This is a genomic window from Jatrophihabitans cynanchi (assembly GCF_027247405.1).
Lineage (GTDB): Bacteria > Actinomycetota > Actinomycetes > Mycobacteriales > Jatrophihabitantaceae > Jatrophihabitans_B > Jatrophihabitans_B cynanchi.
On sequence record NZ_CP097463.1, the window covers coordinates 4139232 to 4195022 of the forward strand.

The following is a 55791-nucleotide window of genomic DNA, read 5'->3' on the forward strand; positions in this document are numbered from 1 at the left end:
GGAGATCGAGACGCGGGTCCGCGAAGGGCTACTGCGCCTGGCGCGCGACCTCGCCCTGCCGATGATCGCCACGAACGACTCGCACTACACCCACCCCGGCGATGCGGCCGCGCACGAGGTACTCCTGTGCGTCGGCACCGGCAAGACGATGGCCGACCCGAACCGGTTCAAACTGGACGGCGACGGCTACTACCTCAAGAGCCCGGCCGAGATGCGCTCGCTGTGGGCCGACAAGCACGATCTGCGCGAGGCGTGCGACAACACGCTGCTGATAGCCGAGCGCTGCGAGGTGAGCTTCACCGAAGGCAGCGGCACCTACATGCCGCAGTTCCCGCTGCCGCCGGGGGAGGACGAGAGTTCCTGGTTCGTCAAGGAGGTCGAACGCGGCCTCGTGGCGCGCTACCCGGGCGGCATCCCGGAGCACGTGCGGAAGCAGGCCGACTACGAGGTCGAGATGATCTTGCGGATGGGCTTCCCCAGCTACTTCCTGGTGACCGCCGACCTGATCGGCTGGGCCCGCGAGCACGGCATCCGGGTCGGCCCGGGCCGCGGCTCGGCAGCCGGCTCGCTGGTGGCGTACGCGATGCGCATCACCGAGCTCGACCCGCTGGAGCACGGGCTGATCTTCGAGCGGTTCCTGAACCCGGACCGCGTCTCGATGCCGGACATCGACATCGACTTCGACGAGCGCCGGCGCGGCGAGGTGCTCGCGTACGTGACCGCGAAGTACGGCGACGACCGCGTGGCGCAGGTGGTCACCTACGGAACGATCAAGGCCAAGCAGGCGGTCAAGGACGCCTCGCGGGTGCTCGGCTACCCGTTCTCGATGGGCGACCGGATCACCAAGGCGATGCCGCCGGCGGTGATGGCCAAGGACGTCCCGCTGAACAAGATCTTCGACCCGGCCCACGAGCGGTACAAGGAGGGCGCCGAGTTCCGCGCGCTCGTCGAGGCCGACCAGGAGGTCGCCCGGGTCTTCGAGACGGCGAAGGGCCTGGAGGGCCTCAAGCGGCAGTGGGGCGTGCACGCCTGCGCGGTGATCATGTCCAGCGCGCCGCTGACCGACGTCATCCCCATCATGAAGCGGGAGCAGGACGGCGCGATCATCACGCAGTTCGACTACCCGACCTGTGAATCGCTCGGCCTGCTCAAGATGGACTTCCTGGGGCTGCGCAACCTGACCGTGATCGACGACGCGCTGCGCAACATCGAGGCCAACCGCGGTGAACGGCTGGTGATCGAGGACGTCGCGGTCGACGACAAGACGACCTTCGAGCTGCTGGCGCGGGGCGACACGCTCGGCGTCTTCCAGCTGGACGGCGGCCCGATGCGGGCGTTACTGCGCTCGATGCGGCCGGACAACTTCGAGGACATCTCCGCGGTCGGTGCCCTGTACCGGCCCGGGCCGATGGGGGCGAACTCGCACAACGAGTACGCCGACCGCAAGAACGGGCGCAAGCCGGTGATCCCGATCCACCCCGAGCTCGCCGAACCGCTCGCGGAGATCCTGGACGACACCTACGGCCTGATCGTGTACCAGGAGCAGGTCATGGCGATCGCGCAGAAGGTGGCCGGGTACTCCCTCGGCGCCGCGGACCTGCTGCGGCGGGCGATGGGCAAGAAGAAGAAGGCCGAGCTGGACAAGCAGCAGGCAGGCTTCTTCGCCGGCATGCGCGAGCGCGGCTACTCCGATCAGGCCATCCAGACGCTGTGGGACATCCTGCTGCCGTTCTCGGACTACGCGTTCAACAAGGCGCACTCGGCCGCGTACGGCGTGATCTCCTACTGGACCGCGTACCTCAAGGCCAACTACCCGGCCGAGTACATGGCCGCGCTGCTCACGTCCGTCAAGGACGACAAGGACAAGATGGCGATCTACCTGGCCGAGTGCCGGCGGATGGGCATCAAGGTCCTGGCACCGTGCGTCAACTCCTCGGACGCCGACTTCACCCCGACCGGCACGGACATCCGCTTCGGGCTCGCCGCGATCCGCAATGTCGGCGCCAACGTGGTCAGCTCCATCGTCGCGACCCGCAAGGCGAAGGGGGAGTTCGCCGACTTCGGTGACTTCCTGCGCAAGGTCGACGCGGTCGTCTGCAACAAGCGCACCATCGAGGGACTGATCAAAGGCGGCGCGTTCGACTCGCTCGGGCACGTGCGCCGCGGGCTGATCAACGTGTACGAACCCGCGGTCGACGCGGTGCTGGACACCAAGCGCGCCGAGGCCATCGGCCAGTTCGACCTGTTCGGTTCCCTCGGCGAGGACGCGGTGGGCGGCGAGGACGTGTTCGCCGTCCGCGTCCCGGACGGCGAGTGGGACAAGAAGGTGCTGCTGCAGTTCGAGCGCGAGATGCTCGGGCTGTACGTCTCGGACCATCCGCTGTTCGGCCTGGAACACATCCTCGGCGCGCACGCCGACATGACCATCGCCGCGGTGCACGCCGAGTCCACCGGCGAGCGCCAGAAGGTGACGCTCGCCGGGATCTTGTCCTCGGTCAACCGGCGGGTGACCAAGGCCGGCGCGCCCTGGGCCCAGGTCGTGCTGGAGGACCTCGAAGGCTCGATCGAGGTGATGTTCTTCCCGTCCTCGTACGCACAGGTCGCGCTGAACATCGCCGAGGACGCGATCGTGGCGATCACCGGGCACACCGACGCCCGCGAGGACACCGTCAAGCTGATCGGCTCGGAGCTGGTCGTGCTGGACACCACCGAGGGACCGCGCGGCCCGGTGAGCGTGCGGATCGAGGCGACCCGGTGCACGCCGCCGCTGGTGGAGCGGCTCAAGGACGTGCTGAGCGCGCACCCCGGTACGACCGAGGTGCACCTGCACCTGCAGGGCCGCAACAACCTGCGGCTGGCGATCGACCGCCGGGTGACGCCGTCGCCCGCGCTGATGGGCGACCTCAAGGCACTGCTCGGCCCGTCCGCCGTGTCGGCGTAACGGGTGCCGCCACCTCACCGGCGGCGCAGCAGCACGGCGACGGCGATCGCGGCCGCGAGCACGGTGCCCGCGCCGGCCAGGAGCGCGTCGTGCATGCCGGCACTGAAGTCCAGGCCCCCGCGGTAGTTCGACTGCAGCACGCTACCCAGCACCGCGATGCCGAGCGCGCCGCCGAGTTCGCGGGACAGGTCGTTCATCGCCGACCCGACACCCTGCTTGTCGACCGGCAGCGCGTCGGTGACGGCGGCCGTGGCGGGCGTCATGGCCAGCCCCATCCCGGAACCGAGCGGCAACAGCCCGGCGAGCAGCAGCCAGTAGCCGCTGGTCGCGTCCAGCTGCGCGAGCACCACCAGGCCGGTGGCGCCGAGCACGAGCCCGGCCGGGACGACGCGGCTCGCGCCGACGGTCTCGGCCAGCCGCGGTGCCAGGATGCGGGCGAACGGCATCATCGCCAGCGCCATCGGGATCAGGCTCAGCGCGGCCACCAGCGGGCTGTCGTGGTGCACCCACTGCAGGTACTGCAGCACCAGGAAGATGAAGCCGAAGAAGGCGAAGAACTGCATGGTCAGCGACAGGGTGCCCGCGGCGAACGCGCGGTGGCCGAACAGTGCCGGGTCCAACAGCGGGTCGGCACGCCGCGACTCCCAGCGCACGAATCCGGCGAGCACCAGTACGCCGGCGATCAGGCCGAGCACTGTGCGCGCGCTCGTCCAGCCGGCGGTCGGCGCCTCGATGATCGAGTAGACCAGCAGCCCGAGGCCGGCCACGCTGATCAACGCGCCGCCGACGTCCAGTCGCGGGGCGTCCGGGTCGGCCGACTCCGGGATCACTCGCAGCGTGGCCACGAAGGCGACGGCGGCGAGCGCCACGTTCAGCCCGAACACCGCACGCCAGGACCAGACCTCGAGCAGCAGGCCGGAGGCGAACAGGCCGAGGATCGCGCTGGCGCCGGCCACGCCCGCCCAGGTGCCTACCGCCCTCGCCTTCTGGGTATCCGGGAACGTGCCGGTGATCGTCGAGAGCGTGGCCGGCATGACCAGTGCCGCGCCGACGCCGAGCACAGCGCGCATCGCGATCAGCCAGGCCGGGTCGCTCACCGCCATGGCGGCGGCCGATCCGGCGCCGAAGACGGCCAGCCCGGCAAGCAGTGCGCGGCGGCGGCCGTAGCGGTCGCCGATCGCACCACCGAGCAGTAGCAGCGCGGCGAACACCAGGGCGTACGCGTCGATCACCCAGGCCAGCTGCGTCTGGGATGCGTGCAGGTCGCGGGCCACCGAGGGGATCGCCACGTTGAGCGAGGCGACCGCGGCGACGACCGTGGCCAACGCCACGCAGACGACGGCGAGCACGGGACGGTGCGCGGTGCCGGTGGCGGAGGCGGGGGCCGCCGGTCGGGTGGTGATCACCGACTCCTCCTACGAATTCATTGATGATGAATTGAAGGATGGAGCGGGGCTCGTTAGAATTTCAACTGTGATGAATTCTGCGCCGGGGCGCGGCCGCCGGGCGGGAAGCCCGGACACCAGGGCGGCGGTGCTCGAGGCGGCCCGCCGCCGGTTCCTCGCCGACGGCTACCAGGGCGTCAGCATGCGCTCGATCGCCACCGAGGCCGGCGTGGACGCCGCCCTGATCAGCTACTTCTTCGGCTCGAAACGGGGGCTGTTCGCGGCGGTCATGGCGCTGGACGCCAACCCTGCCGACGTGCTGGCCAGAGCACTGCCCGGTGAGCTGAACTCCTTACCGGAACGGGTGTTGCACGCGTTGCTGAGCACCTGGGACGACCCGGAACGCTCGGCGTCGATGCGGGCGCTGATCACCGCGGCATCAGGTGACGCGGGCGTCGCGCGGGTGCTCCGCGAGGTGGTGCAGACGGAGATGGCCGGCCGGATCGCCGAGCGCATCGGTGGGCCGGATGCGAGCCGGCGGGCCGCGCTGTCCACGGTGGTGTTCGTGGGGCTGATCTTCGACCGGTACGTGCTGCGGCTGGAACCGATCGCGTCGATGCATCCTGATGAATTGGTCGCCCGGCTCGCCCCCGTCCTGCGCGCAGCCCTCCGCCCGCCGCTACCTCCCCAGCCCGCCCGGTCACCCCGGTCACCCCGCCCACCCCGCCCACCCGGTCCCTCCCGTCCGTCCCGTCCGTCCCGTTGAGTGGCGGCCTTCGCGTTGAGTGGCGGCCAATAGCCCGCCACTCAACGTCCAACCCGCCACTCAACGTCGCGAACCGCCCCCAACGGGGGATCAGGCGGAGCGCTGGTAGGCGCGGAAAGCCCGGGTGGCCAGCCAGGCCATCGCGGCCGCCAGCAGCATCAGGAACCCGAGCCGGGGCAGCACGGCGCCCCACTGCGTCCCGCTGGAGAGCGCCTGCCGCGACGCGACGACCGCCCAGTCCACCGGGTTGTAGCGCGCCACGTGCCGTACCCAGCCGGGGGACAGCCGGGTGTCCATGATCGCCGAGGACAGGAACTGCAGCGGCAGCACGATGAACTGGCTGATGCCGATCAGCGCCTCCTGCTGGCGCACGAGCAGCGCGATCGCGTTGGACAGCGACGCGATGACGATCGCCATCAGCACCGCGGCGAGCAGGGTCATCGCGATTCCGGCGACGCCCCCGGCGAAGCGGGCGCCGGCCGCGTAGGCGATCGCGAACACGATCAGCGTCTGCAGTGCGGTGGTCAACGCCTGGTAGGCGAGCGAGCCGATCATCATCGCCCCGCGGCGCACCGGCGAGGAGAGCAGCCGGTCCATCACGCCGCGGTCCATGTCCTCGATGTAGCCGGTGCCGGCCCAGCCGCTGGAGAACAGCGCGGTCATCAAGATCACGCCCGGCGTGATGAACTCCAGGTAGCTCCCGTTGTCCGCGTGAAAGCCCGGGATGTGGATCACCGAACGGAACAGCTGGCCGAAAAGCAGCAGCCAGATGACCGGCTGGATCAGCGTGATCGCCGCGTACGCCGGCTGGCGCAGCAGCGAGCGCACCGATCGTGCGGTGAGCAGACCGGAGTGCCGCAGCAGTTCGCGCACTGGGTTTCGCGCCGGGTGGTCAGCGTGTGCCGGCCGCCCGGCGCCCACCCGCCCGGTCGCCCCCAGGGCCGGGGCGCTCATGCTGCGGCCTCGAAGGTGCGGCCCGCGTAGCGCAGGTAGACGTCGTCGAGCGACGGCCGGGACACGGTCACCGAGTCGACCGCGAGCCCGGCCGCATCCAGGGCGGCGAGCACTGACGGGACGGCGCGGGCGCCACTGTCGGCGCGGCCGTGCAACGTGGCGCCCTCGGCGAGGACCTCGCGCAGCCCAGCGCGCAGCAGCGCCTCGGCTGCGGTCGCGGCGGTCACAGCCATGTCGGACGCGTCGGCCGCAGCCGCCAGTCCCACATGCACGGTGTCCCCGCGCAGCTCGCTCTTGAGCTCCTCGGGAGTTCCCTGCACCACGATCCGTCCGGCGTCCACGATCGCCAGTCGGTGCGCGAGGTGATCGGCCTCGTCCAGGTAGTGGGTCGTGAGCAGCACCGTCATCTGCTCGTCGCCGGCGAGCCGGGCGATCTCGGCCCAAAGCTGGGCGCGCGCCTGCGGATCCAGCCCGGTCGTCGGCTCGTCGAGGAAGAGCACTCGTGGGCGGTGCACCAGCCCGATCGCGACATCCAGCTTGCGGGCCATCCCACCGGAGTAGGTGCGCGCCGGCCGGCCGGCCGCGCCGGTCAGGTCGAACCGGTCGAGCAGTTCGGCCGCCCGCGCCGCGGCCGCGCTCCGGGTGAGCCCCTGGATGCGACCGGCCAGCACCAGGTTCTCGCGGCCGGTGGCCAGCGGGTCGCTGGAGGACTTCTGCGAGACCAGGCCGATCGAGCGGCGGACCCGGTCCGGCGCTGTCGCGACGTCGTGCCCGGCGACGACGGCGCGGCCCGAATCGGCCCGCGACAAGGTGGTGAGGACCTTGACGGCGGTGGACTTGCCTGCGCCGTTCGGTCCGAGCAGCGCGAACACGCTGCCGGGTGCGACCGAGACGGACAGTCCGTCCAGGGCGCGAATGGGCGGCGCCTCCTTTCCGGCCGGGTAGGTCTTGACGAGATCGGCGGCGTCGAGCGCCGGGTAGCTGGATTCGGACATGCGATGACTCCGTACGAGTGGGTAGGGGAGTCGACGCCACGGGACGTATCGTTCGAGTGGGCCTCGGGTGGTGACCGTTCGCGGTATCGACTCGGGTGTTCGGTCCGCTAGCGGTCCGGATCGGTGTTGCCGCACCTGCCGGATCGCTAGCGGACGTCTAGTTCTGCGACTCCGGTGCCTGCAGCACGCGCGCCTCCTCCCCGAGGTTGCCGACCGGGTCGGCCATGATCTGCTCGTAGCTCATCCCGGCGGCGCGCAGCTCGTGCATCCGGCGCCACAGCGTGGTGCCGCCGAGCGAGCCGTCCCGGATCCGGCCGACGAGCCGGCGCACGAAGGCCAGCTCGGCCGTGAGCAGCGCGTGCCGGTAGTGCGACTCGATGGCGAAGATCTCCGGCAGCTGGAGTTGATCTCCCAGCTCGCCTGCCTTCTCCAGCGCGCTCAGCTGCATCTCCAGCGCGAAGCAGCGCTTGTCGAGCAGCCGTGCGACCTCATCCGGCGGTAGCGCGCCGGCCAGCGAGAGCCCCGCCTCGAGTGAGGTGTACTCGCGGGTCGAGGTGGCGAGCAGTTCGGCGAGCCAGTCCTCCAGCTCCGCCTGCCCGGCCTCGGTGATCGCGTAAACGGTGCGCTCGGGCCGGCGTCCCTCGCGAGTGGTCTGCTGCGCGCTGATCAAGCCGTGTTTGGCCAACGACTCGACCACCGAGTACAGCGAGCCGTAGTTGAGCTTGATGCTCTGTTCCTTGCCGCGGGTGCGCAGCGTCGAGGAGATCTCGTACGGATGCATCGGCTTCTCGCTCAGGCACTCCAGCACGGCCAGGGCCAGCGGGTTGGAACGGCGGCGCGCCACGGAAGCTCCTCCTTCTCCGTACTCGATTATCCGGAACCGAGTATTCGTAGCGACGGCTGGGCTGTCAAGTTCCCCGCAAGGCAAGTTCCGAGGAAAACGCACCGAGGTCCGGCCCGGTACCGTCAGTGCCATGGACGACGCGCTGCCGGACGAGCCCGCGCCGCGGCCGATCTCGCTGCAGAAGCCGGCGGAGCAGGCCGGTCCGCGCGCGCAGCAGCCGGTCGACGTCGGGGAGTTCCGGCAGGGCTCGGAGCTGAGCCAGTGGGCGCTCGCGCGGTACCTGGTCGGCCGCGCGATCGGTGAGTCGATGGGGCGGGCCCTGATGGTGCTCGGCCTGCTCGTGCTCGCCGTCGCCGGGCTGCTCTGGTGGGCCGGTTCGGGCTTCTGGGCGGTGCTCGTGGCAATCGTCGCGCTCGGCGTGCTGGCCATTCGCGCCCTGTTGCTGGCGGTGCTGCGCCGGCTGACCGGGGCCGGCCGGTACGGCCCGTTCGAGGCACGGATGCGTGCGCTGGTCGCAGAGACCCGAGGCGACGTGCTGCGCGAACTGCGCCGCGCCGGGTTGCCGGGGCGCACCTGGACGTTGCCGGTGCTCGGGCTGCGGCTGGCCCGCCCGTCCCGACGCGCGGACACGCTCGCGCGGTTACGCCGGTTCGAGGTGGATCGCGCGGTGCCGGCGGCCCGGCTGGACGAGCTGCACCTGCTGCTGCGCGGCGCGCTCGGGCGGAGCGCCCGGTGAGCGGACCGGTGACGGGACCGGTGAGCGGACCGGTGACGGGACCGGTGAGCGGACCGAGCGAACCGCTGTCCGTCCGCACCCTGATCGGGCCACAGTGGCGCTCGATGCTCGTGGTGATGGTGGCCATGTGGGGCGCCGGGGCGCTGCTCGGCCTGATCTGGCAGTGGTGGAGCCCGCCCGGACCGGCCGGCTACATCATCGGTCCGGGACGTATCCAGGCCGACGAGACCGAGGCGTTCGTGGCCGGTGACGGCCGCTACGCGCTCATCGTGCTGGTCTGCGGGATCGCGGCCGGGCTGCTCGTCTGGTTCGGGCGCCCCGCCGTCCGGGGCAGCGGCGCCGTCGTGGCGCTCGCGCTCGGCGGCCTCGGTGGGGGCTGGCTCACCGAGGTCGTGGGCCGACTCACCGGCGGCGGCACCGACTCGGGCCGGGCGGACACCGTCGTCGCGCACCTGCCGCTCTCGGTGCACATGAGCGGGCTGCTGTTCGTCGAGGCAGCGGCCGCGGTGCTGGTGTACGGGCTGTGCGCGTCGTTCGCGGTCGCCGACGACCTCGGCCGGCCCGACCCGCAGCGCGAGGCGGTGCGCGGCTCAGTTGAGCGACAGGTGCAGTTGCAGCACGCGGGAGGCGACGGCGATGGTCCGGGTGGCCCGCAGCAGGGCGATCTCCCGGCGCAGCAGTACCGCGGACCGGGCTAGCCGGACGACGGCGTCCGGGGCCTCCAGCAACTGCTGACGGTCCTCGCTGGTCAGCGGCAACTGGGCGGCGAGGTGGTAGGACAGCTGGTTCGGATCGGTGGGCAGCACCATGTCGCTCTGCCGCCCGGTCAGCGCGTGGATCAGCATCGCGTGCTGGTCCTGCAGCCCCAGCACGATCTCGCGGAGCGTGCCGGTGTCGCCGCCGTCGCGCTCGTCCAGGTACTGCACCTCGGCCTGCAGGTACGGCTTGCCGGGGACCAGCCGCTCGATCCGGAACCGGCGGCTGCCGACGGTGAGCAGGTCCGACGCGCCGTCGTCGAACGGCTCGACCTCGAGCACCTCGGCCACCGTGCCCACCAGCGCGAACTGTGGCTCCTCGTCGACGCCCTCGGTGCCCACCTCGGTGCCGCGGGTCAGCGTGACGATGCCGAACGAGGGCGTGCCCGGCCCGGAGGAGATGTCGAGCAGCAACTGCCGGTAGCGCGGCTCGAAGATGTGCAGCGGAAGCGGCATGCCGGGCAGCAGCACGTGGCTCAGCGGAAAGAGCGGGATGACGCTGCCGGGCGTGCCGGCGGCGTCGCGCGCGCTGCCGCTGTTGCTGTCATCGCCATGGGCCGGCACGCCGATCAGGCTACTGGCCGCGCCCGATCAGTGCAGCGCCACCGGGACCTCCGCTGCCGCCTCACCCGCGCCGGTCTCGGACGACGCGGGCCTGCGGCCGGGCAGCAGCAGCACCGGGATCAACGTGATCACGATCAGCACCAGGGCGACCGTGAAGGTGACCGCGAAGCCGTGCCCCGCATCGGACAGGCCCTTCGCGATCGCTCCGGCGGGCACCTTGTCCTTGATCGACGGATCGGCCCAGGAGCCGATCGCGGCCGCGGCGAACTTCGAGTCGCGGATCTGGTTGGTCAAGATGACCGACATGGTCGCGGTGCCGACCGAGCTGGCGATCTGCTGGGTGATGTTCATCAGCGTCGAACCACGTGCGATCGTCGGCCCGCTGAGCGTGCGCAGCGCGCCGGTGAACAGCGGCATCATCGTGCAGCCCATGCCCAGGCCCATCACGAACAGCGTCCCGATCAGCACCGCGTAGTGCGTGTGCGCGTCGATCTGGGTGAGCATGCTCATGCCCGCGATGATGAGCAACAGGCCGGGCGCGACGACCTTCTTGATCGCGATGCGGTCGGCAAGGGTGCCGGCGATCGGCATCGTGATCATCGCGCCGATACCCTGCGGGGCGACGAGCAGGCCGGCGTGCAGCGTGCTCTCGCCGCGCACCTGCAGGAAGTAGCTCGGCAGCAGCAGCGCGGCGCCGAAGAACGCGACCGCGAACATCCACATCGCGATGATCGACAGGGACAGCTGCCGGTTCTTGAACAACCGCAGGTCGATCAGCGGGTGCTCCGGACGGAACGCGTGCAGGATGAACGCGACGATCAGCAGCCCGCCGACGATCGCCGGAACGATCACCCGCGCGGCGGCGACGGTGCCCTCCTCGGGGATGGAGGAGACGCCGAACAGGAACAGCGCGAGCCCCGGCGACAGCAGCAGCATGCCGAGGAAGTCGAAGGACTCCGACGGGCTGGGGTTGTCCTTCGGCAGCACGAGTTGGGCGTAGATCAGCGCGGCCGCGCCGATCGGCACGTTGATCAGGAAGATCCAGTGCCAGCTCGCGACCCCGATCAGCCAGCCGCCCAGGATCGGGCCGCCGATGGGGCCGAGCAGCATCGGCACGCCCAGTACGGCCATCACCCGGCCGACCCGCTCCGGGCCCGCGGCGCGGGTCATGATCGTCATGCCGACCGGCATCAGCATGCCGCCGCCGAGGCCCTGCAGCACCCGGAAGGTGATCAGCATGCCGATGCCGGTGGCGGTGCTGCACAGCGCCGAGCCCAGCACGAACAGCAGCAAAGCGGTCATGTACAGCCGCTTGGTGCCGAATCGGTCGGCGGCCCAGCCGCTGAGCGGGATCACGGTGGCCAGCGCCAGGGTGTAGCCCGTCATCGTCCACGCGACGTTGGCGTAACTGGTATGGAACACGTCCTGGAAGGTCGGCAGCGCGACGCTGACGACGGTGATGTCCAGGATCGACATGATCGCGCCGAGGACGACCACGCCGGCCACCTTCAGGACGGCACCGTCGAGCTTGGTGTCTTGGGCAGCGGCGGACGGGGCGGACATGGAGCGGCTCCTAGAGCGGTACGGGTAGAGCGGTACGGGCGGTGCAGGCTTGCGGTCTGGACTTGTGACGACAGGGCCGGCCGGAACTCATCGGCCGCCTTCGACCGTAGTGCCGGGCGCTGACATCGCGCGCACACATTTCGCACACGGCGAACCGGCTCCGCGCGGGCCCGTAAACTGGGCGGGTGCTGCGACGCGTCGATCTTAGTGAGGATTCAGCCACCGACCTGCGCCGGGTGCTGCCCCGCGCAGCGGTGGATGTGCACGCCGCGCTCGAGGCCGTCACGCCGATCGTCCAGGGTGTGGCCGAGCGTGGTTACGGCGCCGCCCGGGAGGCCACGCTGCGCTTCGACGGTGTCGACGTCGCCGAGCCGCGCGTCCCCGCTGCGGCCCTGACCGCCGCGCTGGACGCGCTCGATCCAGCGGTGCGCGATGCGCTGAACGAGTCGATCCGCAGGGCGCGCATCGGCCACGAGGCACAGCGCCGCGAGAGTGTGGAGACGCAGGTCGTCCCCGGCGGCACGGTGACCGAGCGGTGGATCCCGGTACGCCGGGTCGGGCTGTACGTGCCCGGCGGCCTGGCCGTGTACCCGTCCAGCGTGGTGATGAACGTGGTGCCCGCCCAGGTCGCGGGCGTCGGATCGATCGCGGTGTTCTCGCCGGCGCAGAAGGAGTTCGGCGGCCGGCCGCACCCGACGATCCTCGCCGCCTGCGCCCTGCTCGGCGTCGAGGAGGTGTACGCGGTCGGCGGCGCGCAGGCGATCGCGCTCGCCGCCTACGGCGACCTGGACGCCGGCATCGAGCCGGTCGACGTGGTCACCGGTCCCGGCAACGTCTATGTCGCGGCCGCCAAGCGGCTGGTGCGCGGTGTCGTCGGCATCGACGCCGAGGCCGGCCCGACCGAGATCGCGGTGCTGGCCGACAGCACGGCCGACCCGGTGCACGTTGCCGCCGACCTGATCAGCCAGGCCGAGCACGACACGCTGGCGGCGTCCGTGCTGGTCACCGACTCGGTCGCGCTCGCCGACACGGTGGACGCCGAGATCGAAAGGCAGCTGGGCCTGACCAAGCACGTGGAGCGGATCCGCGCCGCGCTCACCGGCCCGCAGTCGGCCACCGTCCTCGTCCGCGATCTGGAGCAGGGCCTGGCCGTCGTCGACGCCTACGCGGCCGAGCACCTGGAAGTGATCACGGCGGACGCGCGGCGCTGGGCCGAGCGGGTGCGCAACGCCGGCTGCATCTTCGTCGGCCCGCACGCCCCGGTGTCCCTCGGCGACTACTGCGCCGGGTCGAACCACGTGCTGCCCACCGGTTGTACGGCGCGGCACGCGTCCGGCCTGTCGGTGCAGTCCTTCCTCAAGGGCGTGCACCTGGTCGAGTACACCCGCGAGGCGCTGGCCGAGGCCGCGCCGCACGTGCTGGCGCTCTCGGCCGCCGAAGATCTGCCGGCCCACGGCGCCGCGGTCAGCGTGCGGTTCGAGCGATGACGACCCGCCCCCTGTTGGCCGCCCAGCAGGGCGACACGCCGCGAAACCCCCTGCTGCGGGGCCAAGGCCTGACGCTGGACGAACTGCCGATCCGGGACGAGTTGCGCGGTGAGCAGCCGTACGGTGCCCCGCAACTGGACGTCCCGGTGGCCCTGAACGTCAACGAGAACCCGTACCCGCCGAGCGAGCGCGTCGTCGCCGAGATCGCCGCAGCCGTGGCGGACGCCGCGCGCACGCTGAACCGGTACCCGGACCGTGACGCCGTCGCGCTGCGCGCCGATCTCGCGAGCTACCTGACAGCCGACGGCGGCGTCGGGCTCGGTGTCGACAACGTGTGGGCGGCCAACGGCTCGAACGAGGTGATGCAGCACGTGCTGCTCGCGTTCGGCGGTCCCGGCCGCACCGCGCTGTCGTTCGCGCCGACCTACTCGATGTACCCGGAGTACGCGCGGGACACGCACACCGCCTGGGTGGCCGGACGGCGCGCCGAGGATTTCTCCATCGACCGCGCCACCGCGTTGGCGGCGATCGAGGAGCACCGGCCGTCGGTGATCCTGCTCGCCTCGCCGAACAACCCGACCGGCACCGCACTGCCGCTCGCGGACATCGCGGCGATCCTGGACGCAGCGCCGGGCATGGTCGTGGTGGACGAGGCGTACGCGGAGTTCCGCCGGGCCGGGACACCGAGCGCGCTGACGCTGCTTGCGCAGTACCCGCGGCTGATCGTCACGCGCACGATGAGCAAGGCGTTCGCGCTCGCCGGCGGCCGGCTCGGCTACCTGGCCGCGGCGCCGGCCGTCGTGGACGCGCTGCGGATCGTCCGGCTGCCGTACCACCTGTCCGCCGTGTCGCAGGCGGTGGCGCGGGTCGCGCTGGCCAACGCCGACGAACTGCTCGCCGCCGTCCAGCAACTGCGCGCCGAGCGCGACCGCACGGTCGAGTGGCTGCGCGCGGTGGGGCTGCGCAGCGCGGAGTCGGACGCGAACTTCGTGCTGTTCGGCACGTTTGCGAACCGGCACGCCGTGTGGCAGGGCCTGCTCGAGCGCGGCGTGCTGATCCGCGAGACTGGTCCGGACGGTTGGCTGCGGGTGTCCATCGGGACCCCGCAGGAGATGGCGGCGTTCCAGGCCGCGCTGGTGGAGGTCATGCGATGACTCGCACGGGAACGGTCGAACGCGCTACCAAAGAGACCAAGGTGCAGGTCGAACTCGATCTGGACGGCACCGGGCGCACCGACATCAGCACCGGGATCGGCTTCTACGACCACATGCTCGCCTCGTTCGGCAAGCATGCGCTGTTCGATCTGAGCGTGCAGGTCGAGGGCGATCTGCACATCGACGCGCACCACACGGTGGAGGACACCGCGATCGCGCTCGGCCAGGCGTTCGCCCGAGCGGCAGGTGACAAGTCCGGAACCCGCCGCTTCGGTGACGCGACGATCCCGATGGACGAGTGCCTGGTGTCGGCCGCGGTCGACCTGTCCGGCCGTCCGTACCTGGTGCACACCGAGCCGGACGGCGCGCCGCCGACCATCGGCCCGGACTACGCGAGCACGCTCACCCGGCACGTGTTCGAGTCCTTCACCTATCACGCGGCGATCGCCCTGCACGTCACGGTGCACGCCGGCCGCGACTGGCACCACCTCACCGAGGCGCAGTACAAGGCGGTGGCCAGGGCACTGCGTACGGCCGTCGAGCTGGACCCGCGGGTGCAGGGCGTGCCCTCGACCAAGGGCGTCCTGTAGCGGATGAAGCGCGTCGTGGTCCTCGACTACGGGTCGGGGAACCTTCGTTCTGCCCAGCGCGCGCTGGAGCGGGTCGGGGCCGAGGTGACGGTCACCGCAGACCGCGATGTCGCACAGGCGGCCGACGGGCTGGTGGTGCCCGGCGTCGGCGCGTTCGCCGCGTGCATGGCGGGAATCGAGGCGATCGACGGGCGTGCGAGCGTGGCCGCGTGGCTCGCGTCGGGGCGTCCGCTGCTGGGGATCTGCGTCGGGATGCAGGTGCTGTTCCAGACCGGTGTCGAGCACGGGGTCGAGACGGCCGGGCTCGGTGTGCTGCCCGGGCGCGTCGAGCGGCTGAACGCGCCGATCCTGCCGCACATGGGCTGGAACACCGTTACGCCACCGAGCGATTCGGTGCTGTTCAGGGGTCTGGACGCGGACACCCGGTTCTACTTCGTGCACTCGTACGCGGTGCGTGACACGTCCGGGCTGGTGACCCGCGCCGAGCACGGCGAGTCGTTCGTCGCGGCCGTCGAGAACGGCGCGGTCAGTGCCACCCAGTTCCACCCGGAGAAGTCCGGCGACGCCGGCGCCACCTTGCTCGCCAACTGGTTGGAGATGTTGTGAGTCTGGTCCTACTGCCCGCGGTCGACGTCGCCGACGGTGCGGCCGTGCGCCTGGTGCAGGGCGCGGCCGGCTCGGAGACGTCCTACGGGGACCCGCTGCAGGCCGCGCTCGCCTGGCAGCGCGGCGGCGCGGAGTGGATCCACCTGGTCGACCTGGACGCCGCGTTCGAGCGCGGCTCGAACCGGGAGTTGCTCGTGGAGCTGATCGGCAAGCTGGACGTGCAGGTCGAGCTGTCCGGCGGCATCCGCGACGACGACTCGCTCGCGGCGGCGCTCGCGACCGGCTGCGCGCGGGTGAACCTGGGCACCGCCGCGCTGGAGTCGCCGGACTGGGTGCGCGCTGCGATCGCCGAGCACGGCGAGCGGATCGCGGTCGGCCTGGACGTGCGCGGCACCACGCTCGCGGCGCGCGGCTGGACGCAGGAGGGCGGTGACCTGTGGGAGACGATCGCCCGGCTGGACGCCGACGGCTGCGCCCGGTACGTGGTCACCGACGTGCACCGCGACGGCACGCTGACCGGCCCGAACCTGACCCTGCTGCAGGACGTCTGCGCGCGCACGTCGGCAGCCGTGGTGGCCAGCGGCGGCGTCTCGTCGCTCGACGACCTGCGCGCGATCGCCGGCCTGCGGCTCGAGGACGGGCGCGCCGTGGAGGGCGCGATCGTCGGTAAGGCCCTGTACGCGGGCGCGTTCACGCTGCCCGAGGCACTCGACGCGGTGCGCTGAGCGGTGGCCGTTGCCGTACGCGTGATCCCGTGCCTGGACGTCGACGCCGGGCGGGTGGTGAAGGGCGTCAACTTCGCCGGGCTGCGTGACGCCGGCGACCCGGTCGAGCTCGCGGCGCGGTACGACGCGCAGGGCGCCGACGAGCTGACCTTCCTGGACATCACCGCGTCCTCGGCCGGCCGGGAGACGACGTACGAGATCGTCCGGCGCACGGCCGATCAGGTCTTCATCCCGCTGACCGTCGGCGGCGGCGTCCGCACCGTCGCGGACGTCGACGCGCTGCTGCGTGCGGGCGCGGACAAGGTCGGCGTCAACACCGCGGCGATCGCCCGTCCCGAACTGATCACCGAGATCGCCGAGCGGTTCGGCAGCCAGGTGCTGGTGCTGTCCGCCGACGTGCGCCGCGTCCCCGCCGGGGCGCAACCGACGTCCAGCGGTTTCGAGGTGACCACGCACGGCGGCCGTACCGGCACCGGCCGCGACGCCCTCGCCTGGGTGCGCGAGGCGGCCGAGCGCGGCGCCGGGGAGATTCTGCTGAACTCGATGGACGCCGACGGCACGAAGGACGGCTACGACCTGGAGTTGATCGAGCTGGTCCGTCCGGCGGTGCGGGTCCCGCTGATCGCCAGCGGCGGCGCCGGCTCGCTCGGCGACTTCGCGCCCGCGGTCGCGGCCGGCGCCGATGCGTTGCTGGCGGCCAGCGTGTTCCATTTCGGCGAGCTGACGGTGGGGGCCGTCAAGGGCGCGTTGCTCGAGGCGCACATCACCGTCCGCTGACGTAGCCTTGCCAACCATGCAAGACGACGCGCCGGAGCCGACGGCCGGGCCGGTCGTGACGGCGATCGCGCTCGGCGTGGCCCCGCTGCCGCTGCTGGCCGTCTACGCCGTGGTGTTCATCGCCCACGGCACGCTCTACCCGGTGAACCCGCCGGACATCACCGGCTCCAAGGGCGGCGAGCTGCTCGCGGGCGTCGCCGCGCTGGTGCTCTTCGCCCTGGTCACCTGCACCATCGTCTGGTTCATGAACCGGCGCCGCCGCTGGCCGTTCCTGCTCGCCCAGCTGGCCACCCTGGCGACGGCCGTCTGGTTCGTGATCGACTCGCGGACCGGCCCGCCCGGGGTGCCGGTGCTGCTCGTGATCACGTCCGCGGTGGCGCTCGCGCTGGCCGTGCTGCCGGTCTCCGCGGCGCACGTGCACGGCGCACCCGCGCGTAGCGTTGCTTAAGTGGTTCACAGCCTTCCCCTACCTTTCGCTCAGCTGCACGGCACAGGCTGACTACAGGTCTGACCGAAGCAGGACACAGCCGGACCCGCCGGCCCGCCCGCGGAATCAGGGGACACAGATGAGCATTGCCACCGCCACGCCCGCTACGAAGCGCCGCGTCCTCGTCGTCGACGACGAGGACAACGTCACCCACCTGGTGTCCTCCGCGCTGCGCTTCGACGGGTTCGAGACCGTCACCGCCGACAGCGGCACCGCCGCGCTGTCGAAGGTCGCCGAGAGCGACCCGGACCTGATCGTGCTGGACGTGATGATGCCGGGCCTGGACGGCCTGGGCGTGCTGCAGAACCTGCGCGCCGCGGGGTCGCAGGTGCCGGTGATCTTCCTGACCGCACGGGACACCGCGAACGACCGGATCGGCGGGCTGCGCGCCGGCGCCGACGACTACGTTGTCAAGCCGTTCAGCGTCGAGGAGCTGCTCGCCCGGGTGCACGCGGTGCTGCGCCGCTCCGCCCCCGAGGACGCGCGTGAGGGCGTGCTGCACGTAGCCGACCTGGAGCTGGACGAGAACAGCCACGAGGTCACCCGCGGCGGCGTCGAGGTGCACCTGACCGCGACCGAGTTCGAGCTGCTTCGCTACCTGATGCGCAACGAGCGGGTCGTGCTGAGCAAGGCGCAGATCCTGGACCGGGTGTGGAAGTACGACTTCCAGGGCCAGTCCAACATCGTCGAGCTGTACATCGGCTACCTGCGCAAGAAGATCGACACCACCGACCCGAAGCTGATCCACACCGTGCGCGGCGCCGGGTACGTGATCAAGGCACCCCGTGTTTGACGGACCCGGCGTCTGAGCCGATTCACCGGCGCTCATGACACGCTGGCAGCGTCATGAACGTCGAGCAGCAGTCCGAGCCGGCCGAGCAGGCCACGCCGTGGTTGCCGGCCCCCGCCCCGTCGGGACCGTTGCCACGGAGCTGGCGGCTGCTTCCGCGCAGCCTGACCGGGCGGCTGGTGACCGGTGTCGTCGGGCTCGTGGTCGTCGTCGTGCTCGCGACCGCGGCCGGCACCTACTTCGCGTTGCGGTCCTTCCTGTACGAGCGCCTTGACCAGCAGGTGCGCACGTCGCTCGCGCAGAGCCCGCAGTCGCTGGACATCGACCAGACGACGACCGGCCATCCGCGGGCGCCGCAGCAGTTGTGGCTGGTGCTGCTGGATGTGTCCGGTGACGTCGCGTTCCAGCCGAGCCGCAACACCGGTGCCGAATCCCTCCAGCTGACACCCGGTCAGCGGCTGTCGCTGGTCGCCGATGTGCGGGCCGCTCATGATCAGATCCGCACCGTCACGACCACCGATGGCGAACGGCTTCGGGTTGATGCCCGGTTGACGACGTACCAGGGGATCCCGGTGATCTTCGCGGTCGGCCTGTCGACGGACGAGGTGGACCGGACCCTCGGCCACCTGATCGTGCTGGAGTTGATCATCGGTGCCTCGGCGGTCACGCTGGCGCTCGTGGCAAGTGCGTGGGGCGTGCGCTTCGGCCTGCGCAACCTGTACCGCGTGACGCGTACCGCGCGCGAGGTTGCCGTCGAGCTCTCCCCGGAGGGTGCCGGGCTGGACCGCCGCGTTCCGGTGTCCGAGCCGGGCAGCGAGGTCGGGCAGCTGGCCGAGTCGATGAACACGCTGCTGTCGGCGGTGGAGACGCAATTCGCCGCCCGGCTGGACAGCGAGCGGCGGATGCGCCAGTTCCTGGCCGACGCATCGCACGAGCTGCGTACCCCGCTCACCTCGATCCGCGGCTACGCCGAACTCGCCCGGATGCAGCGCGCGTTCGGTCCGGGTGGCGTCACCGACGCGGACAACCTGGACCGGATCGAGTCCGAGGGCACCCGGATGTCGCGCCTCGTCGAGGATCTGCTGACCCTCGCCCGGGGCGACCAGGGGGCCGTGCCGGAGGTGGAACCGGTGGATGTCGACGAACTGCTCGACGAGATCGTCGCCGGCTCGCGCGCAGCCTTCCCGGATCGCGAGTTCCGCTGCTCGACCACCGGCGACCTGAGCGTGCTGGGCGATCACGACCAGTTGCTGCGCGTGGTCCGCAACCTGGTCACGAATGCCGCGACCCACACCGCTCCGGACGGCCCGATCGAGGTTCGCGCCGCGGCGGCCGGGCCAGGCGTGGTGATCGAGGTCATCGACGCCGGACCGGGCCTGCCGCCGGAGGAGGCGGCGCACGTGTTCGAGCGGTTCTGGCGTGCAGACAAGGCCCGTACCCGCGCGCGCGGCGGCAGCGGGCTGGGCCTTGCCATCGTGGCCTCGATCGTGCAGGCGCACCGCGGCACCGTCCAGTTCCAGAGCACGGTGCACGGCGGCAGTACGGTCAGCGTCTGGCTGCCGGCGGCCGATCCCTGACGATCAGCTGGCGGCACCACCGGGCGCGGCCATTCCCGGTGCACCGGTACGTCACAATCAGTGCCATGCAATCCGGCACCCCGTCAGCACTCGATCCGGCCGTCGCCGTCCGCCTCAAGCGCGACGCGCAGGGGCTGGTGACCGCGGTCGTGCAGCAGCACGACACCGGCGAGGTGCTGATGGTGGGCTGGATGGACGACGAGGCGCTGCACCGCACGCTGACCACCGGACGCGCAACGTACTGGTCGCGCTCGCGTCAGGAGTACTGGGTCAAGGGCGAGACGTCCGGGCACGTGCAGCACGTGAAGTCGGTCGCCCTGGACTGTGACGGCGACACCCTGCTGGTGCGGGTCGAGCAGGTGGGCGCGGCCTGCCACACCGGCGACCGGACCTGCTTCGACGCCGGGGTGCTGACGGTCTCGGGCGGCAGCGCGTGATCGGCCGCGCCGACCTGGACGCGCTCGCCGCGACGCACCGCCTGGTGCCCATCACGCGCACCCTGTTCGCCGACGGGGAGACGCCGGTCGGTGTGTACCGCAAACTGGCCGGCGGCCGGCCGGGGACGTTCCTGCTGGAGTCGGCCGAGCCGGGCGCGTCGTTCTCGCGCTGGTCGTTCGTCGGGGTGAATGCGGTCGCCTCGCTCTCGGTCGCCGACGGCCTGCCGGTGTGGACCGGGACCGTGCCGGGCGGCGCGCCCACCGGAGGCAACCCGCTGCAGGTGCTCGGCGCTGCCTGGCGCGCGGTGAAGGGGCCGCGGCTGCCGGGCCTGCCGCCGCTGACCGGAGGTTTCGTCGGCTACCTGGGTTACGACGTGGTCCGCTGGATCGAGCGGCTGCCGGACAAGGCGGTCGACGAGTTGCGGCTGCCCGAGCTGACCATGCTCCTGGTCACCGACCTGGCGGCGGTCGATCACCACGAGTGCACGGTCGTCCTCATCGCGAACGCGTTGTTGCAGCCGGGCATGTCGGCCGCCGAACTGGACGCGGCGTACGCCGACGCGCAGTCGCGCCTGGACGCGATGCAGGCGGCACTGGCCACGCCGGCACCGTCGACGGTCGCGACCGTCGCTGCTGTCCCGCCGGCGGCGGCGGTGTCGCGCACCCCGGCGGGGGAGTACCGGCCTGCGGTCGAGCAGGCGCTGGAGGCGGTGCGGGCCGGTGAGGTGTTCCAGATCCAGGTCGGCCAGCGGTTCAGCGTCGCGACATCGGCCGATCCGCTGGACGTGTACCGGGTGCTGCGGACGCTCAACCCGTCGCCGTACATGTACTTCCTGCGCACCGCGGACGTCGACGTCGTCGGCTCCAGCCCGGAGGCGCTGGTCACCGTGCACGACGGCCGGGCGGTGCTGCACCCGATCGCGGGAACCCGCAAGCGTGGCGAGACCGCCGAACGCGACGCGGCACTGGCCGCCGAACTCGTCGGTGATCCCAAGGAGCAGGCCGAGCACGTGATGCTCGTCGACCTGGCCCGCAACGACCTGGGCCGGGTGTCCGCGCCGGGCAGCGTCCAGGTCGTCCAGTTCGGCGCGGTCGAGCGATACAGCCATGTCTGGCACATCGTCTCGACGATCGAGTCGCGGGTCGCCACGGGCCGGGACGCGTTCGACGTGCTGACCGCGACGTTCCCGGCGGGCACCTTGACCGGCGCGCCGAAGGTGCGTGCCATGGAGTTGATCGACGAACTGGAGCCGGTGCGCCGCGGCCTGTACGGCGGCGCGGTCGGTTACCTGGACGCGGCCGGGGATCTGGACATGGCTATCGCGATCCGCACCGCGGTCATCCGCGACGGCGTGGCGCACGTGCAGGCGTCGGCTGGGATCGTCGCCGACAGCCGTCCGGAGTTGGAGGAGCAGGAGACGCAGAACAAGGCGCGCGCGGTGCTGCAGGCCATCGCGACGGCACAGACGCTCACCCCGGTCGCGCCCGATGCGTGAACGCGCCGGGTTCGCGAGCGCGCTGCTGCTGCAACTGATCGGCGCGGCCGGCGCGTTGCTGCTGGCGACGCGGCACTGGCAGACGATCACCACGCCGCGTCCCCGTCCGTTCCGTGACGACGTGTTGTCGGTGACCGGCCGGACCGTCGATGCCGCGCCGACCGCGCTCGCCCTGGTCGCACTGGCCGGGGTGATCGCGGTGATCGCGACGCGGGGCGTGGTGCGCCGGCTGGTCGGGGCCGTGGTCGCGCTGGCGGCCGCCGCGCTGGTGTGGCGCTCGCTCGCCGGGCTCGACGCGGTGAGTCAGTCCCGCGCCCGGAGTCTGGTCCAGAGCAAGCACTCCGGTGCCGAGGTCGGCGCGGTGGCGCGGATCGACGTGCACGCGGTGTGGGCGGTGCTGTCGGTCGGCTGCGGTGCGCTGCTGCTGGTGGCCGGGCTGCTGGTGGTGTGGCGTGGGCCGCGTTGGGGCGGGATGTCGGCCAAGTACGACCGCCCGGCCGGGGGCGGGACGGCTGAGGACGAGCAGCAGGCGCGGGCGCGGGCGGACGCGTCGCTGTGGTCGGCGCTCGATCGCGGTGTGGACCCGACCGAGCCGACCGAGCGATGAATCGCCGCGGACCCCTGCCGGTTCTGGGACGAACCGCGCGGTTTACGCTCTCAGGATCACTCCGTCACGACGTGGGGAGACCGGCCCGGTGAGCAATGTGCTCGAGGAGATCGTCGCCGGCGTGCGCGAGGATGCGGCCGCGCGCGAGGCGGTTCGCCCGCTCGCCGAGGTCAAGGCCGCCGCGCTGGCGGCCCGGCCGGCCCTCGATGCGTTCGCGGCGCTGCGCTCGCCCGGGGTCGGTGTGATCGCCGAGGTCAAGCGGCGTAGCCCGTCCCGGGGCGAACTGGCCAGGATCACCGATCCGGCGTGGCTGGCCGCCGAGTACGAGGCCGGCGGCGCGCGGATGATCAGCGTGCTCACCGAGCAGCGCCGCTTCGGCGGGTCGCTGGATGACCTGGATGCGGTGCGAGCCGCGGTGCGGATTCCCGTGCTTCGCAAGGACTTCGTGGTGTGCACCTACCAGGTGCACGAGGCGCGTGCACACGGCGCGGACGCCGTGCTGCTCATCGTCGCTGCGCTCGAGCAGAACACGCTGATCGGGTTGCGCGAGCGGATCGAGTCGCTCGGCATGACGGCGCTGGTCGAGGCGCACACCGAGGACGAGGCATCTCGCGCACTCGACGCGGGCGCCCGGGTGATCGGGATCAACGCGCGGAACCTGCGCACGCTGGACGTGGATCGCTCGACGTTCGAGCGGATCGCGCCCGGCCTGCCGACCCATGTGGTGAAGGTGGCCGAGTCAGGCGTGCGTGGCCCGCTCGACCTGATCGAGTACGCCGCCGCCGGTGCCGACGCGGTGCTGGTGGGGGAAGGGCTCGTCACCAACGCCGACCCGCGCCAGGCGCTCGCCGAACTCGTGACTGCGGGCGCGCACCCGGCCACCCCGCGCGCGTCGCGCTGATTCTGGCGCAGCCGGCCGTAAGCGACGCGGCTGCTCGGGTCGCGACGTACCGCCGCGACCGGCGGCCGAGACTGCCCCTGGGTGGGAAGCGAGGGGACGAGTGGCTTGCTGGCCCGTACCTGCCGTACCGCCAGCCGTGACGCAGCGGCGACTCAGTGCTCGGCGGCCGCGCGGAACTGCACCGCGGTGTCCGCGGCCCGCGCGGTGTCGACCAGCCCGATCTGCAGCACCAGCCCGAGCGTCGATCGATCGGCCCAGACGCACGGGGTGTACGGCTGCCCGTTCTTGCTCGCCTGGGCACACTGCAGGGCACCCCCGAGCGGTCCCGGCCCGGCACGCGCAGCGTCTCGTGCTCCCGCGCCGGACATGATCTGCTCCACCACGCCGTTCGCGTCGGTGGAGCCGAGGAGCGCGTCGATCTGGGTGCTGTCCGTGGCGTTGAAGCCCAGGAACACCACGGTGGTCGGGCCGTCGCTGCCGACCCGGTAGATGCCCACCTGCGCGGTGTCCATCGCATCGTCGATCGGCCCGAGCGAACCCAGCTGTTGCTCCAGCAACGCCCGCACCGTCGACCCGCTCACCGAGCGCACCAGCTGCAGATCGGCGACCGCGCTGGGCAGGCTGATCCGCCGTTGCGCGGTGCCGCGGTTCCCGTCGCTTGCCTGCATGAGGGCCACCAGCCCCCATACCGTCACCGCGGCCACCAGCACCGCAGCCGCCGCGATCAACCGCCAGGGCGTCTGTGGCGCGGCGCCCGTCGGCGCGTCACCGGCCGGCCGGCCCCCCGGCCAGGACGCGGGCGAGACGGACGGGGGCGCGAGCGTCGCGGGATCGACCGGCGCGCTGCGCTGCTCGGGCGCGGCGAACGCCGGCGGCGGCTCGTACTCCACGAACCCACGGTAGGGCAAGCCGGCCCGCCACCGCGGCCAATCCGCTGGCGGGTGCTCGGTATGGTTGGCGGCACAATGACCGTCGTCCCCGACGCCACCGGCCACTTCGGCCAGTACGGTGGCCGCTTCGTCCCCGAGGCCCTCGTCGCCGCGATCGACGAGCTCACCGCCGCGTTCCACGAGTCGGCGGCCGACCCGGCGTTCCAGGCCGAGTTGACCAGGCTGCATCGCGAGTACAGCGGCCGGCCCTCGCCGCTCACCGACGCGCCACGCTTCGGCGAGCACGCCGGCGGCGCGCGCATCCTGCTCAAGCGCGAGGACCTCAACCACACCGGCTCGCACAAGATCAACAACGTGCTGGGGCAGGCGCTGCTCACCAGACGCATCGGCAAGAAGCGGGTGATCGCCGAGACGGGCGCCGGCCAGCACGGCGTAGCGACCGCCACGGCCGCCGCGCTGCTGGGCCTCGACTGCGTCGTCTACATGGGCGAGGAGGACACCCGCCGCCAGTCGCTGAACGTGGCGCGCATGCGGCTGCTCGGCGCAACGGTCGTGCCGGTGACGACCGGATCGCGCACCCTCAAGGACGCGATCAACGAGGCAATGCGCGACTGGGTCACCAACGTCGAGACCACCAACTACGTGTTCGGCACCGTCGCCGGTCCGCATCCGTTCCCGCTGATGGTCCGCGAGTACCAGCGGGTGATCGGCGACGAGGCGCGCGCCCAGGTGCTCGAGCGCACCGGCCGGCTGCCCGACGCCGTCACCGCGTGTGTCGGCGGCGGGTCCAACGCGATCGGCATCTTCACCGCGTTCGTCCCCGACACCGGCGTCCGGTTGGTCGGCTTCGAGGCAGGTGGCGACGGCATCGACACCGGACGGCACGCCGCGACCCTCACCGGCGGCGCGCCCGGCGTGCTGCACGGTGCCCGCTCCTACCTGCTGCAGGACGAGAACGGCCAGACGATCGAGTCGCACTCCATCTCGGCGGGGCTTGACTATCCGGGCGTCGGCCCCGAACACGCCTACCTGCACGACCTCGGCCGCGCCGAGTACCGGCCGATCACCGACGCGCAGGCGATGGCGGCGTTCGAGCTGCTCTCGCGCACCGAGGGGATCATCCCGGCGATCGAGTCCGCCCACGCACTGGCCGGCACGCTCGACCTCGGCCGCGAGCTGGGACCGGACGCGATCATCCTGGTGTCCCTGTCCGGCCGCGGCGACAAGGACGTCGAGACCGCGTCGCGCTACTTCGGCCTCGACACAGGAGCCGATCGGTGACCGCGCTGTCCGACGCGCTCGGCAAGGCGAAGGCCGAGGGCAGGGCGGCGCTGATCGGCTACCTGCCGGTCGGCTACCCGACGGTCGACGGCTCCGTCGACGCGATGCGGGCCATGGTCGACGGCGGCGTGGACGTCGTCGAGGTCGGCGTCCCGTACAGCGACCCGGTGATGGACGGCCCGACGATCCAGGCCGCCGCCGAGCCCGCGGTGCGTGCGGGCGTCGGGATCGGCGATGCGCTGCGCGCGGTGGCCGCGGTGGCCGAGGCCGGCGCCGCGGCCGTGATCATGTCGTACTGGAACCCGATCGAGCACTACGGCGTGGCGCGCTTCGCCGCCGACCTCGCGGCCGCGGGGGGATCGGGGGCGATCACGCCGGACCTGATCCCGGACGAAGCAGGTTCCTGGCTCGCCGCGACCGATGCGCACGGCCTGGACCGGGTGTTCCTGGTCGCGCCGTCCTCGACCGACGCCCGCATCGTCGCCACCGCCGCAGCATCCCGCGGCTTCGTGTACGCGGCCGCGGTGATGGGCGTGACCGGTGCACGCGCGAACGTCGGCGACGCGGCGGCCACCCTGGTCGGCCGGGTGCGTGCGCTCGCGCCCGAGGCCGTCGTGTGCGTCGGGCTCGGCGTGTCGAACGGCGCCCAGGCCGCGGACATCGCCGCCTTCGCCGACGGTGTCATCGTCGGCTCGGCCTTCGTCCGCAGGCTGCTCGACCATCCCGACGCGGCGGGTGTGGCCGCGGTGCGGTCGCTGGCCGCGGAGCTGGCCGCGGGCGTGCGGCGCTAACCGCGGCAGTCCCCGGGCGCGGCCACGCGCACCCCCGAATCGGTCAGTGCGAAGACCCGCCCGCCCGCCGAACTGAGCGGGCCGGCCAGCCCCGTCCAGGACGCCAGCACCGAGCCGTCGCGCCCGTCGACGCACCACCCCTGCGCGGCCGGCGCCGCGCCGCTCGTCACGAACAGGTCGGCGTGGCCGGCGACGACGCGGGTGCCCGGCCCGGTCAGCGCGCTCACCGGGCTCACCTGCACCGGAGTCAGCGCCGCCGGGGCGAGCCGCACCACGACCGAACCGGTGTCGGAGTAGCCGCCGAGCCAGATCGAGCCGGCCACGACCGCGATGCTGGACACTCCGATGGACGGCAGCGTGGCGGCGCCGCGCACGCCCCGGCCCGGCGTCACCGCGAGCACGTGCACCGGTGACGTGGCGTCCAGCGCCAGCAGCCGGTTGCGGGCCGGGTCGGCGGCGATCGCGGTGACCAGGCCGGTGCGTCCCGCGAGTGCGACCGCGTGCTGCGCGCCGGGTACGACGTCCATCACCCCGGCCGACGTCGCCAGGTACAGGTGTCCGGCCAGCACCGCCGTGTCGTAGACCGTCGCCGGCACCGCGACGTCAGGACCGCGAGCCGGACCTGCCGTGGCGACGACGCGGACGGGTGCCGGTTCGGTGCCCTCGCTGACGATCCACAGCCGCGCCCCGGACGGGTCGGCGACCAGGTGCAGGAACGGCAGGGCGTTGAACGGGACGTCGCCGAGGGTCACGCTCCAGTTCGGCTGCCGGGTGCTCAGCAGCAGTGCGCGCACCAGCACCGCGTCGTCGCGGATCGAGTGCAGCAGTAGGTACAGGTGCGCCCCGGACGCGACGGCGTCCAGCACGTCGAGGTCGGTGCCGCCGAGGTCCAGCGCCGCGCCGAGCACCCCGTCGGCGACTGCGGGTGCGGCAGACGGCACGGCGCCGGTCGCCGGGACACCGGTCGCCGCGCCACTCGACGCGGCCGCACGCCGGGACGCTGAGTGGTCACGGTTGACCAGCACGACGGCGACGAGGGCCGCAACCGCCAGGCACAGCAAGGCGATCACGGCACGCCTCGCCGGATGCGCCGCAGGTTGCGGGAGGTCGCGATGGCCGGCCGGCGGCTCGTCGTCGAGGAACTCGACCTGCATGAGCCGAGGGTACGAGCCGGGCCGCTACTCCGGGACGATGAGCAGCTTGCCGGTGCTGCGCCGGCTCTCGAGGTCGCGGTACGCGTCGGCGGCGCGCGCCATCGGGTAGCGCCCGCCGATCGCGACGTGCAGGCTTCCGCCGCCGATGGCGTCGAAGAGTTCGCCGGCCCGCCACAGCAACTCCTGCCGGTCGGCCGTGTAGTGCACGATCGTGGGACGGGTGACGAACAGCGATCCGCCCGCGTTCAGCCGCTGCAGGTCGAACGGAGGCACCTGCCCGCTCGCGCCGCCGAACAGCACGAGCATCCCGCGCGGGCGCAGCGCGGCCAGCGACGCGTCGAAGGTCGCCTTGCCGACACCGTCGTAGGCCACGTGCACGCCCCCGCCGGCTGCCGCGCGCACCGCCGCGGCCAGGTCGTCGATCTCGTCGTAGCGCACCACGGCGTCCGCCCCGAGGTCGTGCGCGATCTGTGCCTTCTCCGCGCTGCCCACGGTGGCGACGACGTGCGCCCCGGCAGACCTGCACAGCTGCACCAGCAGTTGGCCGACCCCGCCGGCGGCCGCGTGCACCAGCGCCCACTGCCCGTCCTGCACCCGGAAGGTCGAGCGGGTCAGGTAGTGCGCGGTCAGGCCCTGCAGCATCGCGGCGGCGGCGACCTCGACCGGTACCGCGTCAGGCACCGGCACCACGCGGCCGGCGTCGACCGCGACCGCCTCGGCGTGACTGCCCGCGCCCGCGTCGGCGGTCGCGACCACGTCCCCGACCGACACGTCCGTCACGTCGGCGCCGACGGCCGACACCCGGCCCGCGCACTCCATGCCGAGGACGAACGGGGTCGGCACCGGATAGACGCCCTGGCGGCGGTACACGTCGATGAAGTTCACACCCGAGGCCGCCACGTCGATGACGACCTGGCCGGGCGCGGGCCGGGGGCGTGGCCGCTGCTGTACCTCGAGCGTCTCCGGCCCCCCGTTGCGCGCCACCACCACCGCGGCGATCTGGTCCGCACTCATGGGTACAACGTAGTCATCCGGCCCGCTCCGCCCGCGCCGACTACGGTGAACGCGTGCAACACCTAGCCGAGCTCCCCAGCCCGTCGCGCAGCGTCTGGCACCTGGGCCCGCTCCCTGTGCGCGCGTACGCGCTGTGCATCATCGCCGGCATCCTGCTCGCCCTGTGGCTGACCACCCGCCGCTGGCGCGAGCGTGGCGGCGGCGACGACGACATCTGGGACATCGCCGGCTGGGCGATCCTGTTCGGGATCATCGGCGGACGGCTCTACCACGTCGTGAGCGACCCCGAGCTGTACTTCGGCGCCGGTAAGCACCCGCTGAACGCCCTGAAGATCTGGGACGGCGGCCTGGGCATCTGGGGCGCGATCGCGCTCGGCACGCTCGGCGCATGGATCGGCTGCCGGCGCAAGGGCGTGTCGCTCATCGTGTTCGCCGACGCCGCCGCGCCGGGGGTGATCTTCGCGCAGGGACTCGGCCGGTGGGGCAACTGGTTCAACAACGAGCTGTACGGCGGGCCGACCAGCCTGCCGTGGAAGCTGCAGATCCACGACATCGACGTGGTCACCGGGCACGCGCAGCCGTGCACGTTCGGGCACCTGGGGCAGCTGGTCTGCGGGTACTACCAGCCGACCTTCCTGTACGAGTCGCTCTGGGATCTGGCCCTCGGGTTCCTGCTGCTGTACCTGGACCGGCGGCTACGGCTCGGGCACGGCAACGTGATGGCGATGTACGTCATGGGCTATACCCTCGGCCGGGTCTGGATCGAGGCGCTGCGCACCGACCACGCGAACCACATCCTCGGCCTGCGGCTGAACGTCTGGACCAGCCTGATCGTGTTCGCGCTCGCGCTCGCCTGGTTCCTGCGGCACGGCGGCCTGCACGCCACCCGGGACGCATCGCCGTACCGGGACCGTCCACCCGGCGACCGGTCGCCCCCGGTCGACGGGTCGCCTCCGGCCGAGGACAGGGACGAGATCACCGAGGGGGTCGAGACCGGTGGCGGACCAGATGACTGACGTCCCGGAGCTGCCCAGCCCGGAGGTGCACCACGACCACCGCGACGTCAGCGGCGGCTGGTTGCGCCCCACCGTCTTCGGGATGATGGACGGGCTGGTCTCGAACTTCGCGCTCATCGCGGGCGTGGCCGGCGCGAGCACGAGTTCGCAGGGTGTGTCCCTGGCCGGGCTGGCCGGGCTCGTCGGCGGCGCGTTCTCGATGGCGACGGGGGAGTACGTCTCGGTGCAGAGCCAGAACGAGGCCGCGTACGCCGAGCTGGAGGTCGAGGCGCACGAACTCAAGCACAATGCGGCGTCCGAGCTGCGCGAGCTGACCGAGATGTACATCGCGCGCGGGGTCGACCCGGCCACCGCCGCGAGCGTGGCAAGCCAGCTGTCCGAGGACCCGGACCAGGCGCTGCTCATCCACGCGCAAGCCGAGCTCGGTGTCGACCCGCACCAGCTGCCGAGCCCGTGGACCGCCGCGCTGTCCTCGATCGGCTCGTTCAGCGTGGGCGCGCTGATCCCGCTGCTGCCCTACCTGTTCGGCGCCAAGCACCTGCTGCTGTCGGCGGTCCTGGCCCTCGCTGCATTGTTCGTGGCCGGGATGGTGACCTCGCGCTTCACCAGCCGGGCCTGGTGGTTCGCCGGGCTGCGTCAGCTCGGGCTCGGCGTGCTCGCCGCGGCGGTGACCTTCGGGGTCGGCGCGCTGTTCCACGTCGCCGTCGGCTGACAGTTGTCAGACCGACCGGTCGGTCTGTAGTCTCGCCGGCATGCCCGAACTGCCCGGCGTCGACCTCACCGCGCTCGCCGGCTGGCTGGACGCCGCGCATCCGGGACTGCGTCGCGGCGAGCTGTCCGGCGAGGTGATCGCGGGCGGCAAGTCCAACCTCACCTACCGCATCGGCGACGGCAGCAGCACCTGGGCGCTGCGCCGCCCGCCGCTGGCACATGTGCTGCCGACCGCGCACGACATGGTCCGCGAGTTCCGGGTCATCAGCGCGCTGGCGGACACGTCGGTGCCGGTCGCTCGGGCAGTCGCGCTGTGCACCGACCCGGCCGTGCTCGGCGCGCCGTTCTACCTGATGGGCTTCGTCGACGGGCTCGTGTTCGACCGCCCCGACGCGCTGGCACGACTGGACCCGCCGGCCGCACGCACCGCCTGCGAGCAACTGGTCGACACCCTCGTCCGGTTGCACGCCGTCGACCCGGCCCGGGTCGGGCTCGCCGACTTCGGCCGTCCGGAGGGCTTCCTCGCCCGGCAGGTGCGGCGCTGGCACCAGCAGTGGCAGGCGTCCGAGACCCGACCGCTGGACGTGCTGCCGGCGGTCGTCGAGCGGCTGACGAGCACCGTGCCCGACCAGTCGGCGCCGGCCATCGTGCACGGCGACTACCGGCTGACCAACGTCATGTTCCGGCCGGACCTCACCGGCATCGCGGCTGTCGTCGACTGGGAGATGGCCACCCTCGGCGACCCGCTCACCGACGTCGGGCTGCTCGTCGTCTACCAGAGCCTCGCGGCCGACGGCGACTTCGTCATGCCGCGGATGAGCCCTGACGACGGCTTCCTCGCCCCGGCCGAGCTGGTGGCCCGCTACGCAGCCGGCTCGCCGCGCGAGCTGGCCGAGCTCGACTGGTACGTCGGCTTCGGCTACTTCAAACTCGCCGTCGTCGCCGAGGGAATCCACCACCGCTTCCTGCAGGGCAAGACGGTGGGCACCGGTTTCGACCACTTCGGTGCGGCCGTCCCGCGGCTGCTCGAGACCGCCTTGCAGACCGTCGCCGCGCGATAGGGGATAGCGACCATGGACTTTCGGCACAGCGAGCGCTCGCAGGCGTTGCAGGAGCAACTGCGTGCCTTTCTCGACGAGCACGTGTTCCCGGCCGAGCACGAGTTCGAGCATCAGGTGGCGGCGAACCGCGCCGCCGGCAACCCGTTCCGGACGCCCGAGGTGCTGCAGGGCCTGAAGCGGACGGCGCGCGAGCAGGGCCTGTGGAACCTGTTCCTGCCCGCCGGGAGTGAGCAGGCCGGGCACGGGCCGGGCGAACAGTTCGGCGCCGGCCTGTCCGTGCTCGACTACGCGCCGCTCGCCGAGCTGTCCGGGCGCTCGGTGGCCATCGCGCCCGAGGCGATGAACTGCAGCGCCCCGGACACCGGAAACATGGAGCTGCTCGCCATGTTCGGGACCGAGGCGCAGGTCGACGCCTGGCTGCGGCCGCTTCTCGCCGGCGAGATCCGGTCCTGCTTCTCCATGACCGAGCCGGCGGTGGCATCCTCGGACGCGACGAACATCGCGCTGACGATCACCCGCGACGGCGACGCGTACGTCGTCGACGGCCGCAAGTGGTGGTCGACCGGCGCGATGCGCCCGGAGTGCAAGGTCGCGATCGTGATGGGCGTGAGCGATCCGGGCGCCGACCGGCACGCCCGGCACTCGATGATCCTCGTCCCGCTGGACGCGCCGGGTGTCGTCATCGAGCGCTCCACGTCGGTGTTCGGCTACGATGACGGCCCGCACGGCGGCCACGGCGTGATCCACTACGACCACGTGCGCGTGCCCGTCGAGAACCTGCTCGGCCCGCAGGGCGGCGGCTTCATGATGGCCCAGGCCCGCCTCGGGCCGGGCCGGATCCACCACTGCATGCGTAGCCTCGGCATGGCCGAGCGCGCGCTGGAACTGATGTGCACGCGGGCCGCGTCGCGGGACGTGTTCGGCGGCCCGCTCGCCCGCCAGGGCGTGGTTCAGGAGTGGATCGCCGAATCGCGCCTGGCGATCGAGCAGGCCCGGCTGCTGGTGCTCAAGACGGCCTGGCTGATCGACAACGTCGGCGCGAAGGGCGCGCGCACCGAGATCGCCGCGATCAAGGTGGCCGCCCCGCGGGCCGCGTCCTACGTCGTCGACCGGGCCATCCAGGTGCACGGCGGCGCGGGTGTCTCCGGCGACACCCCGCTGGCCGAATCGTGGGCGCAGCTGCGCACCCTGCACCTGGCCGACGGGCCGGACGAGGTGCACCTGCGCTCGCTGGGCCGCGACGAGCTGCGCAAGCACGCCGCCACCACTCGATGAGCGACGTCAAGGACCGGGTGCTGGACGCCGCGGTCGACCTGTTCGCGCGGCAGGGGTACGACGCCACCAGCGTGGCGCAGGTGATCAGCCGGGCGGGCGTCACCAAGGGCGGCTTCTATCACCACTACGCGAGCAAGGAGGCCCTGCTCTACGAGGTGTACGGCGATCTGATCGCGCGCCAGCTCACCGCGCTGGAGCAGATCCTGGCGCGGCGGCTGCGCCCCGCGGACACCCTGCGCGCGGTCATCGGCGACCTGGTCGGGTCGACCGCGGCGAGCGCGCAGCGGGCGCTGGTGTTCTGGCGTGAGCTGCACCGGCTCGGACACGAGCGCACCGAGGAGTACCGCCGCTCGCGCCGCCGCTACCACGACGCGGTGCAGCAGTTGATCGCCGACGGCCAGGCCACGGGCGAGTTCACCGCGGTCGCCTCGCCCGAGGTCGTCACCTTCACCATCTTCGGGGTGATCAACGAACTGCCGCTGTGGTACCGGCCGGACGGGCGCAAGCAGCCGGCCGAGCTGGCCACCGAACTCGCCGACCTCGTGCTCGCCGCGCTGGAGGGCTGAACCATGGGCTGGGGACTGACGATCCCGCTGACCGGCGTCGCGCTGCCGGCGCACGCCGACCTCGTCCGCGCGTTAGCGGCCTTCGGCTACACGGACCTCTGGTCGGCCGAGACGAACGGCGCCGACGCGTTCACCCCGCTCGCGCTGGCCTCGGCCTGGGAACCGACGCTGCGGCTGGGCACCGCGATCGTCCCGGTGTTCACCCGCGGGCCGGCGCTGATCGCGATGTCCGCCGCCGCCCTCGCGGCTGCGGCTCCGGGACGGTTCGTGCTCGGGCTGGGCGCGTCCAGCCCGGTGATCGTCGGCAACTGGAACGGCATCGCGTACGAGCAGCCGTACCGGCGCACGCGCGACGTGCTGCGGGCGGTGCGTGCTGCCCTGGCCGGCGAGCGGGTCGACGGCACCTTCGACACGTTCACGATCAAGCGGTTCAAGCTCGAGCAGGCGCCGGCGAGCCCGCCGCCGATCCTGCTGGCGGCGCTGCGCCCGCAGATGCTGCGGCTGGCCGGCCGCGAGGCCGACGGCGCGATCCTGAACTGGCTGTCCGCGGGTGATGTCCGGCAGTGCCTGGACGCGGTGGCCAACCCGGACGCCGACGTGGTGGCCCGGGTGTTCGTCTGCCCCACGGCCGACGCCGATCATGCCCGCAGGCTCGGCAAGCTGCTGATCTCGACCTACCTGACCGTACCGGCGTATGCGGCTTTCCAGGACTGGCTCGGCCGCGGTGCGGCGCTGGCTGCGATGCACGAGCGATGGGCAGCGGGGGATCGGGCCGGGGCAGCCGCGGCCGTGCCGGACGAGGTCGTGGACGATCTCGTCGTACACGGCACGCCGGAGCAGTGCCGCGACCAGGTGCAGGCGTACCTGGACGCCGGCGTGCGCACGCCCACGATCGCGCTGCTTCCCACGCCCGAGGCGAGCGACCCGGCGGCCGTGCTCGAGCTCGTGCGCCGCCTCGGCCCGGCAGGAGCCGGCTGATGCAGGTCGCCGGCAAGGTCGTCGTCGTCACCGGCGCGGGCAGCGGCATCGGCGCCGCGATGGCCCGCCGCTTCGCCGCCGAGGGCGCCGAGGTGGTCGTGGTCGCGGACCTGCACGCCGACGCGGCGGCCGCCGTGGCCGCAGAGGTCGCCGGGGTTGCAGAGGTCGGCGGGGTTGCCGAGGTCGGCGGGGTTGCCGAGGCGCTGGACGTCTGCGACGCCGATGCCGTCGCCTCGCTCGTGCACCGCACGATCGAGCGGTTCGGCCGCATCGACCTGTTCTGCTCCAATGCCGGCATCGCCACCGGCGTCCAGCTCGATGATCCCGGCGACGCCTGGCACAAGGCGTTCGACGTGCATGTCATGTCGCACGTGTACGCCGCACGCGCCCTCGTGCCGCACCTGCTGGAACGCGGCACCGGGTACCTGCTCAACACCGCGTCGGCGGCCGGCCTGCTGACCGCGCCGGGCGATGCCCCGTACACGGTGAGCAAGCACGGCGCCGTCGCGTTCGCCGAGTGGCTGGCGGTGACCTACGGCGGCCGCGGGATCGGCGTCAGCGTGCTGTGCCCGCTCGGCGTCGCGACCCCGCTGCTGATGGAGCCGCTGGCCGCGGGCAACGCCGGCGCGCGTGCCGTCGCGGCGTCCGGCGAGATCGTCACCGCCGAGCAGGTGGCCGACGCTGTGGTGACCGGGCTCGCAGCCGAGCGGTTCCTGATCCTGCCGCACCCGCAGGTCGGTACGTTCTGGGCACAGAAGGCAGCAGACCCGGATCGCTGGCTCGCCGGCGTGCGGCGACTGGTCTCCCGAGAAGACGCATAGTTTCCCCGCAAACATGAAGAGAGGCAGAACCGATGGCAGGAGTGCAGGACCGGGTGGCACTGGTGACGGGCGGCGCGCAGGGCATCGGCGCCGCGGTGGCGCGGCGGCTGGCTGCTGACGGGGCGAAGGTCGGCGTGCTCGACCTGAACCAGGACGCCGCGCGCGCCGTGGCCGAACAGATCACCGCCGCCGGCGGCCAGGCGATCGGCCTGGGCGCCGACGTGTGCAAGCGCGATCAGGTGCAGGCCGCGGTCGACAACCTCGTCGAGACCTTCGGCGGCCTGCACGTGCTGGTCAACAACGCCGGGGTGCTGCGCGACAACCTGCTGTTCAAGATGACCGACGACGACTGGACGCTGGTCATGGAGGTGCACCTGCGCGGGGCGTTCCTGTGCAGCCAGATCGCGCAGAAGCACATGGTCGCGGCCAAGTACGGCCGGATCGTCTCGATGTCCTCGACCTCGGCGCTGGGCAATCGCGGCCAGGCCAACTACTCGACCGCGAAGGCCGGCCTGCAGGGCCTGACCAAGACGCTCGCGATCGAGCTCGGCCCGTTCGGGGTCACCGCCAACGCGATCGCGCCCGGCTTCATCGAGACCGCGATGACCAAGGCCACCGCCGAGCGGATCGGTACCACCATCGAGGCGATGCGCGAGGCGACCGCGTCCGCCGTGCCGGTGCGCCGCGGCGGCGTGCCCGAGGACATCGCGAACACCGTCGCGTTCTTCGCCGGCGAGGAGTCCGGCTACGTCACCGGCCAGGTGATCTACGTCGACGGCGGACGCGGACTGATCTGAGGCGACGGCACGTACCCTGGACACGACCACCGTCCAGGGTGCGACCACCGTCCAGGGTGAAAGGCAGCCCGTGTTCGACACGCTCTCCGACCGGCTCTCGTCGGTCTTCACCAACCTGCGCGGCAAGGGACGTCTGTCCGACGCGGACATCGACGCGACGGCCCGCGAGATCCGTATCGCCCTGCTGGAAGCCGATGTCGCGCTGCCCGTGGTGCGCCAGTTCACCACGGCGATCAAGGAACGCGCGCGGGGCGAGGAGGTCTCCAAGGCGCTGAACCCCGCCCAGCAGGTGATCAAGATCGTCAACGACGAGCTGGTCGAGATCCTGGGCGGCCAGACGCGGCGGCTGCAGTTCGCCAAGACGCCGCCGACGGTGATCATGCTCGCCGGCCTGCAGGGCGCCGGCAAGACCACGCTCGCGGGCAAGCTGGCCCGCTGGCTGCGCGAGCAGGGGCACACCCCGGTGCTGGTCGCCTGCGACCTGCAGCGGCCGAATGCGGTCACCCAGCTGCAGGTGGTCGGCGAGCGTGCCGGGGTCGCCGTCTACGCGCCCGAGCCGGGCAACACCGATGGCGGCCAAACCTCCAGCGGGCCGGGTGGCGACCCGGTCAAGGTGGCGCGCGACTCGATCGAGTTCGCCCGCCGCGCCCAGCACGACATGGTGATCGTGGACACCGCGGGCCGGCTGGGCATCGACGCCGACATGATGCAGCAGGCGGCCGACATCCGCGACGCCGTGCAGCCGGACGAGGTGCTGTTCGTCGTCGACGCGATGGTCGGCCAGGACGCGGTGAACACCGCGGAGGCGTTCGGTGACGGAGTCGGCTTCAGCGGCGTCGTGCTGACCAAGCTCGACGGCGACGCGCGCGGCGGCGCCGCGCTGTCGGTCCGCTACGTCACCGGCCAGCCGATCATGTTCGCCTCCAACGGCGAGAAGCTGGAGGACTTCGACGTCTTCCACCCCGACCGGATGGCCTCGCGCATCCTCGGCATGGGCGACATGCTCACCCTGATCGAGCAGGCGCAGCAGCACTTCGACGAGGCCGAGGCCGAGAAGATGGCCGCCAAGCTGTCCGGCGGCATGCAGAACTTCACCCTGGAGGACTTCCTCGACCAGCTGATGGCGATCCGCCGGATGGGCCCGATCGGCAACCTGCTCGGCATGCTTCCCGGCATGGGGCAGATGAAGGACGCGATCAGCCAGGTCGACGACAAGGACCTGGACCGCACCGCCGCGATCATCCGCTCGATGACCCCGGCGGAACGGGAGAACCCGAAGATGATCAACGGGTCCCGCCGGCTGCGGATCGCGAACGGCTCGGGCGTTCGGGTCAACGACGTGAACCAGCTGGTGGACCGCTTCTTCGAGGCGCGCAAGATGATGGGCCAGCTCGGCGGCATGGGCCTGCCCGGCATGCGCCGCGCGAGCAAGAAGGGAAAGGGCAAGAAGGGGAGGAAGGGCAAGTCGGGGCGTGGTCCGACGCAGCCGAGGATGCCGGCCGGGTTCAACCCCGCCGCGTTCAACCCCGCCGGCCTGAACCCCGGGGGATTCGGTGGGACGGATCAGCTGCCGCCCGGCATGCAGCTGCCGGACCTGTCCAAGCTCAACCTGCCGAAGAAGTAGCGCGCGGCTCAGCCGAGCCGGACGTCCTCGACGTTCGCGTCCTCGCGGCCCCAGCCGAGGGTGAGCACGCGGACCCGCACGCCGTGTGACCGGGCCAGGGCCGCCACGCCCTCGCCGAACGGCACCCGGCGGCCGTTGTACGCCCCGCGCACCGGGGTGACCTCGTGCGGCACGCCGCCGCTGACCACGGTGATCACGAAGTCGTCGCCCGTTCGGACCGTGCCGGTGTTCATGCCCATCGCCGCGATGAGCCTGCCGCCCGGCTGGTTCATGCCGAGTTCGACCCGTTCGATGCTCGCCCACGCGAAGAACTCGCGATGATCGGTACTCCACCCGATGCCGCTGTCGTCGGCGTAGGCGGCGACCGGCGCACCCGGCCGGGAGGTGCGGACCGCGCGGGCGAGCGCCGCGACCACGGCGGTCGCCAGCACCGCGAGGAGCGCGGCGGCGAGGTACCGGCCGAACAGCAGCACCGCGACGGCGGGCACGTACGCCAGCACCAGCAGCCCGCTCAACCGGCGCTGCCACCAACTCCCGCCGGACAGCCCGCCCCAGCGCCCCAGCCGCAGCTCGACCGGCCCGCTCACTTCTCCAACTCCTTGACGGTGCCGTCGAGTTGCTTGACGGTCTCGGTCACCGCCTTGGCACCGTCCTTGTCCAGGAACTTCATCACGTCGCCCAGGTGCGAGCCCTCCATCCGCTGATGCCAGCGTTCGAGGGCGGTGATGATCGGTTGGATCTTCTGCGCGATCTCGCCGAGCTTGCCGGTGTAGACGGTGATCTCCGTCTCGACGCGGGTCGTCGTGGTCTCGATCGACACGGCCTGCAGTTCGCCGTCGAACGTGATCACCTCGACGGCCGCCTCGAGCGAGATACCGAAGGTGAACGACGAGCTGGCCAGCGCCGCCAGGATGTACAGCACGACCCGTTCGACGAACTCGCTGACCACGCGGAACACCTCGTCACGCGTCATCGCGACGAGCACGCCGGCTGCGGTCGTCAGGCCGGACACGGCCGCTGCAGCAGCAGCCGCGGAGCCGTCCAGCCCGGTGTACACCGCTCCGGCGCGGCGGTAGTGGTCGGCAGCCTCGCCCTGCCACGAATGGATCGAGGAGAACTCGCCGCCTAGGTCGCCGGCCGTCCTGGCGAGCAGTTCGCTGATGTTCGCCCAGGTGCCGGCGACCGCCGCGATCTCCTCCGGGTCGCCGAGCATCGCGTCCACCGGCTCCTTCAAGAACCCGATGTGGCTCACCAGCCAACCGATGCCGGCCGAGAACAGCCCGCCCATCGGGTCGAGCACCAGCCCGAGGATGTCCAGGGTTTCCATCACCGAGTCGACTGTGATGTCGACGGCGCTGGTCGAGGACGAGGTCAGGTCGTCGATCAGCGTCTTGCCGTCGCCGAGGAAGCCGACGCCGGACGTCCAGTCGGTCCCCTCGGGCGCGACGATCAGGTCGTTGCTCATTGAATGATCTTCTTCAGGCCGCGGGAGGTCTGTTCCTCGGCCAGTTCGTAGACGTCGACGTTCTTGGCCAGCGACTGCTGCATCGCGCGGCCGAGCGCCCCGGTGCCCGTGATCATGGCCTTGGCCGCCGCGGCGACGGTGCCGAGCACGGGAACCACGAGCGGCGAGAACAGCAGGCCGTACGGGTGCACGCCGCCGATGCCCTCCTGCTTCGCGGCGTCCGCCGCGTGCTCGATCGTCCCGGCGAGCTGACCGAGGCGCGCCGCGTGGCTGCGCAGCTCGGCCGGATCCACCTGGTAGCCGCTCATTCGGGGGCGCTCACTCGGGTGGTCATTCGGCATCCTCCTCGGCGGGAACGGGCGGCACGGCGTCGCGCAGCATCTGGTAGCTCGGGTTGTCCGGCCCGACGAGTGCGCCCATCGCCTCGGTGCTGCGCGCAGCCGCCTCGGCGCACGCCTGCCGGTAGGCCTGCAGCACGGTCGTGCTCAGCTTGCCCAGGGGCAGCTCACCGGCCTTGGAGCTGAAGTGCAACTGCTTGAGCACGCCGCCGGCGCCGACCACGACGCTGACCGCGCCGTCGCGCGAACGCGCGGTGATCTCGGTGGCGGCCAGCCGGGCGCGCACCTCCGCGGCGCGCTCCTGCAGCTGCGCCATCCGCGCCTGGTGCTCGGCCTGGAACTGGCGCAGCGCCTCGGCCGTCGGCAGTCCGGAAAGATCCACTCGGTGCTCCCGTACCCCTCGTGCTGACGTCTGGCCTGGCCCGTGTCGGGCCTGCTATACCCGCGGTGCGGGCAGCTATCACGCCCGCTTCGCACTGATGATCATGCCGCACCAGCCGCGCCGTCGCTAAGCTGGCCGCGCCGGCCCGTCCCGCAGCAGGAGGCATCGTGTCCGAGAAGAGCACTCCCGCACCGGCGGACGGGGCCGCCTCGCGCGCCGCCGACGCCGAGCGCATCGCGGCCGGCTACGCCTTCGACGGCGACGCACTCGCGTTCGGCTCCGTCGTGCTCGAGGCAACGGCCTACCCCGAGGCGCAGGTGCGGGTGCCGCTCGCCATGATGACCCGGCACGGGCTGATCGCCGGTGCCACCGGGACCGGCAAGACCAAGACACTGCAGGGCCTGGCCGAACAGCTGTCCGCTGCCGGCGTGCCGGTGGTGGTCGCGGACATCAAGGGCGACCTGTCCGGGCTGATGACGCCGGGGCAGAGCAACGACAAGATCACCGCGCGCAACACCGACACCGGGGACACCGGCTGGGCGCCGACGAGCTTCCCGGTGGAGTTCTACGCACTCGGCGGGGTCGGCACCGGGATCCCGCTGCGGGCGAGCATGACCGGCTTCGGCCCGACGCTGCTGGCCAAGGTGCTCGAGCTGAACGAGACGCAGGAGTCCAGCCTCAACCTGATCTTCCACTTCGCCGACAAGGCGGGGCTCACCCTGCTCGACCTCAAGGACCTGCGCGCCGTCATCTCCTACCTCGTCAGCGACGACGGAAGGGACGAGCTCAAGCAGCTCGGCGGGCTGTCCGGCAGCACCGCGGGGGTGATCCTGCGCGACCTCATCGCGCTGGCCGATCAGGGCGGCGAGGACTTCTTCGGCGAGCCGGAGTTCGAGACGTCCGACCTGCTGCGTACCACCGCCGACGGCCGCGGCATGATCAGCTCGATCGAGCTCGCCAACCTGCAGGACCGCCCGCAGCTGTTTAGCACCTTCCTGATGTGGCTGCTCGCCGATCTGTTCCACGAGCTGCCCGAGATCGGTGACGCCGACCGGCCCAAGCTGGTGTTCTTCTTCGACGAGGCGCACCTGCTGTTCGACGGCGCGAGCAAGGCGTTCCTCGACGCGGTCACCCAGACCGTGCGGCTGATCCGCAGCAAGGGCGTCGGCATCTTCTTCGTCACCCAGAATCCGCAGGACGTCCCGGACGACGTGCTCGGGCAGCTGGGCAACCGCGTGCAGCACGCCCTGCGCGCGTTCACGCCGGACGACGCGGCCGCGCTGGCCAAGGCCGTCAAGACCTATCCCCGCACGTCCGACTACGACCTGTCCGAGGCGCTGCAGCAACTCGGCACCGGTGAGGCCGTGATCACCGTGCTGTCCGAGAAGGGCGCGCCCACCCCGGTCGCCTGGGCCAGGATGCGCGCGCCGCGCTCGCTGATGGCGCAGGTGGACGCGGCCACCCAGCAACAGGCTGTCGCGTCCTCGTCGCTGCAGCCGAAGTACGGCCAGGAGGTGGACCGCGAGTCGGCCTACGAGAAGCTCAACGCGCGCGTCGCGGCCCAGCAGCCGGCAGCCGGCGCGCCGTCGAAGCCGGCGACCGCACCGAAGTCCGACAGCGCGCCCCAGCAGCCCAAGCCGGCGGCGCACGGGAACGAGGACAGTGCGGTGGCGAAGGTGCTCGAGTCCAGTGCGTTCAAGTCGTTCGCGCGATCGGCCGGCACGGTGCTCGGCCGCGAGATCATGCGCGGGCTGTTCGGCACCCGCAAGCGGTAGCTGCTGGCTGAGCTGCTTACTCGGCCGGCTTGCGCAACGTGTCGGCCACCTGCGCCGGCACCAGCTCCATGCGGCTGAAGGCGCGCGTGAACCGACCGGTGCCCGCCGTGAGCGAGCGCAGCGTGATCGCGTAGCGGACCAGTTCGGATTCGGGTACCTCGGCGTGCACGATGGTGCGCTCCATGCCGACGTGCGCGCTCGGGTCGGGCTCGGTCCCGGTCACCCGGCCGCGCCGGCCGGACAGGTCCGAGAGCACCCCGCCGACGTGCGCGTCCGGGACGGTGACCTCGAGCACCGCGATCGGCTCCAGCAGGGCCGGGCGTGCTGCTGCTGCGGCATCCTTGACGGCCAGCGCGCCGGCGGTCTGGAACGCGGCGTCGGAGGAGTCCACGCTGTGCGCCTTGCCGTCGACGAGGGTCACCTGCACGTCGGTCAGCGGGATGTGGTCGTTGTCCAGCCCGCTGTCCAGTTGCGCGCGTACGCCCTTCTCGACCGAGGAGATGAACTGCGAGGGCACCGAGCCGCCGACCACCTTCTCGGTGAACTGCACGCCGGAGCCGCGCGGCAGCGGGGAGATGATCACGTCGCACACCGCGAACTGCCCGTGGCCGCCGGACTGTTTGACCAGCCTGCCGTGCCCGCGCGCCTCGGCGGTGAACGTCTCGCGCAGCGCGATCCGCAACGGCACCGTGTCCACGTGCGCGCCGGTCGAGCGCAGCCGGTCCAGCACCACGTCGGCATGCGCCTCGCCGAGGCACCAGAGCACCAGCTGGCCGGTGTCCTGGTGGCGTTCGACGCGCACGGTCGGGTCACCGGCGGTCAGCCGGCCGAGCGCCTTGGCCAGCGCGTCCTCGTCGCCGCGCGTCGCCGCCTGCACCGCGATCGGCAGCAGCGGCTCGGGCATGTCCCACGGCGCGATGAGCAGCGGGTTTGCCTTGTCCGACACGGTGTCGCCGGTCTCGGCGCTGCCCAGCCGGCCGATGGCGCAGATGTCGCCGGCGATCGCGCGCTCGATCGGCCGCAGTGTCGCGCCGAGCGGCGAGTGCAGTTGGCCGACCCGCTCGTCCGCGTCGTGATCGGGATGGCCGCGGTCGGCACCGCCGTGGCCGGAGATGTGCACCTGCGACTCGGGCGTGATCGTCCCGGAGAACACGCGCAGCACGGACAGCCGGCCGAGATACGGGTCGACGGACGTCCGCACGATCTCGGCCACCAGCGGGCCGTCCGGGTCACAGCGCAGCTGCGGCCCGGGTGCGCCGTCGAGCGTTGTCGTCGCCGGCGGGTCCAGCTCGACGGGCGAGGGGAACCCGCCGGACAGGATCTCCAGCAGTTCGGCCAGCCCCAGCCCGGTGCCGGCGCACGCCGGGATCACCGGGAAGAACGTCGCGCGCGCCACCGCCGTCTCGAGGTCGTCGACCAGCACGTCGAGGCCGATGTCCTCTCCCGCGAGGTAGCGGTCCAGCAGCGACTCGTCCTCGCTGTTGTTGATGATCGCCTCGATCAGCGCCGCGCGGTCGGCATCGATGTCGATGGCTTCGGCGCCGGAGCCGGACTCGGCGGGCGGGAAGCCGTTCGAGTAGTCGTAGACGGTGCGGGTGAGCAGCCCGACGAGCGCGTGCGGTGGCTCACCCTCGCCGGCCCCGCCCACCGGCAGGTACAGCGGCAGCACGGCCTGCCCGTCGGCGCCGCCGAACACCTGCTGGCAGGCGGTGACCGCGCGTGCGAAGTCGGCGCGCGGCGCGTCCAGCTTGGTGATCACGACGGCGCGTGGCGTGCCGATGGCGCCGCACTCCTCCCACAGCGAGACCGTGATCGGATCGATGTCCTCGGCCGCGGACACGACGAACAGTGCCGCGTCGGCGGCGCGCAGTCCGGCGCGCAACTCCCCGGTGAAGTCGGGGTATCCGGGCGTGTCGAGCAGGTTCACCACGACGCCGTCCCACTGCAGCGGGCAGACCGACAGCGCGACGGAACGCTGTTGCGACACCTCGACCGGGTCGTGGTCGCTGACCGTGGAACCGTCTGCGACGCTGCCGGCGCGCGGGATCGCGCCGGTGGCGGCGAGCAGCGCCTCGACCAGGGTCGTCTTGCCGGCGGCCGAGTGGCCGACGAGCGTGACGTTGCGCAACTTCTCCGGGCGGTCGGCCGTGTCGAACAAGGCCGTCGAGGTACGGGTGGCGGCCTTCTTGGTCGACATCTCGGCGGCCTCCAGGCGATACGGCGGACAACGGACTGTCTTCGCATTCGACACCCGATCGGCCAGCCCCACAAGCGATGCACGCAGATCGATCGCGACCGGCCGCTATCGTGGTAGCTCGCCGACCCAGCGCGCAGCGGTGCCCTCACACCGCCCCGACACCGGAACGGATCTGCCGACAGCGTGTTCACCGCCTTTTTCCGTGTCCTGTTCGTCAGGCTGCTGACTCCGTTCGGCAGTTGGCTGGCCAGGGTCGGCGTCACGCCCAACCTGATCACGGTCGTCGGCACGCTCGGCACGATCACCTGCTCGGTCGTGTTCTTCACCCGCGGCTGGTGGATGACCGGCACGCTCACGATCTGGGCGTTGACGATGTTCGACGCACTCGACGGGCTGGTCGCGCGGGCCGGCGGCACCGCGTCGAAGTTCGGTGCGGTGCTCGACTCGACGTGCGACCGCTTCGCCGACGCCGCCGTCTTCGGGACCATCGGCTGGTACTTCGCGCTGCACGGGCAGCGCTGGATGTTGCTGGGCGCGCTGCTGTGCCTCGTGCTCGGTTCGGTGACCTCCTACATCCGCGCGCGGGCGGAGGCGGCCCGCTTCACCTGTTCGGTCGGCATCGCAGAGCGCACCGACCGGCTGATCATCGTGCTGGTCGGTACCGGGCTGACCGGCTCGCCGTTCCACTGGCCGTACCTGCAGGCGATCGCGCTGTGGCTGCTCGTCGCCGCGTCGACGATCACCGTCGGCCAGCGGATCGCGACCGTGTACCGCCAGTCCAAGGCGCTGCAGGCGGCGGAGGCCTGATGTTCACCGGCCTGCGCGACCGGGCGGTCGATCTCGGCTACGCCGCCGGCTGGAACGTGGTGAAGTCGGCACCGCGCGGGCTGACCGAGCGCGCGTTCCGCGCCGCAGCCGACGCCGCCGCGGTGCGCAACGGCGGGGGAGCGCGACAGCTGCGCAAGAACCTGAGCCGCGTCGTCGGGCCGCAGACCTCCGAGGCGCGCTTGGACGCGCTCGTCGGTGCCGCGCTGCGCTCGTACGCGCGCTACTGGCTGGAGACGTTCCGGCTGCCGCGGATGGACCCGCACGAGGTTGTCGAGCGCACCACGGTGCACACCGAGGGCCGCGAGAACCTCGACGCCGCGCTCGAGCGTGGCAAGGGCGCGGTGGTCGCCCTGCCGCACTCGGGCAACTGGGACGTCGCCGGACTGTGGCTCGTCGCGCACAGCGGGCCGTTCGTCACCGTCGCCGAGCGGCTGCATCCCGAATCGCTGTTCGAACGGTTCGTCGCACACCGGGAGGGGCTGGGCTTCGAGGTGCTCCCGCTCAGCCGGCGCGACCCGTCGCCGATGGGCACGCTGGCGCAGCGGCTGCGCGAGAACAAGGTCGCCGCCCTGGTCGCCGACCGCGACCTGTCCCACAACGGGGTGCCCGTCCGGTTCTTCGGCGAGCCGGCGCGGATGCCCGGCGGCCCGGCCCTGCTCGCGGCCACCACCGGCGCGGCCCTGCTCCCGATCAGCCTGTGGTTCACCGACGACGGCGGCTGGGGCCAGCGCATCCACCCGCCGCTTCCCGTTCCCGAGGGGCGGCTGCGCGACCAGGTCCCCGCGCTGACCCAGTCGGTGGCCGACGTCCTTGCTGCCGGCATCGGCGAGCACCCGGTCGACTGGCACATGCTGCAACCGCTGTGGCTCGCCGACCTGCCCGCGCGGCCGGAGCGCGAGCGCGGGGAGCCGGCCGCGGCGGGACCGGGCTGAGATGCGGATCGGCATCGTCTGCCCGTACTCCTGGGACATCCCCGGGGGCGTGCAGGCGCACGTGCGCGATCTCGCCGAGAAGCTGATCGAACTCGGGCACGCGGTGTCGGTGCTCGCGCCGGGGGACGAGGACATGCCCGGCCTGCCGCCCTACGTGGTGGCCGCCGGGAAGGCCGTTCCGATCCCGTACAACGGCTCGGTCGCCCGACTGCAGTTCGGGGTGGTGTCCGCGGCCCGGGTGCGCCGCTGGCTACGCGACGGCGCGTTCGACATCGTGCACGTGCACGAGCCGGCGCCACCGAGTCTGTCCCTTCTCACCTGCATGATCCACGACGGGCCGCTGGTCGCCACGTTCCACGCGGCTACCGTCCGCTCCCGCTTCCTGGCGATGTTCGACACCGTGCTGCAGCCGTTCCTGGAGAAGCTGAGCGGCCGGATCGCCGTGTCCCCGGCGGCGCGGAAGGTCATCGTCGAGCACCTGGGCGCCGACGCGGTCGTCATCCCGAACGGCGTTGCCGTCAAGCACTTCGCGAACGCCACGCCGCTGCCCGGCTACCCGCGCGAGTCGGGCGGCACGGTCGGCTTCATCGGGCGCTACGACGAGCCGCGCAAGGGCATGGACGTGCTCGTCGGTGCGCTCGAACAGCTCGTGCCGGACCGGCCCGGCCTGCAGCTGCTCATTGCCGGCCGCGGCGAGGCCGAGGAGTTCCGCGCCCGGCTGCCGCGGTCGCTGCGGTCACACGTGCGGCTACTCGGGCAGGTGAGCGAGCCGGACAAGGCCAGGATGCTGCGCAGCGTGGACGTCTACTGCGCGCCGAACACCGGCCAGGAGAGCTTCGGGGTGATCCTGCTCGAGGCGATGGCGGCGGGAACGGCTGTGGTGGCCAGCGACCTCGAGGCGTTCCGCCGGGTGCTCGACGGGGGCGCGGCCGGCGAACTGTTCGCCACCGGCGACAGCTCGGCGCTGGCCGGGGCGCTGGGCCGGGTGCTCGACGACGCGTCATTGCGGGCCCGGCTGATTGCGGCGGCGGACCTCGCCGTCGCGCCGTACGACTGGGACGTCGTGACCCGCGCCGTGCTGCGGGTGTACGACCTGGCCATCGCGGGGGCGGGCGCCCGCTAGAGTGCGGTGGCGTGCTCCCCGTCGGATGGCTGGTCTTCGCCGTCGTCCTCGCCGTGCTGCTTTCCATGTGGGTGACCTTCACGCTGACCCGGCTGGACCGCCTGCATGCGCGGGTGGATGCGGCGTGGGCGGCGCTGGACGCGCAGCTGGTGCGGCGCGCCGCGGCGCTGCAGCACGTGGCCGAGTCGCCGGACAGCGGCCTGTCCGTGCCGCTGCGCGCGCCGTGTGACGAGGTGGCTCGCGCGGCGCTGGCGGCGCGGACCCAGGACGCCGCCCGGCAGAGCACCGAGAACGCGGTCGGGCGCATGATCAGCTCGGTTGCGGAGCGGGCGGACCTGCTCCGGCCGGACGCCGAGGCTGAGCTGGGCGAGGGTGCCGAGCGGGTACAGGTGGCCCGCCGCTTCTACAATGATGCGGTGCGCGACACCCGCGCGCTGCGTTCTCGCCGGATGCCCCGGCTGCTGCGACTCGCCGGACGGCGGGCCATGCCGCAGTTCTTCGACATCGACGACACGGTGATCCTGCCGGCGCGTCGGCCCGAGACCGCGCCCGCCGTAGATGCGGGTCCAACCGATGCGAAGGATGCGATATGAGCTTGTCCCGCCGGATCACGGGTGTGGCCTGCGTCGCCGCGATGGCCGTCAGCCTCAGCGCGTGCGGTGGGTCGGGCAAGAAGAAGACACCGTCACCGACATCGACGGCATCGGTGACCACTCCGGCGCCGTCCAGCAGTTCGGCGACCCCACCGGCGCCCGCGGTCAAGGCGATCAACCCGTTCACCGGGCTGGCCGCCAACGCGCACAAGGTGGTCGCGGTCAAGATCGATGACACCGGCAACGGGCGGCCCCAGGTGAACGTGGACAAGGCCGACATCGTCTACATCGAAGAGGTCGAGGGCGGCCTCACGCGGCTGCTCGCGGTGTACAACACGGTGCTTCCCACGGTCGAGGCGGTGCGCAGCACGCGGGCGGCCGACCCGGAGATCTTGGCCCAGTACGGCCCGATCGCCTACGTCGCGTCCGGTGGCTCGCACAACCCGCTGGCCGTGCTGGACCGGTCCAACCTGCGCACCTCCATCAACGACCGCGGCGGGCCGGGCTTCCAGCGTGACGGCAGCCGCCCGGCGCCGTACAACCTGCGTGCCAACCTGGCGACCATTGCTGCCAAGCTGAAGGGCGCCACCGCCAAGAACATCGGGCTGACGTTCTCGCCGACGATCCCGAACCGCCCGTTCGGTACCGGCACATCGTTGCGCACGCAGGTCGGTGGCACGCCGGTGCAGTTCAACTGGAACTCGCGTACGCACCGGTACGTCCGGCTGATCGGCGGGGTCGTCCAGCACACGGCCGCCGGCACCACGATCGCCACGCCGAACGTGATCGTCCAGTTCTGCAAGGTCACCGTCTACAACAAGGACCGTGACGTGCTGGGCAACCCGAACATGTACACGCACACGGTGGGCACCGGGAAGGTGATGGTCTACCGCGACGGCAAGCGCATCAGCGGGACCTGGTCGCGTCCGGACGCCAAGGCCGGCACGACGCTCAAGGACCGCAACGGCAAGGCGATCCCGCTCGCGCCGGGCGGCGCCTGGGTGGTCCTGGTCGCGACGAACGCGCCGCTGCACTGAGCCCGAGGTAAATGCAGTCCACGCGTTGCCGATCGGCCGGTGAGCGGGGCCGCTGGGGGCACGTAGAATCGGTGCCATGCCCGACCCGCAGAACAGCGCCCAGCAGAATTCGGCCCAGCAGAACCCGGTCTCAGGGAACGCAGCCGGCACGCCCGAGCACGCCGTGGGCACCGCCCGCGTCAAGCGTGGCATGGCCGAGATGCTCAAGGGCGGCGTCATCATGGACGTCGTCACGGCCGAGCAGGCCAAGATCGCCGAGGACGCCGGCGCCGTCGCCGTGATGGCCCTCGAGCGGGTCCCCGCCGACATCCGCGCGCAGGGTGGTGTCTCGCGGATGTCCGATCCGGACATGATCGACAGCATCATCGCCGCGGTGTCGATCCCGGTGATGGCCAAGGCCCGCATCGGGCACTTCGTCGAGGCGCAGGTGCTGCAGTCGCTCGGTGTCGACTACATCGACGAGTCCGAGGTGCTGACGCCGGCGGACTACGCGAACCACATCGACAAGTGGCGCTTCACGGTGCCGTTCGTCTGCGGTGCCACCAACCTGGGCGAGGCGCTGCGCCGCATCACCGAGGGCGCGGCGATGATCCGCTCCAAGGGCGAGGCCGGCACCGGGGACGTCTCCAACGCGACCACCCACATGCGCCAGATCCGCGCCGAACTCAGGCGGCTGCAGAACCTGCCCGAGGACGAGCTGTTCGTCGCCGCGAAGGAGCTGCAGGCGCCCTACGAACTGGTCGCCGAGGTGGCGCGGCTGGGCAAGCTGCCCGTCGTGCTGTTCACGGCCGGCGGCATCGCCACCCCGGCCGACGCCGCGATGATGATGCAGCTCGGCGCCGAGGGCGTGTTCGTCGGCTCGGGCATCTTCAAGTCGGGCAACCCGGCGCAGCGGGCCAGGGCGATCGTCGAGGCCACCACGTTCCACGACGACCCCGACGTGATCGCGAAGGTCTCCCGCGGCCTGGGCGAGGCCATGGTCGGGATCAACGTCGAAGAGATCGCGCAGCCGCACCGGCTGGCCGAGCGCGGCTGGTAGGACAGCTCACCGGCCGTGGCGGGGCGGTAGGGCTGGCCACGCGCCGCCGATGCCCGAATCGGCGGGGCGAGATCGCCGCGGCCGCGAATAGCCCCTGTCGCTCTCGCTGATCGGGCTCTGCCTGCATTGGTGCATGCAGAGCCCGATGCGCACGGACCGGCAGGCGCGGAGTTCGAGGTCTGCCTGCGTTGGTGCATGCAGAGCCCGATACGTACGGACCCGCGGGCGCGAAGTTCGAGGCCTGCCTGCGTTGGTGCATGCAGAGCCCGATGCGCACGGACCGGCGGGCGCGGAGTTCGAGGTCTGCCTGCGTTGGTGCATGCAGAGCCCGATACGTACGGACCGGCGGGCGCGGAGTTCGAGGTCTGCCTGCGTTGGTGCATGCAGAGCCCGATCAGCTTGAACATGTTGGACGAAACTTGGGGCCAGGCCCGATTGTGCGTCCGCTCTGTCCACAGGCGACGGTCTTCTTGCTCGGTTATCCACAGACGGTCTGCCGCGACGCCATGGTGTCGGTGTCCAACGGCACCGTCCTGGCCATGACGACCAGCAACGACTTCCGCGCCGGTGTCCAATTGCGCCGCGCCCGGCGAATCGCCCGACTCAGCCAGCGTGAGCTGGCCGCGCGCGCCCAGGTCCCGCTGTCCACGCTGACGCGCATCGAGGCCGGCACCACAGCAGACCCGCGGATCGGCACCGTCGCCGCGCTGTTCGCCGCGGCGGGCTGCAGATTGACGGTGCTCAGCCAGGCGCACGAGGAGCTTCCCGACCATCCGTGGGAGACGCACCGCGACTACGGGGTTCGCCACTACCCGGCCCACCTGGATCTCTGGCCGGTGAACCGTCCCTACGCCGTCCACGACCCGATCGACTGGTGGGGCTGGTACCGCAGCTGGGCGTGGCGGCCCGGCGCACGGATCCCCACACTCACGTTCAACCGGCTGCGAAACCGGTTCTCGTGCCCGGCGCTCGATCCCGTCACAGGCCGGCCGGTGGCGCGACCCTACGACGATCCGCACGGCTAGGCTGGCATGTCGTGACGACGGTCGGGGTTCTTGCGCTTCAGGGGGATGTGCGTGAGCACGTCGCGGTTCTGACGGCCTGTGGCGTGGACGCCGGCCCGGTACGCCGGCCGGGCGAGCTGGCGGCGGTAGACGGGCTGGTGCTGCCGGGCGGCGAGTCCACCACGATCGTCCGGCTGGCGCGCAGCTTCGGGCTGCTCGACCTGCTGCGCGACCGGATCAAGGACGGCCTGCCGGTGTACGGTTCGTGCGCCGGCATGATCCTGCTCGCCGACCGGGTCGACGACGGCGGGTCCCCGCTCGAGGAGACGTTCGGCGGTATCGACATGGCGGTGCGCCGTAACGCGTTCGGCCGCCAGGTGGACTCCTTCGAGCAGGACGTCGACATGCTCGGGCTGCCGGGCGGCCCGGTGCACGCGGTCTTCATCCGAGCGCCCTGGGTGCAGGACATCGGCCCGGATGTCACCGCCCTCGGCCGGGTGAGCAGCACGGCACCGAACGGGGCCGCCGGTAGGATCGTCGCGGTCCGTCAGGGCAACCTGCTGGCCACGTCGTTCCATCCGGAGCTGACGGCCGACGGACGCATCCACGCGTACTTCTGCGACATGGTGAGGAACACGGCAGCATGAGTGGCCACTCCAAGTGGGCGACGACCAAGCACAAGAAGGCCGTCATCGACGCCAAGCGGGGCAAGCTCTTCGCGAAACTGATCAAGAACATCGAGGTGGCCGCGCGTACCGGCGGCGGCGACCCGGACGGCAATCCGACGCTCTACGACGCCATCCAGAAGGCGCGCAAGACCTCCGTCCCGCTGGACAACATCGAGCGGGCGGTCAAGCGCGGCTCCGGTGCGGAGGCGGGTGGCTCGGACTGGCAGACGATCATGTACGAGGGGTACGGGCCGAACGGCGTGGCCGTCCTCATCGAGTGCCTCACCGACAACCGAAACCGGGCCGCGATGGAGGTCCGCACGGCGATGACCCGCAACGGCGGCTCGATGGCGGACCCGGGCTCGGTCGCCTACCTGTTCAACCGCAAGGGCGTCGTCATCGTCGCGGCCGACGGGCGCACCGAGGACGACGTCCTCGGCGCGGTGCTGGACGCCGGCGCCGAGGAGGTCAACGACCTGGGCGACGCGTTCGAGGTGATCAGCGAGGCCACCGACCTGGTCGGGGTGCGCACCGCGCTGCAGGACGCCGGTATCGACTACGAGTCCGCCGAGATGTCCTTCCTGCCCAGCGTGCAGGTGCCGCTGGAGGAGGACGGGGCGCGCAAGGTGCTCAAGCTGGTGGACGCGCTCGAGGACCTGGACGACGTGCAGAACGTGTTCGCCAACTTCGACGTGTCCGACGAGGTCATGGCGGCTGTCGAAGGCGAGTAGCTCGCGCCGCGTCAGAGGCCGTTCTTCTGGCGCCAGAAGCGGAACAGCTCGTGGCCGAGGGGCCACAGGCGAGCGCCGAAGACGTCCGGTCCGAACAGGTCGTAGATCCAGTTGACCAGGTCGAAGAACTTCTCGCGTACCGAGTCGACCTGCAGCAGCACGATGACGCCGATCATGCCCCAAGGCTTGACCCTGTCGGCGATGTGCCGGGTGTTCGCGTCCTGGTACGGCTCGATGATCGCGTAGCCGTCCAGGCCGGGGATGGGCAGCAGGTTCAGCACCGCGGCAGTGAGTTGCAGGAAGCCGAGGAAGGCCAGCGCCGACCAGAAGCGAAGGTGCGTCAAGTCGTCGGCGTTCGCCTTGGCCAGCGCCAGTACCGCGATGCCGATGACGGCGTTCGACGCCGGACCGGCCGCGGCAGCGAGGCTCTGCATCGCCTTGCTGCGAAAGCGGTCCGGGTGCAGGTAAACCGCGCCGCCGGGGAGCCCGATGCCGCCCTGCACGATGAACAGCAGCGGGATCACGAACGAGAGCACCGGGTGGCTGTACTTGAGCGGGTTGAGCGTCAGGTAGCCGGCCGCCTCGACGTCGCGGTCGCCGGCCCGGAACGCGACGTACGCGTGCCCGAACTCGTGCAGGCAGAGCGTGACAACCCACGCGGCCACGACGAACAGGAAGACCCCGAAGTCGCCGCCCTGCGAGTCCTTGTTCTCGGTCGCCCAGCTGATCCAACCGCCGATCACGGTAAGTGCCACGAAGGCGAGGAAGATCGGGTGCGGGCGCACCGCTCGGGAACGGCGCTTGCTCAGATCGAAGACGGCCACGGCACAGACGGTACGGGAGGGCGAGTGTCCACAGCCGCAGCTGACTTGATGCGCCGGGGGCTCGTGGACCCTATGCTGCCGGGTGTGCGTGCGCGTTTCGCCCCTTTGGTGCTGTTGGTGGTGATGGCGCTTGCGGCGTGTGACGGAAGTGGTTCGGGGGGTGATCCGTCCTCGCCGGTTCGGACGTCGCCGGCGGGTTCGGTGTCGGGTTCGGTGCCGCCGGTGACTGTCAGTCATTCGGGTCCGCCGCGGCCGGCCGGGCCGACGGTGCCTGCCGATGTGCCGACGACCGGTCCGAATCTGCGCGAGCCCGGGGAGAGGCCGCCGGTGATGCCGCTGGAGGCGACGCAGCACACCCAGGACGGTGCGGTCGCGTTCGCGAAGTTCTTCATCCAGACCATCGACTGGGCGTATGCCACGACGAGCACGACGTACATGCGGCACTACTTCCAGCCGGGTTGCGTGACGTGCAAGAGCATCCAGGCAGGTATCGACGACGCCGCAGCGAAGCACCGCCACTTCCAGGGTGATCGATTCAGCATCGGTGCGGCGCGCGATGTTGCTGCCGATGCGACATATGGCGCCGAGATCAGCCTGCTCCTGCCGGTCGCGGTCACGACTGTTGCTGTGATCGACGCGAGCGGTCAGTTTGTGAGTGGCGAGCCGGCGTTGCATCTCAAGGAGCGTGTTTGGCTGGCGTGGATCGATGGCGCATGGTGGGTCGTTGCATTCGGTCCCGAGCAATGACGCGTCGTGCGCGCTGCTTGGCCGCTTGGTCGGCGGCAGTCGCGGTGTGCATTGCTGTGTTCCACGCTTCGGCCGAAGCCGCACCGAAGCCGAGCCCGATCTACTGCACGGTGGATGAGGGTAACGGTGCCTTCGGCGGCGTGCAGGGGATCTTGGTGGACGGCAAGTGCGTGCCGGTCGGGTCGGGAGGTTCGGGGGGTTCGCAGTCCGAGTACCGGTTGGTGGCGTGTACGGCTGATGGTCGGGCGTTCTTGAACGGGGCGCTGGTGGGGTCCTGTGGTGACAGTGTTCCGGGCTGCAAGTTGCTGTTGGAGGGTGGGCAGAGCGGGCGGCCGTTCATCTACGCGTACTTGTATCAGAGCCGCAAGCCCGGTCAAAGTTGGCAGAACGAGAGTTTCTGGTGTCCGCAGACGCAGGTGCCGGTGGTGGTGCCGGATGCGGCGACGATCCGGGATCGGGCGATCCGGTTGTTGCCTGCGGTGGGGATCGGGCTGGCCGGTCCGTCGCCGACGACGTTGGTGAACATTCAGACGTTGTTGTGGGCGCGGACCGGTACGGCTCGGAGCTTGGGTCAGGTGATGGTGGTGGGTCAGCCGGTGTGGTTGAAGATCGTGTTCGATCATGCGGCGTGGGATTTCGGTGACGGGGTCCGGGCGTCCAGTGCTGTTCCGGGTAAGGCGTATGACGATGTGGGGGATCGGTGTGCGCAGGTGTTGTGTCCGGACTATTACGGGCACGTGTACCGCAGTGCGGGGCCGGTGCGGATCACGCTGGTGGTGTCGTGGACCGCGTCGTATTCCCTGGACGGCACGCATTTCCAGCAGTTGGCCGGTGGTCCGATCACCGGCCCGGCCGCCTCGACCGCGCTGACGGTGCGGCAGGCGCGGGCGGTGTTGGTGCCGAACCCGGGCGACTGAGCTCCGGCGGCGGCCGAAACCCGCTTCCGGCGCCTGGAGACGAGGCCGAACGGCGTGTCAGCCGCTGCGAGCTGCCCGAAGCTCCTACGATGATCGAACGACCGTTCGACTGAGCAGGGACTGACCAGAAGGAGCCAACGGTGCGGGTGCTCGGAGTCGATCCCGGCATGACCCGCTGCGGCGTCGGCGTGGTGGAGGGTGCCCCGGGCCGCCCGCTGCGGCTGATCCACGTCGAGGTGGTGCGTACCGCGGCCGACGCCGAGATCGGCGAGCGCCTGCTCGCGCAGGCCGACGCGCTGGCCGCGGCCATCGCCCAGCACGCCCCCGACGTCGTGGCCGTCGAGCGGGTGTTCAGCCAGCACAACGTCCGCACGGCGATGGGCACCGCGCAGGTGGCCGGATTGGCGATCGTCGCCGCGACCCGCGCCGGCATCCCGGTCGCGCTGCACACCCCCACCGAGGTCAAGGCGGCGGTGACCGGCTCCGGCACCGCCGACAAGGCCCAGGTCGGCGCCATGGTTACCCGCCTGCTCAAGCTCGCCGACACGCCGCGCCCCGCCGACGCCGCCGACGCCCTGGCGCTGGCGATCTGCCAGGTGTGGCGGGGGTCGGCACAGACCCGGCTGGCGGCCGCGGTCGCGGCCTCGGCGGCGACGTCGACAGGGACGGCGGCGGGGGCGGCGACAGGGACGTCGGCGGGGATGTCGGCGGGGACGTCGGCAAGGATGAGGACGTGAGCGAGCCGATCGAGCCGGACCTCGACCCGGACACGCTGCGCGAGGTGTACCCCGACCCGGACGCCGTCCGGGCCCGGATCGACGAGCTGCGGGCCGAGGTGCGGACCGCGGCGGACGAGACCGGCGAACTGCTCGCCCGCGGCGAGATGGTCGCGCTGCTGCGTGGCCTGGGCGACCTCGACGACGCGCTGGCCGAGGGCAAGCGCGCGGCCGACCGCGCCGAGATGGTCGGCACCCGTCCGCAACAGCACCTGGCCCGGCTCCGGCTGGCGACCGTGCACCAGCGGCGCGGCGAGTTCGCCGAATCGAACCTGATCTTCACCGAACTGCTCAACGCGAGCACCCAGTTCGGCCCGGTCATCGAGGCGTTCACGCAGCAGTACGCCGGGACGAACTCCTACGACCAGGGGCACTTCGCCGACGCGCGCGAGCACTTCGCGCGTGCCCTGGCGATCCGCGAGCAGTACGAACTGCCGCAGGACCAGCTCGCCGGCTCGCGGCTGGCCCTCGCCGCCGCGGAGCGGCGCCTGCGACCCGACGGAGAGGACGGTACGGCGTGATCGCAAGCGTGCGGGGGACGGTGGCGGCGCTCGGCCCGGACGGCGCAGTGGTCGAGGTGGGCGGCATCGGGCTGTCCGTGTCGTGCTCGCCCGGCACCCTGGCCCGGCTGCGGGTGGGGGAGCCGGCCCGGCTGGCCACCAGCCTGGTCGTGCGTGAGGATTCGCTGACCCTCTACGGTTTTGCCGACGACGACGAGCGGGCCACCTTCGAACTGCTGCAGACCGCGAACGGGGTCGGCCCCAAGCTGGCGCAGACGATGCTGGCAGTGCACCCGCCGCGCGAGCTGCGCCGGGCCATCGCGACCAGCGACTTCGCCAGCCTGGTCAAGGTGCCCGGCATCGGCCGCAAGGGCGCCGAACGCATCGTGATCGAGCTGCGCGACCGGATCGGCGCGATCGATCAGAGCCCGTCCGAACTCGGCGGCGTCGCCGCGATCGCCCCCTGGCGGGACCAGCTCACGCACGCGCTGGCAGGTCTGGGCTTCTCCGGCAAGGAGGCCGGTGACGCGATCGACGTCGTCACCGCCGACCTGCCCGAGGGCGAGCCGCCGGACGTATCGGCCCTGCTGCGCCGCTCCATCCAGCTGCTGGGCCGCACCCGGTGACCGAGCCCGAGGAGCTGGTGTCGGCGCTGCCCGCGCTGGACGAGCGCGAGGTGGAGGCGAGCCTGCGCCCCAAGGCACTGGGCGAGTTCGTCGGCCAGCCCAAGGTGCGCGAACAGCTGCAGCTCGTGCTCGAGAGCGCGCTGCGGCGCAACCGGCCGCCGGATCACGTGCTG

General features: G+C 71.7%; 59 protein-coding genes (2 of these 59 running past the window's edge). 44 read left to right on the forward strand and 15 right to left on the reverse strand.

From position 1 onward, the window contains the following. Positions 1-2941 carry the 3' portion of a DNA polymerase III subunit alpha gene (dnaE, locus tag M6B22_RS20120; protein WP_407935750.1) on the forward strand. It extends 533 nt beyond the left edge of the window, so 2941 of the gene's 3474 nt are visible here — the last part of the coding sequence; its start codon lies off the left edge, out of view; its stop codon occupies positions 2939-2941. 14 nt (positions 2942-2955) lie between these two features. Here the strand turns inward: dnaE and M6B22_RS20125 are convergent, their stop codons facing one another. Further along, positions 2956-4347, reverse strand: a complete 1392-nt coding sequence (locus M6B22_RS20125; RefSeq protein WP_269443355.1) for an MFS transporter — start codon at positions 4345-4347, stop codon at positions 2956-2958. Positions 4348-4417: 70 nt separating this feature from the next. Between M6B22_RS20125 and M6B22_RS20130 the strand changes: the two genes are divergently transcribed. Beyond that, positions 4418-5092: a TetR/AcrR family transcriptional regulator gene (locus M6B22_RS20130; protein WP_269443356.1), complete on the forward strand. Its 675-nt coding sequence runs from the start codon at positions 4418-4420 to the stop codon at positions 5090-5092. 90 nt (positions 5093-5182) lie between these two features. Here the strand turns inward: M6B22_RS20130 and M6B22_RS20135 are convergent, their stop codons facing one another. From M6B22_RS20135 to M6B22_RS20145, 3 genes are all read right to left on the reverse strand, one after another. Beyond that, a complete protein-coding gene (locus M6B22_RS20135; protein ID WP_269443357.1) occupies positions 5183-6046 on the reverse strand; it encodes an ABC transporter permease in 864 nt (287 codons plus the stop codon). After that, positions 6043-7041 (reverse strand): ATP-binding cassette domain-containing protein, encoded by a 999-nt coding sequence (locus M6B22_RS20140; protein ID WP_269443358.1) that lies wholly within the window; start codon positions 7039-7041, stop codon positions 6043-6045. Before M6B22_RS20140 ends, M6B22_RS20135 begins: the two co-directional genes overlap by 4 nt. Positions 7042-7198: 157 nt before the next feature. Continuing rightward, positions 7199-7885: a PadR family transcriptional regulator gene (locus M6B22_RS20145; protein ID WP_269443359.1), complete on the reverse strand. Its 687-nt coding sequence runs from the start codon at positions 7883-7885 to the stop codon at positions 7199-7201. A gap of 130 nt (positions 7886-8015) precedes the next feature. Between M6B22_RS20145 and M6B22_RS20150 the strand changes: the two genes are divergently transcribed. Together M6B22_RS20150 and M6B22_RS20155 are read left to right on the forward strand one after the other, a co-directional pair. After that, positions 8016-8621, forward strand: a complete 606-nt coding sequence (locus tag M6B22_RS20150) for a hypothetical protein (RefSeq protein WP_269443360.1) — start codon at positions 8016-8018, stop codon at positions 8619-8621. Beyond that, a complete protein-coding gene (locus M6B22_RS20155) occupies positions 8618-9319 on the forward strand; it encodes a hypothetical protein (protein WP_269443361.1) in 702 nt (233 codons plus the stop codon). The genes M6B22_RS20150 and M6B22_RS20155 overlap by 4 nt, the downstream gene beginning before the upstream one ends. Here the strand turns inward: M6B22_RS20155 and M6B22_RS20160 are convergent. Both M6B22_RS20160 and M6B22_RS20165 read right to left on the reverse strand, forming a co-directional pair. Continuing rightward, a complete protein-coding gene (locus M6B22_RS20160) occupies positions 9212-9940 on the reverse strand; it encodes an LON peptidase substrate-binding domain-containing protein (protein ID WP_269443362.1) in 729 nt (242 codons plus the stop codon). The two genes, M6B22_RS20155 and M6B22_RS20160, sit on opposite strands and share 108 nt — an antisense overlap. Positions 9941-9967: 27 nt before the next feature. After that, on the reverse strand, positions 9968-11503 hold the full coding sequence (locus M6B22_RS20165) for a DHA2 family efflux MFS transporter permease subunit (protein WP_269443363.1): 1536 nt from the start codon (positions 11501-11503) through the stop codon (positions 9968-9970). Between the two features lie 185 nt (positions 11504-11688). Here M6B22_RS20165 and hisD point away from each other — a divergent pair, with 185 nt between their 5' ends. The 13 genes from hisD (at position 11689) to trpC (ending at position 23137) form a co-directional block, all read left to right on the forward strand. Next, positions 11689-12990, forward strand: a complete 1302-nt coding sequence (gene hisD / locus M6B22_RS20170) for a histidinol dehydrogenase (protein WP_269443364.1) — start codon at positions 11689-11691, stop codon at positions 12988-12990. Beyond that, entirely contained in the window at positions 12987-14144 is a 1158-nt protein-coding gene (locus M6B22_RS20175; RefSeq protein ID WP_269443365.1) for a histidinol-phosphate transaminase, read from the forward strand. Before hisD ends, M6B22_RS20175 begins: the two co-directional genes overlap by 4 nt. Continuing rightward, positions 14141-14734: an imidazoleglycerol-phosphate dehydratase HisB gene (gene hisB, locus M6B22_RS20180; protein WP_269443366.1), complete on the forward strand. Its 594-nt coding sequence runs from the start codon at positions 14141-14143 to the stop codon at positions 14732-14734. The genes M6B22_RS20175 and hisB overlap by 4 nt, the downstream gene beginning before the upstream one ends. 3 nt (positions 14735-14737) lie before the next feature. After that, positions 14738-15340, forward strand: coding sequence for an imidazole glycerol phosphate synthase subunit HisH (hisH, locus tag M6B22_RS20185; RefSeq protein WP_269443367.1), 603 nt, complete (start codon positions 14738-14740; stop codon positions 15338-15340). After that, complete coding sequence (priA, locus tag M6B22_RS20190; RefSeq protein WP_269443368.1) at positions 15337-16065, forward strand: bifunctional 1-(5-phosphoribosyl)-5-((5-phosphoribosylamino)methylideneamino)imidazole-4-carboxamide isomerase/phosphoribosylanthranilate isomerase PriA; 729 nt, start codon at positions 15337-15339, stop codon at positions 16063-16065. Before hisH ends, priA begins: the two co-directional genes overlap by 4 nt. 3 nt (positions 16066-16068) lie before the next feature. Then, positions 16069-16842, forward strand: coding sequence for an imidazole glycerol phosphate synthase subunit HisF (gene hisF / locus M6B22_RS20195; RefSeq protein WP_269443369.1), 774 nt, complete (start codon positions 16069-16071; stop codon positions 16840-16842). 16 nt (positions 16843-16858) lie between these two features. After that, positions 16859-17290 carry a hypothetical protein gene (locus M6B22_RS20200; RefSeq protein ID WP_269443370.1) on the forward strand — a complete coding sequence of 144 codons (432 nt, stop codon included), beginning with the start codon at positions 16859-16861 and terminating at the stop codon, positions 17288-17290. Positions 17291-17408: 118 nt separating this feature from the next. Continuing rightward, entirely contained in the window at positions 17409-18122 is a 714-nt protein-coding gene (locus M6B22_RS20205) for a response regulator transcription factor (RefSeq protein WP_269443371.1), read from the forward strand. 53 nt (positions 18123-18175) lie between these two features. Further along, complete coding sequence (locus M6B22_RS20210) at positions 18176-19696, forward strand: sensor histidine kinase (protein ID WP_269443372.1); 1521 nt, start codon at positions 18176-18178, stop codon at positions 19694-19696. Positions 19697-19761: 65 nt separating this feature from the next. Continuing rightward, positions 19762-20133, forward strand: a complete 372-nt coding sequence (hisI, locus tag M6B22_RS20215) for a phosphoribosyl-AMP cyclohydrolase (RefSeq protein ID WP_269443373.1) — start codon at positions 19762-19764, stop codon at positions 20131-20133. Continuing rightward, positions 20130-21629 (forward strand): anthranilate synthase component I, encoded by a 1500-nt coding sequence (locus M6B22_RS20220; protein ID WP_269443374.1) that lies wholly within the window; start codon positions 20130-20132, stop codon positions 21627-21629. Before hisI ends, M6B22_RS20220 begins: the two co-directional genes overlap by 4 nt. Then, a complete protein-coding gene (locus M6B22_RS20225) occupies positions 21622-22236 on the forward strand; it encodes a Trp biosynthesis-associated membrane protein (protein ID WP_269443375.1) in 615 nt (204 codons plus the stop codon). The genes M6B22_RS20220 and M6B22_RS20225 overlap by 8 nt, the downstream gene beginning before the upstream one ends. A 97-nt stretch (positions 22237-22333) precedes the next feature. Then, a complete protein-coding gene (gene trpC / locus M6B22_RS20230; protein WP_407935751.1) occupies positions 22334-23137 on the forward strand; it encodes an indole-3-glycerol phosphate synthase TrpC in 804 nt (267 codons plus the stop codon). A gap of 152 nt (positions 23138-23289) precedes the next feature. Here trpC and M6B22_RS20235 read toward each other — a convergent pair whose 3' ends face one another. After that, positions 23290-24027: a hypothetical protein gene (locus tag M6B22_RS20235; protein WP_269443377.1), complete on the reverse strand. Its 738-nt coding sequence runs from the start codon at positions 24025-24027 to the stop codon at positions 23290-23292. A gap of 75 nt (positions 24028-24102) precedes the next feature. Here M6B22_RS20235 and trpB point away from each other — a divergent pair, with 75 nt between their 5' ends. Both trpB and trpA read left to right on the forward strand, forming a co-directional pair. Continuing rightward, positions 24103-25308 (forward strand): tryptophan synthase subunit beta, encoded by a 1206-nt coding sequence (gene trpB / locus M6B22_RS20240; RefSeq protein ID WP_269443378.1) that lies wholly within the window; start codon positions 24103-24105, stop codon positions 25306-25308. Continuing rightward, on the forward strand, positions 25305-26099 hold the full coding sequence (gene trpA, locus M6B22_RS20245) for a tryptophan synthase subunit alpha (protein ID WP_269443379.1): 795 nt from the start codon (positions 25305-25307) through the stop codon (positions 26097-26099). The genes trpB and trpA overlap by 4 nt, the downstream gene beginning before the upstream one ends. Here trpA and M6B22_RS20250 read toward each other — a convergent pair. Both M6B22_RS20250 and M6B22_RS20255 read right to left on the reverse strand, forming a co-directional pair. Continuing rightward, a complete protein-coding gene (locus M6B22_RS20250; protein WP_269443380.1) occupies positions 26096-27253 on the reverse strand; it encodes a hypothetical protein in 1158 nt (385 codons plus the stop codon). The two genes, trpA and M6B22_RS20250, sit on opposite strands and share 4 nt — an antisense overlap. A 24-nt stretch (positions 27254-27277) precedes the next feature. Further along, positions 27278-28267 (reverse strand): quinone oxidoreductase family protein, encoded by a 990-nt coding sequence (locus M6B22_RS20255; RefSeq protein ID WP_269443381.1) that lies wholly within the window; start codon positions 28265-28267, stop codon positions 27278-27280. A gap of 53 nt (positions 28268-28320) precedes the next feature. Between M6B22_RS20255 and lgt the strand changes: the two genes are divergently transcribed. The 9 genes from lgt to ffh all read left to right on the forward strand — a co-directional run bounded on the left by lgt (position 28321) and on the right by ffh (position 37116). Beyond that, positions 28321-29283, forward strand: coding sequence for a prolipoprotein diacylglyceryl transferase (gene lgt / locus M6B22_RS20260; RefSeq protein ID WP_269443382.1), 963 nt, complete (start codon positions 28321-28323; stop codon positions 29281-29283). Beyond that, positions 29276-29995 carry a VIT1/CCC1 transporter family protein gene (locus M6B22_RS20265; protein WP_269443383.1) on the forward strand — a complete coding sequence of 240 codons (720 nt, stop codon included), beginning with the start codon at positions 29276-29278 and terminating at the stop codon, positions 29993-29995. The genes lgt and M6B22_RS20265 overlap by 8 nt, the downstream gene beginning before the upstream one ends. 40 nt (positions 29996-30035) lie before the next feature. Continuing rightward, the gene (locus M6B22_RS20270; protein ID WP_269443384.1) at positions 30036-31055 is read left to right on the forward strand and encodes a phosphotransferase family protein; all 1020 of its coding nucleotides are present in this window, start codon (positions 30036-30038) and stop codon (positions 31053-31055) included. A gap of 12 nt (positions 31056-31067) precedes the next feature. Further along, on the forward strand, positions 31068-32330 hold the full coding sequence (locus tag M6B22_RS20275) for an acyl-CoA dehydrogenase family protein (RefSeq protein ID WP_269443385.1): 1263 nt from the start codon (positions 31068-31070) through the stop codon (positions 32328-32330). Then, the gene (locus M6B22_RS20280) at positions 32327-32896 is read left to right on the forward strand and encodes a TetR/AcrR family transcriptional regulator (protein ID WP_269443386.1); all 570 of its coding nucleotides are present in this window, start codon (positions 32327-32329) and stop codon (positions 32894-32896) included. Before M6B22_RS20275 ends, M6B22_RS20280 begins: the two co-directional genes overlap by 4 nt. Before the next feature lie 15 nt (positions 32897-32911). Next, entirely contained in the window at positions 32912-33874 is a 963-nt protein-coding gene (locus tag M6B22_RS20285; protein WP_407935752.1) for an LLM class F420-dependent oxidoreductase, read from the forward strand. Continuing rightward, positions 33874-34695 (forward strand): SDR family oxidoreductase, encoded by an 822-nt coding sequence (locus tag M6B22_RS20290; RefSeq protein ID WP_269443388.1) that lies wholly within the window; start codon positions 33874-33876, stop codon positions 34693-34695. Before M6B22_RS20285 ends, M6B22_RS20290 begins: the two co-directional genes overlap by 1 nt. Positions 34696-34727: 32 nt before the next feature. Beyond that, on the forward strand, positions 34728-35492 hold the full coding sequence (locus tag M6B22_RS20295; RefSeq protein ID WP_269443389.1) for an SDR family oxidoreductase: 765 nt from the start codon (positions 34728-34730) through the stop codon (positions 35490-35492). A 70-nt stretch (positions 35493-35562) separates the two neighbouring features. Beyond that, the gene (gene ffh, locus M6B22_RS20300; RefSeq protein WP_269443390.1) at positions 35563-37116 is read left to right on the forward strand and encodes a signal recognition particle protein; all 1554 of its coding nucleotides are present in this window, start codon (positions 35563-35565) and stop codon (positions 37114-37116) included. A gap of 8 nt (positions 37117-37124) precedes the next feature. Here ffh and M6B22_RS20305 read toward each other — a convergent pair whose 3' ends face one another. The 4 genes from M6B22_RS20305 to M6B22_RS20320 are packed head-to-tail and all read right to left on the reverse strand — an operon-like array spanning position 37125 to position 39301. Further along, positions 37125-37703 (reverse strand): hypothetical protein, encoded by a 579-nt coding sequence (locus tag M6B22_RS20305; protein WP_269443391.1) that lies wholly within the window; start codon positions 37701-37703, stop codon positions 37125-37127. Further along, positions 37700-38581: a WXG100 family type VII secretion target gene (locus M6B22_RS20310; RefSeq protein WP_269443392.1), complete on the reverse strand. Its 882-nt coding sequence runs from the start codon at positions 38579-38581 to the stop codon at positions 37700-37702. The genes M6B22_RS20305 and M6B22_RS20310 overlap by 4 nt, the downstream gene beginning before the upstream one ends. Beyond that, positions 38578-38889, reverse strand: coding sequence for a type VII secretion target (locus tag M6B22_RS20315; RefSeq protein ID WP_269443393.1), 312 nt, complete (start codon positions 38887-38889; stop codon positions 38578-38580). The genes M6B22_RS20310 and M6B22_RS20315 overlap by 4 nt, the downstream gene beginning before the upstream one ends. A 22-nt stretch (positions 38890-38911) precedes the next feature. Further along, on the reverse strand, positions 38912-39301 hold the full coding sequence (locus tag M6B22_RS20320; protein WP_269443394.1) for a YbaB/EbfC family nucleoid-associated protein: 390 nt from the start codon (positions 39299-39301) through the stop codon (positions 38912-38914). 167 nt (positions 39302-39468) lie between these two features. On the opposite strand from M6B22_RS20320, the gene M6B22_RS20325 reads away from it, so the two are divergent. Beyond that, entirely contained in the window at positions 39469-41076 is a 1608-nt protein-coding gene (locus M6B22_RS20325; protein WP_269443395.1) for a helicase HerA-like domain-containing protein, read from the forward strand. Positions 41077-41092: 16 nt separating this feature from the next. Here M6B22_RS20325 and M6B22_RS20330 read toward each other — a convergent pair whose 3' ends face one another. Next, positions 41093-43273 (reverse strand): elongation factor G-like protein EF-G2, encoded by a 2181-nt coding sequence (locus tag M6B22_RS20330; protein ID WP_269443396.1) that lies wholly within the window; start codon positions 43271-43273, stop codon positions 41093-41095. A gap of 183 nt (positions 43274-43456) precedes the next feature. Between M6B22_RS20330 and pgsA the strand changes: the two genes are divergently transcribed. The 9 genes from pgsA (at position 43457) to M6B22_RS20375 (ending at position 51228) form a co-directional block, all read left to right on the forward strand. After that, positions 43457-44080: a phosphatidylinositol phosphate synthase gene (gene pgsA, locus M6B22_RS20335; RefSeq protein WP_269443397.1), complete on the forward strand. Its 624-nt coding sequence runs from the start codon at positions 43457-43459 to the stop codon at positions 44078-44080. Then, positions 44080-45033 carry a phosphatidylinositol mannoside acyltransferase gene (locus tag M6B22_RS20340; protein ID WP_269443398.1) on the forward strand — a complete coding sequence of 318 codons (954 nt, stop codon included), beginning with the start codon at positions 44080-44082 and terminating at the stop codon, positions 45031-45033. The genes pgsA and M6B22_RS20340 overlap by 1 nt, the downstream gene beginning before the upstream one ends. 1 nt (position 45034) lies before the next feature. Next, positions 45035-46156 carry a glycosyltransferase family 4 protein gene (locus tag M6B22_RS20345; RefSeq protein WP_269443399.1) on the forward strand — a complete coding sequence of 374 codons (1122 nt, stop codon included), beginning with the start codon at positions 45035-45037 and terminating at the stop codon, positions 46154-46156. An 11-nt stretch (positions 46157-46167) separates the two neighbouring features. Continuing rightward, on the forward strand, positions 46168-46749 hold the full coding sequence (locus M6B22_RS20350) for a LemA family protein (RefSeq protein ID WP_269443400.1): 582 nt from the start codon (positions 46168-46170) through the stop codon (positions 46747-46749). Further along, positions 46746-47786, forward strand: a complete 1041-nt coding sequence (locus tag M6B22_RS20355) for a DUF3048 domain-containing protein (protein WP_269443401.1) — start codon at positions 46746-46748, stop codon at positions 47784-47786. The genes M6B22_RS20350 and M6B22_RS20355 overlap by 4 nt, the downstream gene beginning before the upstream one ends. A 190-nt stretch (positions 47787-47976) precedes the next feature. Then, the gene (gene pdxS, locus M6B22_RS20360; RefSeq protein WP_331459821.1) at positions 47977-48825 is read left to right on the forward strand and encodes a pyridoxal 5'-phosphate synthase lyase subunit PdxS; all 849 of its coding nucleotides are present in this window, start codon (positions 47977-47979) and stop codon (positions 48823-48825) included. A gap of 539 nt (positions 48826-49364) precedes the next feature. Continuing rightward, the gene (locus tag M6B22_RS20365) at positions 49365-49850 is read left to right on the forward strand and encodes a helix-turn-helix domain-containing protein (protein WP_269443403.1); all 486 of its coding nucleotides are present in this window, start codon (positions 49365-49367) and stop codon (positions 49848-49850) included. An 11-nt stretch (positions 49851-49861) separates the two neighbouring features. Next, positions 49862-50476 (forward strand): pyridoxal 5'-phosphate synthase glutaminase subunit PdxT, encoded by a 615-nt coding sequence (gene pdxT, locus M6B22_RS20370; RefSeq protein WP_269443404.1) that lies wholly within the window; start codon positions 49862-49864, stop codon positions 50474-50476. Next, the gene (locus M6B22_RS20375; RefSeq protein ID WP_269443405.1) at positions 50473-51228 is read left to right on the forward strand and encodes a YebC/PmpR family DNA-binding transcriptional regulator; all 756 of its coding nucleotides are present in this window, start codon (positions 50473-50475) and stop codon (positions 51226-51228) included. Before pdxT ends, M6B22_RS20375 begins: the two co-directional genes overlap by 4 nt. 11 nt (positions 51229-51239) lie before the next feature. On the opposite strand, the gene M6B22_RS20380 is transcribed toward M6B22_RS20375, so the two are convergent. Next, entirely contained in the window at positions 51240-52052 is an 813-nt protein-coding gene (locus tag M6B22_RS20380) for a site-2 protease family protein (RefSeq protein WP_269443406.1), read from the reverse strand. 84 nt (positions 52053-52136) lie between these two features. Here M6B22_RS20380 and M6B22_RS20385 point away from each other — a divergent pair, with 84 nt between their 5' ends. The 6 genes from M6B22_RS20385 to ruvB form a co-directional block, all read left to right on the forward strand. Then, the gene (locus tag M6B22_RS20385) at positions 52137-52799 is read left to right on the forward strand and encodes a DUF6318 family protein (protein ID WP_269443407.1); all 663 of its coding nucleotides are present in this window, start codon (positions 52137-52139) and stop codon (positions 52797-52799) included. Next, the gene (locus M6B22_RS20390) at positions 52796-53716 is read left to right on the forward strand and encodes a hypothetical protein (RefSeq protein ID WP_269443408.1); all 921 of its coding nucleotides are present in this window, start codon (positions 52796-52798) and stop codon (positions 53714-53716) included. The genes M6B22_RS20385 and M6B22_RS20390 overlap by 4 nt, the downstream gene beginning before the upstream one ends. Positions 53717-53856: 140 nt before the next feature. Beyond that, on the forward strand, positions 53857-54453 hold the full coding sequence (gene ruvC, locus M6B22_RS20395) for a crossover junction endodeoxyribonuclease RuvC (RefSeq protein WP_269443409.1): 597 nt from the start codon (positions 53857-53859) through the stop codon (positions 54451-54453). Next, complete coding sequence (locus M6B22_RS20400) at positions 54450-55013, forward strand: tetratricopeptide repeat protein (protein ID WP_269443410.1); 564 nt, start codon at positions 54450-54452, stop codon at positions 55011-55013. The genes ruvC and M6B22_RS20400 overlap by 4 nt, the downstream gene beginning before the upstream one ends. Continuing rightward, on the forward strand, positions 55010-55618 hold the full coding sequence (ruvA, locus tag M6B22_RS20405) for a Holliday junction branch migration protein RuvA (RefSeq protein WP_269443411.1): 609 nt from the start codon (positions 55010-55012) through the stop codon (positions 55616-55618). The genes M6B22_RS20400 and ruvA overlap by 4 nt, the downstream gene beginning before the upstream one ends. Continuing rightward, positions 55570-55791, forward strand: partial view of a Holliday junction branch migration DNA helicase RuvB gene (gene ruvB, locus M6B22_RS20410; protein WP_407935753.1) — the start only. It continues 858 nt past the right edge of the window; only the first 222 of its 1080 coding nucleotides appear in the window; its start codon is at positions 55570-55572; the stop codon falls past the right edge of the window. The genes ruvA and ruvB overlap by 49 nt, the downstream gene beginning before the upstream one ends.

Excerpts from the sequence above, each read along its gene's own strand:
- M6B22_RS20390 (WP_269443408.1), top strand. The coding sequence starts at position 52,796 with ATGACGCGTCGTGCGCGCTGCTTGGCCGCTTGGTCGGCGGCAGTCGCG.
- M6B22_RS20250 (WP_269443380.1), bottom strand. The coding sequence starts at position 27,253 with ATGCAGGTCGAGTTCCTCGACGACGAGCCGCCGGCCGGCCATCGCGAC.
- M6B22_RS20130 (WP_269443356.1), top strand. The coding sequence starts at position 4,418 with ATGAATTCTGCGCCGGGGCGCGGCCGCCGGGCGGGAAGCCCGGACACC.
- hisB (WP_269443366.1), top strand. The coding sequence starts at position 14,141 with ATGACTCGCACGGGAACGGTCGAACGCGCTACCAAAGAGACCAAGGTG.
- hisH (WP_269443367.1), top strand. The coding sequence starts at position 14,738 with ATGAAGCGCGTCGTGGTCCTCGACTACGGGTCGGGGAACCTTCGTTCT.
- M6B22_RS20175 (WP_269443365.1), top strand. The coding sequence starts at position 12,987 with ATGACGACCCGCCCCCTGTTGGCCGCCCAGCAGGGCGACACGCCGCGA.
- M6B22_RS20255 (WP_269443381.1), bottom strand. The coding sequence starts at position 28,267 with ATGAGTGCGGACCAGATCGCCGCGGTGGTGGTGGCGCGCAACGGGGGG.
- M6B22_RS20270 (WP_269443384.1), top strand. The coding sequence starts at position 30,036 with ATGCCCGAACTGCCCGGCGTCGACCTCACCGCGCTCGCCGGCTGGCTG.
- M6B22_RS20275 (WP_269443385.1), top strand. The coding sequence starts at position 31,068 with ATGGACTTTCGGCACAGCGAGCGCTCGCAGGCGTTGCAGGAGCAACTG.
- M6B22_RS20225 (WP_269443375.1), top strand. The coding sequence starts at position 21,622 with ATGCGTGAACGCGCCGGGTTCGCGAGCGCGCTGCTGCTGCAACTGATC.
- trpB (WP_269443378.1), top strand. The coding sequence starts at position 24,103 with ATGACCGTCGTCCCCGACGCCACCGGCCACTTCGGCCAGTACGGTGGC.
- hisI (WP_269443373.1), top strand. The coding sequence starts at position 19,762 with ATGCAATCCGGCACCCCGTCAGCACTCGATCCGGCCGTCGCCGTCCGC.
- M6B22_RS20295 (WP_269443389.1), top strand. The coding sequence starts at position 34,728 with ATGGCAGGAGTGCAGGACCGGGTGGCACTGGTGACGGGCGGCGCGCAG.
- M6B22_RS20375 (WP_269443405.1), top strand. The coding sequence starts at position 50,473 with ATGAGTGGCCACTCCAAGTGGGCGACGACCAAGCACAAGAAGGCCGTC.
- M6B22_RS20135 (WP_269443357.1), bottom strand. The coding sequence starts at position 6,046 with ATGAGCGCCCCGGCCCTGGGGGCGACCGGGCGGGTGGGCGCCGGGCGG.
- M6B22_RS20140 (WP_269443358.1), bottom strand. The coding sequence starts at position 7,041 with ATGTCCGAATCCAGCTACCCGGCGCTCGACGCCGCCGATCTCGTCAAG.
- M6B22_RS20210 (WP_269443372.1), top strand. The coding sequence starts at position 18,176 with ATGAACGTCGAGCAGCAGTCCGAGCCGGCCGAGCAGGCCACGCCGTGG.
- M6B22_RS20315 (WP_269443393.1), bottom strand. The coding sequence starts at position 38,889 with ATGAGCGGCTACCAGGTGGATCCGGCCGAGCTGCGCAGCCACGCGGCG.
- M6B22_RS20340 (WP_269443398.1), top strand. The coding sequence starts at position 44,080 with ATGTTCACCGGCCTGCGCGACCGGGCGGTCGATCTCGGCTACGCCGCC.
- M6B22_RS20200 (WP_269443370.1), top strand. The coding sequence starts at position 16,859 with ATGCAAGACGACGCGCCGGAGCCGACGGCCGGGCCGGTCGTGACGGCG.
- M6B22_RS20355 (WP_269443401.1), top strand. The coding sequence starts at position 46,746 with ATGAGCTTGTCCCGCCGGATCACGGGTGTGGCCTGCGTCGCCGCGATG.
- M6B22_RS20205 (WP_269443371.1), top strand. The coding sequence starts at position 17,409 with ATGAGCATTGCCACCGCCACGCCCGCTACGAAGCGCCGCGTCCTCGTC.
- M6B22_RS20365 (WP_269443403.1), top strand. The coding sequence starts at position 49,365 with ATGACGACCAGCAACGACTTCCGCGCCGGTGTCCAATTGCGCCGCGCC.
- M6B22_RS20330 (WP_269443396.1), bottom strand. The coding sequence starts at position 43,273 with ATGTCGACCAAGAAGGCCGCCACCCGTACCTCGACGGCCTTGTTCGAC.
- M6B22_RS20265 (WP_269443383.1), top strand. The coding sequence starts at position 29,276 with ATGACTGACGTCCCGGAGCTGCCCAGCCCGGAGGTGCACCACGACCAC.
- pdxS (WP_331459821.1), top strand. The coding sequence starts at position 47,977 with ATGGCCGAGATGCTCAAGGGCGGCGTCATCATGGACGTCGTCACGGCC.
- M6B22_RS20290 (WP_269443388.1), top strand. The coding sequence starts at position 33,874 with ATGCAGGTCGCCGGCAAGGTCGTCGTCGTCACCGGCGCGGGCAGCGGC.
- M6B22_RS20150 (WP_269443360.1), top strand. The coding sequence starts at position 8,016 with ATGGACGACGCGCTGCCGGACGAGCCCGCGCCGCGGCCGATCTCGCTG.
- M6B22_RS20280 (WP_269443386.1), top strand. The coding sequence starts at position 32,327 with ATGAGCGACGTCAAGGACCGGGTGCTGGACGCCGCGGTCGACCTGTTC.
- M6B22_RS20165 (WP_269443363.1), bottom strand. The coding sequence starts at position 11,503 with ATGTCCGCCCCGTCCGCCGCTGCCCAAGACACCAAGCTCGACGGTGCC.
- M6B22_RS20310 (WP_269443392.1), bottom strand. The coding sequence starts at position 38,581 with ATGAGCAACGACCTGATCGTCGCGCCCGAGGGGACCGACTGGACGTCC.
- M6B22_RS20345 (WP_269443399.1), top strand. The coding sequence starts at position 45,035 with ATGCGGATCGGCATCGTCTGCCCGTACTCCTGGGACATCCCCGGGGGC.